The sequence below is a fragment of the Burkholderia anthina genome (assembly GCF_001547525.1).
Classification (GTDB): Bacteria; Pseudomonadota; Gammaproteobacteria; order Burkholderiales; family Burkholderiaceae; genus Burkholderia; species Burkholderia semiarida.
Map to the genome: position 1 here is coordinate 54,709 of NZ_CM003769.1, position 56,924 is coordinate 111,632.

At 67.1% G+C, this 56,924-nt stretch carries 53 protein-coding genes and 1 pseudogene (2 of these 54 only partly in view); 28 read left to right on the top strand and 26 right to left on the bottom strand.

Features of this window, described 5'->3' with window-relative positions; genetic code table 11:
* The 8 genes and pseudogenes from WS64_RS32980 to WS64_RS16630 form a co-directional block, all read left to right on the top strand.
* Window positions 1-306, top strand: the 3' portion of a protein-coding gene (locus WS64_RS32980; RefSeq protein WP_244166606.1) for a colicin immunity protein. Its footprint begins 87 nt before the window's first position; the window shows 306 of its 393 coding nt (coding positions 88-393); its start codon lies off the left edge, out of view; its stop codon occupies window positions 304-306.
* A gap of 291 nt (window positions 307-597) precedes the next feature.
* Window positions 598-2,643, top strand: a complete 2,046-nt coding sequence (gene tkt, locus WS64_RS16600; RefSeq protein WP_060967020.1) for a transketolase — start codon at window positions 598-600, stop codon at window positions 2,641-2,643.
* Window positions 2,644-2,775: 132 nt separating this feature from the next.
* On the top strand, window positions 2,776-3,090 hold the full coding sequence (locus WS64_RS16605) for a hypothetical protein (protein WP_060967021.1): 315 nt from the start codon (window positions 2,776-2,778) through the stop codon (window positions 3,088-3,090).
* A gap of 114 nt (window positions 3,091-3,204) precedes the next feature.
* Window positions 3,205-3,399, top strand: coding sequence for a hypothetical protein (locus tag WS64_RS16610; RefSeq protein WP_060967022.1), 195 nt, complete (start codon window positions 3,205-3,207; stop codon window positions 3,397-3,399).
* Window positions 3,400-3,644: 245 nt separating this feature from the next.
* Window positions 3,645-3,836 (top strand): hypothetical protein, encoded by a 192-nt coding sequence (locus WS64_RS16615; protein WP_059637432.1) that lies wholly within the window; start codon window positions 3,645-3,647, stop codon window positions 3,834-3,836.
* Between the two features lie 335 nt (window positions 3,837-4,171).
* A complete protein-coding gene (locus tag WS64_RS16620; RefSeq protein WP_059577984.1) occupies window positions 4,172-4,615 on the top strand; it encodes an Hsp20/alpha crystallin family protein in 444 nt (147 codons plus the stop codon).
* Between the two features lie 39 nt (window positions 4,616-4,654).
* A complete protein-coding gene (locus WS64_RS16625) occupies window positions 4,655-5,080 on the top strand; it encodes an Hsp20/alpha crystallin family protein (RefSeq protein ID WP_060967465.1) in 426 nt (141 codons plus the stop codon).
* 155 nt (window positions 5,081-5,235) lie between these two features.
* A pseudogene (locus tag WS64_RS16630) lies at window positions 5,236-5,472 on the top strand (hypothetical protein); the annotation flags it as partial.
* Window positions 5,473-5,539: 67 nt separating this feature from the next.
* Here the strand turns inward: WS64_RS16630 and WS64_RS16635 are convergent.
* The 5 genes from WS64_RS16635 to WS64_RS16655 form a co-directional block, all read right to left on the bottom strand.
* Window positions 5,540-6,538: a transketolase family protein gene (locus WS64_RS16635; protein WP_060967023.1), complete on the bottom strand. Its 999-nt coding sequence runs from the start codon at window positions 6,536-6,538 to the stop codon at window positions 5,540-5,542.
* Window positions 6,535-7,380, bottom strand: a complete 846-nt coding sequence (locus WS64_RS16640; RefSeq protein WP_060967024.1) for a transketolase — start codon at window positions 7,378-7,380, stop codon at window positions 6,535-6,537. Before WS64_RS16640 ends, WS64_RS16635 begins: the two co-directional genes overlap by 4 nt.
* Window positions 7,381-7,420: 40 nt before the next feature.
* Window positions 7,421-8,746: an MFS transporter gene (locus WS64_RS16645; RefSeq protein ID WP_060011052.1), complete on the bottom strand. Its 1,326-nt coding sequence runs from the start codon at window positions 8,744-8,746 to the stop codon at window positions 7,421-7,423.
* Between the two features lie 74 nt (window positions 8,747-8,820).
* Window positions 8,821-9,570 (bottom strand): SDR family NAD(P)-dependent oxidoreductase, encoded by a 750-nt coding sequence (locus WS64_RS16650; protein WP_059637448.1) that lies wholly within the window; start codon window positions 9,568-9,570, stop codon window positions 8,821-8,823.
* A gap of 156 nt (window positions 9,571-9,726) precedes the next feature.
* Window positions 9,727-10,626 carry a LysR substrate-binding domain-containing protein gene (locus WS64_RS16655; RefSeq protein WP_059637451.1) on the bottom strand — a complete coding sequence of 300 codons (900 nt, stop codon included), beginning with the start codon at window positions 10,624-10,626 and terminating at the stop codon, window positions 9,727-9,729.
* Window positions 10,627-10,875: 249 nt separating this feature from the next.
* On the opposite strand from WS64_RS16655, the gene WS64_RS16660 reads away from it, so the two are divergent.
* Window positions 10,876-11,799, top strand: a complete 924-nt coding sequence (locus WS64_RS16660) for a LysR family transcriptional regulator (protein WP_059578053.1) — start codon at window positions 10,876-10,878, stop codon at window positions 11,797-11,799.
* 34 nt (window positions 11,800-11,833) lie between these two features.
* Window positions 11,834-13,162: a C4-dicarboxylate transporter DctA gene (dctA, locus tag WS64_RS16665; protein ID WP_060967025.1), complete on the top strand. Its 1,329-nt coding sequence runs from the start codon at window positions 11,834-11,836 to the stop codon at window positions 13,160-13,162.
* A 24-nt stretch (window positions 13,163-13,186) separates the two neighbouring features.
* Here the strand turns inward: dctA and WS64_RS16670 are convergent, their stop codons facing one another.
* Entirely contained in the window at window positions 13,187-13,978 is a 792-nt protein-coding gene (locus WS64_RS16670) for a substrate-binding domain-containing protein (protein WP_059577966.1), read from the bottom strand.
* A 55-nt stretch (window positions 13,979-14,033) separates the two neighbouring features.
* Window positions 14,034-15,329 (bottom strand): MFS transporter, encoded by a 1,296-nt coding sequence (locus WS64_RS16675; RefSeq protein ID WP_059637460.1) that lies wholly within the window; start codon window positions 15,327-15,329, stop codon window positions 14,034-14,036.
* Between the two features lie 297 nt (window positions 15,330-15,626).
* On the opposite strand from WS64_RS16675, the gene WS64_RS16680 reads away from it, so the two are divergent.
* The gene (locus WS64_RS16680; RefSeq protein WP_060967026.1) at window positions 15,627-17,147 is read left to right on the top strand and encodes a sensor domain-containing diguanylate cyclase; all 1,521 of its coding nucleotides are present in this window, start codon (window positions 15,627-15,629) and stop codon (window positions 17,145-17,147) included.
* 77 nt (window positions 17,148-17,224) lie between these two features.
* Here WS64_RS16680 and WS64_RS16685 read toward each other — a convergent pair whose 3' ends face one another.
* Window positions 17,225-18,124: a LysR family transcriptional regulator gene (locus tag WS64_RS16685; protein WP_060967027.1), complete on the bottom strand. Its 900-nt coding sequence runs from the start codon at window positions 18,122-18,124 to the stop codon at window positions 17,225-17,227.
* Between the two features lie 110 nt (window positions 18,125-18,234).
* Here WS64_RS16685 and WS64_RS16690 point away from each other — a divergent pair, with 110 nt between their 5' ends.
* On the top strand, window positions 18,235-19,098 hold the full coding sequence (locus tag WS64_RS16690; protein WP_060967028.1) for an SDR family oxidoreductase: 864 nt from the start codon (window positions 18,235-18,237) through the stop codon (window positions 19,096-19,098).
* A 241-nt stretch (window positions 19,099-19,339) separates the two neighbouring features.
* On the opposite strand, the gene WS64_RS16695 is transcribed toward WS64_RS16690, so the two are convergent.
* From WS64_RS16695 to WS64_RS16750, 12 genes are all read right to left on the bottom strand, one after another.
* Complete coding sequence (locus WS64_RS16695; RefSeq protein ID WP_060967029.1) at window positions 19,340-20,242, bottom strand: GNAT family N-acetyltransferase; 903 nt, start codon at window positions 20,240-20,242, stop codon at window positions 19,340-19,342.
* 195 nt (window positions 20,243-20,437) lie between these two features.
* Window positions 20,438-21,625 (bottom strand): M20 aminoacylase family protein, encoded by a 1,188-nt coding sequence (locus WS64_RS16700; RefSeq protein ID WP_060967466.1) that lies wholly within the window; start codon window positions 21,623-21,625, stop codon window positions 20,438-20,440.
* Window positions 21,626-21,693: 68 nt separating this feature from the next.
* Window positions 21,694-23,151, bottom strand: coding sequence for an aldehyde dehydrogenase family protein (locus WS64_RS16705; protein WP_060967030.1), 1,458 nt, complete (start codon window positions 23,149-23,151; stop codon window positions 21,694-21,696).
* A complete protein-coding gene (locus tag WS64_RS16710) occupies window positions 23,148-24,425 on the bottom strand; it encodes an NAD(P)/FAD-dependent oxidoreductase (protein WP_060310350.1) in 1,278 nt (425 codons plus the stop codon). Before WS64_RS16710 ends, WS64_RS16705 begins: the two co-directional genes overlap by 4 nt.
* 111 nt (window positions 24,426-24,536) lie before the next feature.
* A complete protein-coding gene (locus WS64_RS16715; RefSeq protein WP_059577943.1) occupies window positions 24,537-25,862 on the bottom strand; it encodes an NAD(P)/FAD-dependent oxidoreductase in 1,326 nt (441 codons plus the stop codon).
* Window positions 25,863-25,864: 2 nt separating this feature from the next.
* Window positions 25,865-26,599 (bottom strand): cupin domain-containing protein, encoded by a 735-nt coding sequence (locus tag WS64_RS16720; protein ID WP_060967031.1) that lies wholly within the window; start codon window positions 26,597-26,599, stop codon window positions 25,865-25,867.
* Window positions 26,600-26,719: 120 nt separating this feature from the next.
* Complete coding sequence (locus WS64_RS16725; protein WP_060967032.1) at window positions 26,720-27,151, bottom strand: helix-turn-helix domain-containing protein; 432 nt, start codon at window positions 27,149-27,151, stop codon at window positions 26,720-26,722.
* Window positions 27,152-27,175: 24 nt separating this feature from the next.
* A complete protein-coding gene (locus WS64_RS16730) occupies window positions 27,176-28,453 on the bottom strand; it encodes an NAD(P)/FAD-dependent oxidoreductase (protein WP_060967467.1) in 1,278 nt (425 codons plus the stop codon).
* Between the two features lie 196 nt (window positions 28,454-28,649).
* Window positions 28,650-30,524, bottom strand: coding sequence for an ABC transporter ATP-binding protein (locus WS64_RS16735; RefSeq protein ID WP_060967033.1), 1,875 nt, complete (start codon window positions 30,522-30,524; stop codon window positions 28,650-28,652).
* A complete protein-coding gene (locus WS64_RS16740) occupies window positions 30,524-31,480 on the bottom strand; it encodes an ABC transporter permease (protein WP_060967034.1) in 957 nt (318 codons plus the stop codon). Before WS64_RS16740 ends, WS64_RS16735 begins: the two co-directional genes overlap by 1 nt.
* A 30-nt stretch (window positions 31,481-31,510) precedes the next feature.
* Window positions 31,511-32,464, bottom strand: a complete 954-nt coding sequence (locus WS64_RS16745) for an ABC transporter permease (protein ID WP_059577929.1) — start codon at window positions 32,462-32,464, stop codon at window positions 31,511-31,513.
* Window positions 32,465-32,543: 79 nt separating this feature from the next.
* Window positions 32,544-34,124, bottom strand: coding sequence for an ABC transporter substrate-binding protein (locus WS64_RS16750; RefSeq protein ID WP_060967035.1), 1,581 nt, complete (start codon window positions 34,122-34,124; stop codon window positions 32,544-32,546).
* Window positions 34,125-34,389: 265 nt separating this feature from the next.
* Here WS64_RS16750 and WS64_RS34340 point away from each other — a divergent pair, with 265 nt between their 5' ends.
* Complete coding sequence (locus tag WS64_RS34340) at window positions 34,390-34,656, top strand: hypothetical protein (RefSeq protein WP_155720442.1); 267 nt, start codon at window positions 34,390-34,392, stop codon at window positions 34,654-34,656.
* A 149-nt stretch (window positions 34,657-34,805) separates the two neighbouring features.
* Here the strand turns inward: WS64_RS34340 and WS64_RS16755 are convergent, their stop codons facing one another.
* Window positions 34,806-36,344, bottom strand: a complete 1,539-nt coding sequence (locus WS64_RS16755; protein ID WP_060967036.1) for a methyl-accepting chemotaxis protein — start codon at window positions 36,342-36,344, stop codon at window positions 34,806-34,808.
* A 188-nt stretch (window positions 36,345-36,532) separates the two neighbouring features.
* A complete protein-coding gene (locus WS64_RS16760) occupies window positions 36,533-37,201 on the bottom strand; it encodes a haloacid dehalogenase type II (RefSeq protein WP_059577915.1) in 669 nt (222 codons plus the stop codon).
* A gap of 466 nt (window positions 37,202-37,667) precedes the next feature.
* On the opposite strand from WS64_RS16760, the gene WS64_RS16770 reads away from it, so the two are divergent.
* The 13 genes from WS64_RS16770 (at window position 37,668) to WS64_RS16830 (ending at window position 51,422) form a co-directional block, all read left to right on the top strand.
* Window positions 37,668-38,528 (top strand): GNAT family N-acetyltransferase, encoded by an 861-nt coding sequence (locus WS64_RS16770; protein WP_060967038.1) that lies wholly within the window; start codon window positions 37,668-37,670, stop codon window positions 38,526-38,528.
* An 11-nt stretch (window positions 38,529-38,539) separates the two neighbouring features.
* Window positions 38,540-39,466 carry a 2-hydroxyacid dehydrogenase gene (locus WS64_RS16775; protein WP_059577909.1) on the top strand — a complete coding sequence of 309 codons (927 nt, stop codon included), beginning with the start codon at window positions 38,540-38,542 and terminating at the stop codon, window positions 39,464-39,466.
* Window positions 39,467-39,629: 163 nt separating this feature from the next.
* Complete coding sequence (locus tag WS64_RS16780; protein WP_060967039.1) at window positions 39,630-41,030, top strand: aspartate aminotransferase family protein; 1,401 nt, start codon at window positions 39,630-39,632, stop codon at window positions 41,028-41,030.
* 84 nt (window positions 41,031-41,114) lie between these two features.
* A complete protein-coding gene (locus WS64_RS16785; RefSeq protein WP_006749694.1) occupies window positions 41,115-41,606 on the top strand; it encodes an Lrp/AsnC family transcriptional regulator in 492 nt (163 codons plus the stop codon).
* A 107-nt stretch (window positions 41,607-41,713) separates the two neighbouring features.
* Window positions 41,714-43,186 carry an NAD-dependent succinate-semialdehyde dehydrogenase gene (locus WS64_RS16790; RefSeq protein WP_060967040.1) on the top strand — a complete coding sequence of 491 codons (1,473 nt, stop codon included), beginning with the start codon at window positions 41,714-41,716 and terminating at the stop codon, window positions 43,184-43,186.
* Between the two features lie 218 nt (window positions 43,187-43,404).
* Window positions 43,405-44,415 (top strand): helix-turn-helix domain-containing protein, encoded by a 1,011-nt coding sequence (locus tag WS64_RS16795; protein WP_059577901.1) that lies wholly within the window; start codon window positions 43,405-43,407, stop codon window positions 44,413-44,415.
* A 78-nt stretch (window positions 44,416-44,493) separates the two neighbouring features.
* Window positions 44,494-45,432 carry a SphA family protein gene (locus tag WS64_RS16800; protein WP_060967041.1) on the top strand — a complete coding sequence of 313 codons (939 nt, stop codon included), beginning with the start codon at window positions 44,494-44,496 and terminating at the stop codon, window positions 45,430-45,432.
* Window positions 45,433-45,454: 22 nt separating this feature from the next.
* Window positions 45,455-46,687 carry an MFS transporter gene (locus WS64_RS16805; protein ID WP_060967042.1) on the top strand — a complete coding sequence of 411 codons (1,233 nt, stop codon included), beginning with the start codon at window positions 45,455-45,457 and terminating at the stop codon, window positions 46,685-46,687.
* Window positions 46,688-46,723: 36 nt separating this feature from the next.
* On the top strand, window positions 46,724-48,181 hold the full coding sequence (locus tag WS64_RS16810) for an amidase (RefSeq protein ID WP_060967043.1): 1,458 nt from the start codon (window positions 46,724-46,726) through the stop codon (window positions 48,179-48,181).
* 313 nt (window positions 48,182-48,494) lie between these two features.
* Complete coding sequence (locus WS64_RS16815; protein ID WP_059637528.1) at window positions 48,495-49,091, top strand: TetR/AcrR family transcriptional regulator; 597 nt, start codon at window positions 48,495-48,497, stop codon at window positions 49,089-49,091.
* A gap of 50 nt (window positions 49,092-49,141) precedes the next feature.
* Complete coding sequence (locus WS64_RS16820) at window positions 49,142-50,623, top strand: MFS transporter (RefSeq protein ID WP_060967044.1); 1,482 nt, start codon at window positions 49,142-49,144, stop codon at window positions 50,621-50,623.
* A gap of 60 nt (window positions 50,624-50,683) precedes the next feature.
* A complete protein-coding gene (locus tag WS64_RS16825; protein ID WP_060967045.1) occupies window positions 50,684-50,992 on the top strand; it encodes an EthD family reductase in 309 nt (102 codons plus the stop codon).
* Between the two features lie 130 nt (window positions 50,993-51,122).
* Complete coding sequence (locus WS64_RS16830; protein WP_060967046.1) at window positions 51,123-51,422, top strand: hypothetical protein; 300 nt, start codon at window positions 51,123-51,125, stop codon at window positions 51,420-51,422.
* Between the two features lie 121 nt (window positions 51,423-51,543).
* Here the strand turns inward: WS64_RS16830 and WS64_RS16835 are convergent, their stop codons facing one another.
* Complete coding sequence (locus tag WS64_RS16835; RefSeq protein ID WP_060967047.1) at window positions 51,544-53,019, bottom strand: HD domain-containing phosphohydrolase; 1,476 nt, start codon at window positions 53,017-53,019, stop codon at window positions 51,544-51,546.
* A gap of 294 nt (window positions 53,020-53,313) precedes the next feature.
* Between WS64_RS16835 and WS64_RS16840 the strand changes: the two genes are divergently transcribed.
* Complete coding sequence (locus WS64_RS16840; protein ID WP_060967048.1) at window positions 53,314-53,889, top strand: DUF308 domain-containing protein; 576 nt, start codon at window positions 53,314-53,316, stop codon at window positions 53,887-53,889.
* Between the two features lie 202 nt (window positions 53,890-54,091).
* Here WS64_RS16840 and WS64_RS16845 read toward each other — a convergent pair whose 3' ends face one another.
* The 3 genes from WS64_RS16845 to WS64_RS16855 all read right to left on the bottom strand — a co-directional run bounded on the left by WS64_RS16845 (window position 54,092) and on the right by WS64_RS16855 (window position 56,492).
* Window positions 54,092-54,574 carry a hypothetical protein gene (locus WS64_RS16845; RefSeq protein ID WP_081103860.1) on the bottom strand — a complete coding sequence of 161 codons (483 nt, stop codon included), beginning with the start codon at window positions 54,572-54,574 and terminating at the stop codon, window positions 54,092-54,094.
* Between the two features lie 210 nt (window positions 54,575-54,784).
* Window positions 54,785-55,582, bottom strand: a complete 798-nt coding sequence (locus tag WS64_RS32995; RefSeq protein ID WP_167351630.1) for a tetratricopeptide repeat protein — start codon at window positions 55,580-55,582, stop codon at window positions 54,785-54,787.
* Window positions 55,583-55,841: 259 nt separating this feature from the next.
* Window positions 55,842-56,492: a GntR family transcriptional regulator gene (locus tag WS64_RS16855; RefSeq protein ID WP_244166607.1), complete on the bottom strand. Its 651-nt coding sequence runs from the start codon at window positions 56,490-56,492 to the stop codon at window positions 55,842-55,844.
* Window positions 56,493-56,545: 53 nt separating this feature from the next.
* Here WS64_RS16855 and WS64_RS16860 point away from each other — a divergent pair, with 53 nt between their 5' ends.
* Window positions 56,546-56,924: the beginning of a pyridoxal phosphate-dependent aminotransferase gene (locus WS64_RS16860; protein WP_060967052.1), read on the top strand. Its footprint extends 788 nt past the window's final position; only the first 379 of its 1,167 coding nucleotides appear in the window; the start codon lies at window positions 56,546-56,548; its stop codon lies beyond the right edge, outside the window.

The following is a 56,924-nucleotide window of genomic DNA, read 5'->3' on the forward strand; positions in this document are numbered from 1 at the left end:
TCCCTTGCTGGCAGTATTGTGATGAAACTCACGGCAGAAGCGGCAATCGCTGTTTGCGAGCAAGCAGCCAAACATGGTGTGGTTGTCGCTCGAATCGAAGGTGGAATCTGGCGTAACCCCGGATTCGAAGCGAGAGTCGATTGTATTTGGGATGGCGCTGATCCTCCCATTGACTTGGACACTGCCCAACAAAATAACAAAAGGGCAGCCGAGTTCATTCGGTCGGAGAGTCCTCCTCATGACGTTTTCTTGGTGACGGCCCCGCCGATGACAGGCTGGAAACCCAGACGGCACGCCGATCCTTGACAACCTATGTTGTTCCTACTCGACGCTACCCCTTAGATAAAACATTGAAATCTAGGGGCGACGGAGGTGCAGAAAGCTTTGTCAGGACTCGCTTTCTTTGAATGGACTCGCGTCCGGTCGCAAGAATGCTAGTTAGCTCCACAATTCATCAATGGTTCTCGCAATTTTACATAATAACGTTTATCAATTTAAAAGGGTCGAGTCCAAAACCAACCAGAGCCCCCATCCCCGTCGAGAAGGTATGCATATTGCACCGCAGCCTCGTCTTTCCCGACCAAAACAGGAGAACCGATGAGCGATCCCACCGCAAACTCCCGGACGGCTGCAAAAGCAGTACCGTCCCCACGAGATCCCCATCTTCGCGCGTTGGCGAACTGTATCCGCTTCCTCGCCATGGACGCAGTACAGAAAGCCAACAGCGGCCATCCTGGTGCGCCGATGGGGCTGGCCGACGTCGCGACGGTCCTGTTCAAGGAGTTCATGCAATTCGATGCATCGGCGCCCCACTGGATCGATCGCGACCGGTTGATCCTTTCAAACGGGCACGCGTCGATGCTGCTCTACAGCCTTCTCTATCTCACCGGCTACGCCGACATGACCATTGACGAGCTGAAGCGGTTCCGGCAAGTCGGCAGCAAGACGCCGGGTCATCCGGAGTACTCGCACGCCGACGGAATCGAACTGACTACCGGCCCCCTCGGACAAGGCATCGCGGAATCCGTCGGCATGGCGTTGGCCGAGCGTGTGATGAATGCGCACTTCGGCGACGATCTCGTCGATCACTACACATACGTATTTCTCGGTGACGGTTGCCTGATGGAAGGCATCAGCCACGAGGCCATTTCGTTGGCCGGCCACCTACGGTTGGGCAGACTGATCGCGTTTTGGGACAACAATTCGATTTCCATCGACGGCGCCACCCGGCTCGCGGTCTCGGACAACGAGATCGAGCGCTTTCACTCGGCGGGATGGCACTTCCTGGAAATCGACGGTCACGACACGGATGCGATCCGGAACGCTATCGCGACCGCCCGCGCAACGCCTGACCGGCCGACCCTGATCGCATGCAAGACGATCATCGGGTTCGGCTTTCCGACGAAGGCTGGAACCGAGAAAGCCCATAGCGATGCGCCGGGCGAGGATGAAATCGCGGGCGCACGCCAGGCCCTCGATTGGCATTCGCCGCCGTTTGAAATCCCGGATGACTTGCTGAAAGCATGGCGGGAGATCGGCGCGCGCGGCCGCAAGACGAGACTCGCGTGGGATGAGCGTGTCCGCCGGGCGCCGCAGGCGCTACGCACCGAATTCGACCGGCGCAATGCCGGAAAGCTCCCGGATAACTGGCAGGCGGCGATCGCGGCGGCACGGCAGGCATTTATTGCCAGTGGCAGTGCAATGGCCACCCGCAAGGCCAGCGGTGCGGTGCTCGATCATCTCGTCGACGCGATTCCGGAATTGCTGGGCGGCTCCGCGGATCTGACGCAGTCCAACAATACGAGGACGAAGAACCAGATCGCGATCGACCCCGGCCGGTTCAAAGGTTCATACCTCCACTACGGCGTGCGCGAACACGGCATGGCCGCGGCCATGAACGGCATCGCGCTTCATGGAGGCCTCATTCCGTACGGTGGCACCTTCCTGTGTTTTTCGGATTACTGCCGTCCGGCGATCCGGTTGAGCGCGATGATGCGGGTGCGATCCATCTTCGTGATGACGCACGATTCCATCGGTCTCGGAGAAGATGGCCCGACTCATCAACCCGTCGAACACCTTGCCGCCCTTCGGGCCATTCCCCAACTCGCCGTCTACCGGCCGGCCGATCCGGTCGAAACGGCAGAATGTTGGGAGCTGATTCTCGAACAGCCCCGCCGGGCTGCACTCCTCGCATTGTCGCGCCAGCCGGTGCCGCTTCTGCGCAACGAGCCTGGAAACGAAAACAAGTCGGCGCGGGGCGCCTATATCTTGCGGGAGGCCGAGGGCGGGCCGCGCCGACTCACGCTGCTCGCGACAGGTTCGGAGGTCGACCTCGCCGTCCAGGCACGCGACATCCTGCAACAGGAAGGAGTGCCGACGGCCGTTGTATCGATGCCGTGCCGCCTGCTCTTCGAGGAACAGTCACGCGATTATCAACGGGCCGTGCTCGGCACGTCTCCTGCGAGAGTCGCGGTCGAGGCGGCCGTCGAACTGGGATGGGAGCGGTACATCGGTCCGCAAGGCCGGTTCGTCGGAATGCACAGCTTTGGCGAGTCCGGGAAAATCAAGGACGTGTACGGGAAGTTCGACATTACGGTCGACGCGGTTGTTCGCGCGGCGCATCAGGCGTTATCCGAAGCGTGACATTGCCGCGATCCGCCTGAGATGCGATGACTTCGCAGGGCGCGTAGACATGCCTGGAGAAGTGGGCGGCCTCCATTTTCGGTGGATTCTCGCGTAGCGTTAGAATAGCGCCCCTTCTCATGGGAGACGACAATGTCCTGGTTCGTTTATGAAGTGCCCGAGTACCACGAAGACGCCGCGCGCATCGAACCCTTCAGCGACCTGCGTAGCCGCGTGCTGAAAGTCGGCGGCCCGGCCATGGCAGACGACCTGGAAAGCGTTCGCGAAAACGCCGCGGCGACGGCGGACACGCCGGAGCGCCCGCTGCGTACACCGGAAAATCCGCAGGTCTTTCCGATTCCTTACGCCGACTCGATGATCCTGGTCGGATTTATCTTCGATCTGAAACGCGAATTCCGGCAACTGGTCGTGTCGCCCGTGGAAATGCCCTGGCTGAAAGACGCGTAAAGCATGGCTCCGGCGTGATGTCGTACACGGCGATTCGTTCGCGGATCGTCGTGACGATACTGTCCGGATCGGCACGCGCGCAGGCCGGTGCGCGCCGTTCGTACGCTAGAAGCGATGCCGCAGCCCTGCCAGCACCGCGATCTGACTGCCGCCCCCACGTACGAGCTTTATCTGCACTGGCATCCGCGCTTTCATCACGAGCCGGCCAACCGCTGGATCCGCGACGCGATGAGCGAACTCGTCAAGGGGCCGATGCAGCACGCGCCGTTGCCGAATACGAAGCGGATGCGGACGACGGGGGCGCAATAGCCCGCGCGGTGGCGGCGGGCCGCGGTGATCGCCGTGCGGCTCGCGCCGCGTGGCCGGAAAGGAGCAGGCGCGACCCGACCTCCACGATGGACGTAATCGCCGGCAGCAGTCCCTGGACCAGCGGCGTCAATTTTCGGCGACAACGAATGGGGCCGTACCGCTCGGGTCGGGATCCGCATGCGCGTGGCCCGCGCCTTGCTCACTGCAAGGTGCGCAACATTCCCCGTTGCGACAAGGAGCGCAAAATGACACGTCAACAGCAACAGCCGGACAAACAGGACGGCGACGCGAAACCTGCCCAGAAACCCGACGACGGGCAGTCGACCTTCGAAACCGATATTTCAGAAACCGGCGACGACGGTACCACGGTGCGTCAGGCCGAGGTTCGCGAGGACGACCTCTCCGAAGTGAAGCCGCCGTCGGGCCCGGCGCGTTGAGCGCACGAAACCGGCGCGACGGCGTAGCCACGCCGCCGCGTCTATTCGCATGCGTTGCAAATTCCGCCTTTTCTTCCTCTCCGTGTCCCCTCTCTCCACCAGCCGCCAATGCGCGGCAGCGAGCCGGCTACGCGCCACGTGACCGACTACATGCGGATCGCGTGCGCTCCCCTCTTGAAATTCGCTCGACGCATCCTATTTTAGGTATCGCTCAAGGCAGTCGCGGTTTACGCGCTGCGTGTTTCGATTTGTTAGTCAGCGACCCTCATCGCGGATGGACGAACTGGAGCGCGTGGTCCGGTTCATCCCCCGCAGGGGTACAACAGGAGCGAGTCATGAGCGATATCTTCTTCCCCTCCGATCTGCTGGCGGAATTCGACCGCCTGCAACGGCAGATGGCCGGCATGTTCACGGGTTTTCCGGCCAGCCTGCGCGCCCCGCGGCCCGGTGCGTTTCCACCGGTCAATATCGGCAGCACCGACGATACGGTCGAGATCGTCGCGTTCGCGCCGGGTCTCGACCCCGCGAAGATCGACATCTCGGTCGATCGCCGGCTGCTGACGATCAGCGGCGAGCGCACGCCCCCGGACGGCGCCACGGCCGACGACGAGCGGCGCGTCTACGCGAACGAGCGGTTCATGGGCGCGTTCCGCCGCGTGGTCGAACTCCCGCCGCATGCGGACCCCGACAAGATCGAGGCCCGCTATACGAACGGCTGCCTGACGATCACCGTCGGCAAGTCGGAAGCATCGAAGCCGCGGGCGATTACCGTCCAGTAAACAACAGCGCAACGTCACGAACGCATGACGGAGGACATCATGAGTGACACCAACACGACTGAATTGACGACCCGTTCGGCCGATACCGGGACGGCCGTGACGAGCCGCGAACCGGCTCAGCGCGACACGCCGCGCACGCGGATTGCGCCAGCCGTCGACATCGTCGAGGATACGCACGGCATCACGTTGTACGCGGACTTGCCGGGCGTGCCGCGCGAAAAGCTCGACGTCCGCGTGCATGACGGCAGCCTTGCGATCGAAGCGGAGGCCGTCATTCCGACGCCACCGGGGCTGCGCCTGCAGCACGGCGAAGTGCAGCATCCGCACTTCTCGCGCGCCTTTACGCTCAGCCCGGACTTCGACGTGTCGCGCATCGACGCGCAACTGCGCGACGGCGTGCTGAAACTGAGCATCCCGCGGCGCGAAGAAGCGAAGCCGCGGCGCATCCAGGTGACGGCGGCATAAGCGGACGCGCCGGCCGCGTTTCATCGACCGGCGCGACCCGCGACGCTTGCCGGCATCCCGCGCTTGCGCTCGCGGCATGAAGTGCTGGCGCCCCGCTTTCGCGGCGGCGCCAGCGCGTCGTCACACCTGTCCAATTTTCCTGCAGGAGGCACCCGATGCATACCAACAGGACGCTCGAACATGGCGGATATGAGGTCCGGGCCGTGGTGACCGACACGGAGACGGGCCGCTACTCGGCGGCGGCGATCCTCACGGATCGCGACGGGGAAACCCGGACGCTCGGCGTCGACGGCGACTTCGCCGATACCCGCGAAGCATGCGACCAGGCGCTCGAACTCGCCGTCGCGTGGATCCAGCGACGGTCCGTCGTGTCGGACCGGTATGTCAGACGTAATCGAGCCGGGTCAAGCAGCGATTCGGATCGCGAACGGCGCACGCGACGCCAGGACGGTCGGCCGATCATCCGAGCCACGACCTGATAGTCGCTCGCATCGCGCCGACCGAGATCCCGTACCGCTCGTGCAACGTCGGCAACGCGCCCGCTGCGAGATACGCATCCGGCAGTGCGATCTGCCGAAATGGTACGGTAACACCGGCCCCGAGCAACGCGGTCGCCACCGCTTCGCCAAGCCCGCCGATCGCCGTATGGTTCTCCGCGACGATGACCATGCGCCCTTTGCGCGCGGCCTCGCGGACGATGGTCGCCGTGTCGAGCGGCTTGATCGTCGGTACGTGCAGCACGGCGACGTCGACGCGGTCGGCTTCGAGCGCCTTCGCGACCTCGAGCGCGCGCATCGTCATGATGCCGGACGAGATCAGCAGGACGTCGTTGCCGTCGCGCAGCAGCTTGGCCTTGCCGAGTTCGAAACGGTAATCGTATTCGTCGAGCACGGCCGGCACGTTGCCGCGCAGCAGACGGGCATACACCGGCCCGTTGTGCGCGGCGATGGCCGGCACCATCTGCTCGATGTCCAGCGCGTCGCACGGATCGATCACGGTCATGTTGGGCATCGCGCGCATCAGCGCGAGATCCTCGGCGGCCTGATGGCTCGGCCCGTAGCCGGTCGTGAGCCCCGGCAGCGCGCAGACGAGCTTCACATCGAGATTGTCCTCGGCAATCGCCTGATGAATGAAGTCGTACGCGCGGCGCGTTGCAAACACCGCATAGGTCGTGACGAACGGCTGCGCGCCTTCGTGCGCAAACCCGGCCGCGGCGCCCATCAGCAATTGCTCCGCCATGCCCATCTGGTAGTAACGCTCGGGAAATGCCTTCGCGAAGATGTGCAGGTCGGTGTATTTGCCGAGATCGGCCGTCATGCCGATCACGTTGCCGTTCGTGCGTGCGAGTTCGGTCAGCGCATGGCCGAACGGCGCGGCGCGGGTCGCCTGCCCTTCCGCCGCGATGGAGGCGATCATCGCCGAGGTCTTCAGGCGCGGCTTGTTGTCGACGGTGCTCATGCGTGTCTCCCTGCTTCGAGTGCGTCGAGCGCGAGTTGCCACTCGTGCGCATCGACCCGGATGAAATGGCTTTTCTCGCGTGCTTCGAGGAACGGCACGCCGCACCCCATCCTCGTGTCGCAGACGATGATGCGCGGCTGCGGCGCGTGATGCAGGCGCGCGTGGTCGAACGCGCGCTTGACCGCATCGATGTCGTTGCCGTCCACGCGTTGCACGTACCAGCCGAACGCCTCGAGCTTGTCGACCAGCGGCTCGAACGCCATGATCTGGGTCGACGGGCCGTCGGCCTGCTGGTTGTTCACGTCGACGATCGCGATCAGGTTGTCGAGCTTCCAGTGCGCGGCCGACATCAGCCCTTCCCAGATCGCGCCTTCGTCGAGCTCGCCGTCTGAGAACAACGTATAGACGAACGCATCCGAGCCCTTGCGCTTCAGGCCGAGACAACGGCCGACCGCGATCGTCAGCCCCTGCCCGAGCGAGCCGCCGGACATTTCCATGCCGGGCGTGTAGCTCGCCATGCCGGACATCGGCAGGCGACTGTCGTCGCTGCCATAGGTTTCGAGTTCAGCGGCCGGCAGGATGCCAGCTTCGAACAGCGCCGCGTACAGCGCGATCGCGTAGTGCCCGTTCGACAGCAGGAAGCGGTCGCGCCCTTCCCATTCGGGATCGTCGGCGCGATAGCGCATCGCGCCGAAATACGCGACGGCCAGCACGTCGGCGATGTCGAGCGCCTGGCCGACATAGCCCTGCCCCTGCACTTCGCCCATCAGCACGGCATTTCTTCGGATGCGGTACGCGCGCTCGGCGAGCGTGACCGGTTCATGAATGGTTTCGGTATCCATCGATATCTCCAGTATCAGGTGGGAAGGAATACGAATCGAATCAGCGGTTGACGGATCGGGGCACGAGGAACACCAGCAGCGCGCCGGCCGTGATCGCGATGGAGATGAACACGAGTCCCGCGGTCGACTTGCCGGTCAGGTCGTTCAGCCAGCCGACGATCGCCGGCGAGAAGAAACCCGCGAGGTTGGCAAAGCAGTTGACCGCGGCGATGCCGGCTGCCGCCGACATCCCGCCCAGCAATGCGGTGGGCAGCGACCAGAACTGCGACGACGACGCGAGGATGCCGGCGGACGCGATACTCAGGCACACGATCGACGCGCCGACGCTACCGAGCATCGGCAACGTCGCAAAGCCCGCCGCCGCGACCAGCATCGGCACCGCGAGATGGAAACGGCGCTCGCGGCGGCGATCCGCGCTGATGCCGATCAGCGGCAGCGCGACGATCGCGCAGGCATACGGAATCGCGGTCAGCAGGCCGACCCACAGCGGATCGGCCACGCCCGCCTTGCGGATGATCGTCGGCAGCCAGAACGTGAGGCCGTATTGCCCGAGCACGACGCAGAAGTAGATCGCCGCCATCAGCCAGAGGCGACGGTCCGCGACGAACGTACGGATCGATGCATGGGCAGTGGTGTGCTCGGCGTCGGCCGATACGTTGCGTGCGAGCAAGGCCTTTTCGGCGTCGGTCAGCCATGTCGCGCCGGCGATGCCGTCGTCGAGATACAGCAGGATCGCGAAGCCCAGCACGAACGACGGCAGCGCCTCGAGCAGGAACAACCACTTCCAGCCGGCCAGCGACATTGCGCCGTGCAGCGCATGCATGATCGCGCCCGACAGCGGCCCGCCGACGATCCCGGCGAGCGGAATCGCCATGAAGAACAGCGACAGCGCCTTCGCGCGCCGCGCGGACGGGAACCAGTACGTGAGGTACAGGATCACGCCCGGCGCAAAGCCCGCTTCGGCGACGCCGAGCAGAAACCGCAGCGCGTAGAACGCGGTGGGCGACTTGACGAACACGAAGCTCGCCGAGATCACCGCCCACGTCAGCATGATGCGCGCGAGCCAGCGGCGCGCGCCGACGCGATGCAGGATCAGGTTGCTCGGCACCTCGAACATGAAATAGCCGAGGAAGAAGATGCCCGCGCCCATGCCGTAGACGGCCTCGCTGAAACGCAGGTCGTTGAGCATTTGCAATTTCGCGAACCCGACGTTGACGCGGTCGAGATACGCGCCGAGGTAGCACAACATCAGGAACGGGATCAGCCTGCGCGCCACCTTCGCGTACGTGGCGGTCTCGAAGGTCTGCGCGTCGTCCCGTTGCAGCGTCTCGCCCTGAACCGGCGATGCGGGGTACTTTGCTCTCATGTCTGTCTCCTGCCATGGCCCCGGGTTGTCCCGGGTGCATAATGGTCGGCGCCACTTATCGGGCGACGCCGTTCTCAGTGAATCAGCATCCCGCCATTGACGTCGAGCGTGACGCCCGTCAGGTAGCTCGACAGGTCGCTCAGCAGGAACAGGCACGCATTGGCGACATCGGCGGCATCGCCGAGCCGGCCGAGCGGAATGCCCTTGATGATGTCCTCGCGCATGTCGGGCGTCAGCTTGTCGCCGGTGATGTCGGTCTGGATCAGGCCGGGCGCGATCGAATTGACGCGGATACGGTCGGCGCCGAATTCGCGCGCCATCGCCTTCGCGAGGCCGAGCACGCCGGCCTTGGCGGCGCTGTAGTGCGGCCCGCCGAAAATGCCGCCGCCGCGTTGCGCGGAGACCGACGACATGCAGACGATGCTGCCGCCGCGCTGCGCCTTCATCGCGGGCAGCACCGCTTGCGACATGTACAGCGTGCCGCGCAGGTTCACGTCGACGATCGCATCGAAATCGCGCGCCGAGATATCCAGCGTGCGCACGGGCTGCGTGATGCCGGCGTTGTTCACGAGGCCGTCGATGCGGCCGAAGCGCTCCAGCGCCGCGCGGGCGGCCGCCACGCATGCGTCGCGGTCGGTGACGTCGCATGCGAGGCCGAGATGGTCGCGGCCGAGTTCGGCGGCGGCCGCTTCCGCGTCTTCGCGGCGAAGGTCGAGGATCGCCACGCGCGCGCCCTGCGCGGCCAGCGCGCGGGCCGTCGCCTTGCCGATACCGCGTGGCGACGCGGCGCCGGTCACGATGATGGCCTGGTTGTCGAGCAACATCGCTTGTCTCCTGTGTTGATGTGTTGTCCGGAGTGTCGGCTCACCGGGCACCCGCATCAACGCGGAAACGTTCAGCCATAGTTGAGAAAATTTCAGATATCGGCCGGCTGCCGGTGCTGCACCGCAATATCGGGGGCACGCCGCCGGACGTGTCGTTCAATCCGCCCGCTCGTGAGCGGCGACCTCCCGCTCGATCCAGGCAAGGAAGCGCTTCACGCGCGGCAGTTCCGCGTTCTGCCGCGGGTATACGAGATGATGCGCGCCGACTTCGACCGCGTGGGCCGTGCCGAAGACCGGCACCAGCAGCCCTTCGCGGATCTTCACCGACGCGAGCATCAGGCTTTCGAGCGCGATGCCGAGGCCGAGCGCGGCGGTTTCGAGCGACATGTACGAACGATCGAACGAAAAATCGAAGGTCTTCTGGGCCGCAAGCGGGACGCCGGTCCGCCCGAACCACTGTTTCCACTGGACCAGCGGCGTTTCGGAATAGATCAGACGATGCGCGAGCAGGTCTTCCGGCGCGTTCACCGGATGCCGTTCGAGATAGCGCGGCGACGCGAGCGGCGCGATGAACTCGCCGCGCACGGTCCGGACCTCGAGATTGTCCCAGTTGCCGTAGCCGTGCCGGACGTCGATGTCGTAGAAGCCGTTCGAGAACGACACGTTTTCGTATGAGCACGCGAGGTTCAGCTGGATATCGCCGTTCGCCTCCTGGAACGACGACAGTCGTGGCAGCAGCCACATCAGCCCGAAGCTCGGGCTCGAATGCACGCGCAGGATATCGACTTCCGTGCGGCTCGACGCGCGCTCGGTCGCGCGGCTCAGGTCGGCCAGTGAGCCGGTGACGTCGGCCAGATAGCGCTCGCCGGTCGGCGTGAGGACGAGGCCGCGCCCGGCGCGCTGAAACAGCGGCTGACCGATCTGCGATTCGAGGTTGCTGAGCTGATGGCTCACGGCGGACGCGGTCAGGCCGAGCTCTTCCGCCGCGCGGTTGACGCTTTTGGTCCGGGCGACGCTTTCGAACGCGATGATGGCCTTGAGCGGTGGAATGCGCATGCTGGAATCCGTTGAAGAGAGCGGCTCGCCCGAATGGCCGGCGCCGCGCTGAAGCATTGCCCGGCCAAAAGCGATACGGTACATCAGGAAGGGGCTCGGAACGATCGATTCGCGGCGCGGCCCTCGGCATCGTGACCGACCCGGCGGCGCACCGCGCGGCGCGATCGCCGCCGCACGGGCGACGCCGCACGCATGATGCCGGCGGAATCATGCAAAATGCTGCGCATCCTGAGTGGCGGAGATTCACCCGTGAGCATCAACTTCGATTTGACGGACTTGCAGGCGTTTCGCGCGGTGGTGGAAACGGGCAGTTTCCGCAAGGCCGCCGATGCGGTCAACCTTTCCCAGCCTGCGTTGAGCCGCCGGATCGACAAGCTCGAAGACGCGCTCGGCGTGCGGCTCTTCGAGCGCACCACGCGCCGCGTCGCGCTCACCACCGTCGGCCGCGTGTTCGCGCAGAGCGCCGAACAACTGCTCGACGATCTCGACGCCGCGCTGCTCGGCATCCGCGACGTGTCGTCGAGCCGCCTGGGCCATGTGACGATCGCCTGCGTGCCGTCGGTCGCCTACTACTTCCTGCCGCCCATCATCGCCCGCTATCATCAGCGCTTTCCGCGCATCCGGGTGAAACTGCTCGACGCCGGCGCGAACGACGTGCTCGGCGCCGTCATCAGCGGCGAGGCGGATTTCGGCGTGAGCTTCCTCGGCAGCCAGGAGGCCGAGATCGAGTTCAAGGTGTTGCTCCAGGAACGGTTCGTCGCCGCCTGTCGTCGCGACCACCCGCTCGCGCGCCGGAAGCGCGTGACCTGGAGCGAACTCTACGAGCACGATTACGTGTCGGTGGACAAGACCTCCGGTAACCGCCTGCTGCTCGACCAGGCGCTGGCGGCCGTCGCGCCGCGTAAGCCGAGCGTGTGCGAGGCGCGCCACGTCACGACCCTGCTCGGCCTGATCGAGGCGGGGCTCGGCGTCGCCGCGGTGCCGTCGATGGCGATGCCGGGGCATGACCATCCTGTCCTCACGAGCGTGCCGCTCGTCGAGCCGGCCGTGAAACGGCGCGTGGGCATCGTCAAACGGCGCGGGCGCTCGCTGACGCCGGCCGCCGAGGCGTTTCACCGGATGATCGTCGACGCGAAGCGCGGGGGCGCCGCCGGCAACGGCACATCGGCATGACGACGACGGCACGCAAAGGAAGGAAGACGGCATCGTGAGGTGGGCCCGGCTGTTCAAATCGCTCTACGTGCAGGTCCTGCTCGCGATGATGCTCGGCATCGGCATCGGTCACGCGTGGCCGGCCGCAGGCGCGATGTTCAAGCCGCTCAGCGACGCGTTCGTCGCGCTCGTGAAGATGACCATCGCCCCGATCGTCTTTTGCACGATCGTGTCGGGCATCACGTCGTTGTCGGACGGGCGGGCCATCGGCCGCACGATCGTGCGGGCGCTCGCCCTCTTCTATCTGTTGACGGCCGCCGCGCTCGCGTTCGGGCTCGCCGCCGCGTACGTGCTGCAACCGGGCGCCGGCATGCACATCGACGTCCATCATCTGGATGCGAGCATCCTGGCGCCGTATGCGAGGCATGCGGAGCCACGCAGCCTCGTGGCGTTCGCGCTCGGCGTGATTCCGGACACGATGCTCGGCGCATTCGCGACCGGCGAAGTATTGCCGGTGCTGCTGCTGTCGCTGTTGTTCGGTTTCTCGCTGAATGCGCACCCGCGCGCCGGCCGGCCCGTTCTTGCGCTGATCGACGGCATCGCCCAGGTCGTCTTTCGCGTGCTGGCGATGATCATGCGGCTCGCGCCGCTCGGCGCATTCGGCGCGATGGCGTTCACGGTGGGCCGCTTCGGCATCGGCTCGGTCGGCTCGCTCGCGAAGCTGATGGTGTGCTTCTACGTGGCCTGCGTGCTGTTCGTCGCGCTGGTGCTCGCGCCGCTCGCGCGGCTGCACGGCTTCGCGCTGTGGCGGCTCCTGCGCTACCTGCGCGAGGAATTGCTGATCGTCCTCGCGACGTCGTCCACGGAGCCGGTCCTGCCGCGCCTGATCGTCAAGCTGGAAGCGCTCGGCTGCGACAAGGGCGTGGTGGGGCTCGTGCTGCCGGCCGGCTATTCGTTCAATCTGGACGGTACCGCGATCTATCTGACGCTCGCGGCATTGTTCATCGCGCAGGCGTGCGACATCCCGCTTTCCGCGCCGCAGATCGCGACGATGCTCGCGATCATGCTGCTCACGTCCAAGGGAGCGGCCGGCGTGTCCGGCAGCGGGCTCGTGGCGCTGGTCGCGACGCTTGCCGTGATGCCCGACCTGCCCGTCGCCGGCGTGGCGCTGCTGGTCGGCATCGATCGCTTCATGTCGGAGGCGCGCGCGCTGACCAGCGTGATCAGCAATGCATGCGCGGTAATTTTCGTGTCGTCGTGGGAAGGCGCGTGCGATCGTACGCGGCTGGTGCGGCGGCTCGCCGTGGCCGGGCCGGCATCGGCGGACGCGGCCGATGAAGACGGTGCCGCCGCGAACGGCGGCGGTGACGGGAAGGCGGTCTGACGCCAAGCCTTCCGTCGATCGGGCTCAATGTGCGGAAACGGAATCCAGGCCGGTCGCTTTCACGTCGGCCTGCACGTCGGGCGACGCAAGATAGTCGAGCAGCGCCTTCGCTTCCCGCGGGTGCTGCGCGCCGACCGGGATGCCGGCGGCGAAGCGCGTGACGGACTGCAGCGATTCGGGAATCTTGCCGACGAAGGTCGCGCCCTTGACGGGCAGCAGCTCGCTGACCTGCTGGAAGCCGATTTCGTAGTCGCCGTTCGCGACGACCGACGCCACCGGAATCCGCGGAATCATCTTCGCCTTCGACTTCACCTGCTCCTCGATGCCGAGCTTCCTGAACAGCTCGCGCTCGACGTACACGCCGCTCGCGCTGTCCGAATAGGCGATCGATTTCGCGTGCAGCAGCACCTGCTTGAGGCCTTCGGCGGTGCTGATGTCGGGCTTCGCCGCGCCGTCGCGCACGACCATGCCGATGCGCGAATCGGCCAGCTCGACGCGGGATTCGGGGATGACCTTGCCTTGCTTGATCAGATCGTCCAGCGCGTAGCCGACCATGATGACGGCGTCGGCGGGCTCGCCGCGCGCGAGCCGGTTCGGAATCGCTTCGGGCGACTTGCCCATCGACGGGCCGAGCGCGGTCGCGAGCGTGTTGCCCGACGTGGACGCGAACCGGGGGCCGAGCACCTTGTAGGCGGCGGTGAAGCCGCCCGAGCTCATCACGTGCAGTTCGGCGGCCTGTACGTTGTGGACGTTGGCCGCCACCGCCGCGGTGGCGACGAGCGCGGTCGCGCAGAATTTCAGAAGCGGATTTCTCATGGTCGTGGTCGTGCGGATTCGTGGGTACGAGTGAACGTTCCGGATGAGCGGGACATCAATGCGCGGGCGTCAACGTCGCCGCGTGGCGACGATAGAGCGCGAACGTCGCGAGCAGCGCGCACACCGCGGCGAAGCTCATCCAGTAGCCCGGTGCGGCCTTGTCGCCCGTCATGTGAATGAGCCCGGTCGAAATGGCCGGCGTGAAGCCGCCGAACACGGCCGTCGCGAGGCTGTACGCGAGCGAGAAGCCCGCGACGCGCACCTGCACCGGCATCACTTCGGTGAGCGCGACGACCATCGCACCGTTATAGATGCCGTACATGAACGACAGCCAGAGCAGGACGAGCAGCATGTTCGCGAACGACGGCGCGTGAGCGAGGAACGACAGCGCCGGGTAGGCGGTCACGACGGCAAGCATCGTCATGCCGACCAACAGCGGCCGGCGGCCGATCCGGTCGGACAGCGCCCCGCCGATCGGCAGCCACACGAAGTTCGACACGCCGACGCAGAGCGTCACGAGCAGGCTGTCGGCGGTGCTCAGATGCAGCACCGTCTTGCCGAAGGTCGGTGCATAGACGGTGATCAGGTAGAAGCTCGTGGTGGTCATCGCGACCAGCATCATGCCGGCGATCACGACGCCCCAGTTCTGGACCAGCGTGCCGAACACTTCCTTCATGCCCGGGCGATGCTTGCGCGCCTTGAATTCCCGGGTTTCCTCCAGGTTGCGGCGCAGCATGAAGATGAACGGCACGATCATGCAGCCGACGAAGAACGGCACGCGCCATCCCCAGGTGGCGATCTGCGCCACGCTCAGCGACTGATTGAGTGCGAAGCCGAGGCCCGCGGCAACGACGATCGCCACCTGTTGGCTCGCCGATTGCCAGCTCGTGAAGAAGCCCTTGCGGCCCGGCGTCGCCAGCTCGGCGAGATAGACCGACACGCCGCCGAGTTCGGCGCCCGCGGAGAAGCCCTGCAGCAGCCGGCCGATCAGCACGAGCACCGGAGCCAGCAGGCCGATCGTCGCGTAGCCCGGCACGAACGCGATCAGGATGGTGCCGCTCGCCATGATGGACAGCGTGACGATCAGGCCCTTGCGGCGGCCGACCTCGTCGATGTACGCGCCCAGCACGATGGCGCCCAGCGGCCGCATCAGGAAGCCGGCGCCGAACACGGCGAAGGTCATCATCAACGACGCGAATTCGCTTTGCGCGGGAAAGAAGACGTTGGCGATCTGCGTGGCGTAGAAGCCGAACAGGAAGAAGTCGAACTGCTCGAGAAAATTGCCGGCCGTGACGCGAAAGATCGCGGCGGCCTTCGAACGTTCGGCCGGAAGGCTGGACGAGGGATGCATCGGGGTGTCTCCTGAAAATCCTGGAATACGCGGGAGGGGCGGGTCGATTGTCGTTTTCCGGCATGTTGGCGCGGTATTGATGAAACGATAAGTGCGATTTTCGGAATGATTGATGCGATATGGTTATCAATCGACCGGAATCTCCACCGCTCCGGGAGTGGCCGCACGCGCCGCCGCGTCTCGCGATGCCGCGGCCGTCCGCCGGCGGCCATGTCGGCCTCGATTTTCCGTTACCCGTGCCGTTAACCCGGATTTGCCCGGCGCAATTGCAGCCGGAATCGGAACACGCACGCGAGCATGCCCGCCTTCACTTCGATCGAGAAAATCGCCGACTGGGCCGGACGCCACCCGCTCGTCGTCGGCGCGCTGGGCACGCTGATGTCGCTCGCGGCGCTCGGGATCAGCGCGGTGACGCTGTGGGCCGCGCGCAGCGAAGTCGTCGTGCACGCGCACGAGACGTCGCGCAACGTCGCGGCCGTGCTCGCGAGCCAGATCGCGCGGACGGTCGAAACGTCGAACAACGCGCTGATCGCGCTGGCTGCCAATCTCGGGCAACCGGCCGTGCAGCGCATGGACGCGGGGTTGCGGCACGACCTGCTGTTCGAGCGCACCGCGGCGCAATACGTGACCGGCATGGGCGTGACCGACAGGCGCGGCCGGCTGATCGACGGGTGCTGCGGCACGACCCGGCAGTGGGACTTCGGCGATCGCGACTACTTCAAGGTCCATCGCGATGCGGACAACGTCGGCCTCTACGTGTCCCAGCCTTATCGCGCACGCTCGCGCGACGGCAAGGAATCCATCGCGCTGTCGCGGCGCATCGAGCGGCCGGATCATGCGTTCGACGGGATCGCGGTCGTCGCGATCGATCTCGCTTACTTCGAGCAGCTCCTGTCCCGGCTCGACGTCGGCCCGAACGGCGTCAGCGCGATCGTGCGCGCGGACGGCACGATCCTCGCGAGAAACCCGTCGTTGAACGACGGCCAGATGAACCTCCTGCGTCGCTCGAAATCGTTCAAGCGGATGGTGAACAGCGAATCGGGCTTCTATCCCGCCCGTTCGAGCATCGACGGCGTCGTGCGCTTGTATACGTACCAGCGGATACCGGGCACGCCGCTGATCGCGGTCGTCGCGCCGGCCGAACACGACGTGCTGGCCGGCATCCGTCGCCTGTCGTGGACGGTCGGCGTGTCGGCCATCGTGATCAGCACGCTGTTCTGCGCGGTGGTCTGGCTGCTGGCGTTCGCGTTGCGCGACAACCTTCGCAAGCAGACGCTGCTGACCGAGCTCACGCGGACCGATCCGCTCACGGGGCTGCACAATCGCCGCGCGCTCGATACCGCGCTGGCCGACGAATGGGAGCGGCTGCAACGGGGCGGCGACGGCAGTCTCTCGCTGCTGTTCATCGACGCCGATCACTTCAAGCAGTACAACGACCGGCACGGCCACGCGGTGGGCGACACCGCGCTGCGCTTTCTCGCCGAATGCATCCGCGCGCATACGCGGCGGCGCGGCGACCTCGCCGCGCGCTACGGCGGCGAGGAATTCGTCGCGGTGTTGCCCGATACGGACGAAACCGGCGCGGCGCAGGTCGCGGAGGCGATTCGCCGCGAGGTGGAACGCAACCGGCTCGACGGGTTTGCGGATGCGGTGCCGCCCTTTACCGTCAGCATCGGCTGCGCGACCGGCCATCGCGCACGCCCCACAACCGTGCACGCGCTGTCGCATCAGGCGGACATGGCGCTCTATCGCGCGAAGCGCGAAGGCAGGAATCGTGTGTGCCGTGCGCAGGCGGAGCCGGTCGCGCAGCCGGCGTGAAAGCGCCGGTTCGATTCCGAAAGGGCGACGGCATCCGGCTCACGACATCGCGACGCGCGTGCGCTGCCGCGACCGTTTCACTGCCCCGGTTCGATATACGCAGCCAGTTCTTCCGGCTTGCCTGAAGGAAACGCCTCCTTCAGGTGATCGAGAAACGCGGAAACGCGCGCGCTCAACAATCGTCTGGACGGATACAACGCCCACAGCGCGATGTCGGGCCCCGGCACGTCGCCCCAACTGACGAGTGTGCCGGCCGCCAGGTCGCGGCTCACGAGCGACACCGGCAGGCACGCGGCGCCCAGGCCGAGGCGGACCGTATCGCGCACCATGCTCAGCGACGACAGCCGCGCCACGGGTTCGACCGGTATGCGCGCCGTACCGTCCGGGCCCGCGACCTCCCATGCCGCAGGGCCGTCGCTTGTGCCGCGAACCACGGCCGGTGCGGGCGCGTCGCCGCTCGGCCGCGCCAGCTCGGGCCGCGCGACGACGACCAGCCGGTCGCGCAGGAACACGCGCCCGATCAGGCTTTCGTCAGCGGCCGGGTTCACGCGGATCACGAGGTCGTAGCCCTCCTCGATCATGTCGACGGGCCGGTCTTCGGTCGTCACCTCCAGCCGGACGTCAGGGTATTTCAGCGCGAACGTCGCCACGAGCCGCCCCATCGCGAACTGGGAAAAGACCATCGGCGCGCTGATGCGCAGCCGGCCACGCGGCCGTTCGCTTCCCGCTGCAATGGCCGACGCGCTGTCGGCGAGTTCCGCGAGCAGCGCGCCTGTCCGCTCGTAGAGCGCGCGCCCTTCCTGCGTGAGCTTCACGCCGCGCGAGCCGCGCTCGAACAGACGCAGCGACAGACTGTTCTCCAGTTCCGCGACGCGGCGCGACAGCGTCGCCTTCGGGCGATCGGCCACCCGCGCGGCCTCCCCGAAACTGCCATGGCGGGCGACGAGATTGAAATCGGCGAGTGCGAGCAGGTCCATGTGTTCCACCAGTGAGACGAGACGTCTATTTATCACATCTTCCGGATCGAATGTGGATCACTTAACTTACGTGGGCAGTCAACCCTATCGTTATCTCAGGAGCGAACATCATGACCATTCTCGTTACCGGCGCCACCGGCCGCGTGGGCCGCCAGGTCGTCCATCAACTCGTCGATCGCGGCGCCGACGTGCGCGTGCTGGTGCGCGATCCCGCCAAGGCCGATTTTCCGGCGGCCGTGACCGTCGCGCAGGGCGACATGCTCGACGTCGACGCGCTTCGTACGGCGTTCTCCGGCGTCCGCACGCTGTTCCTGCTCAACGGCGTGGCGGGCGACGAATTCACGCAGGCGCTGATCGCGCTGAACCTCGCCCGCGAAGCCGGTATCGAGCGCGTCGTCTATCTGTCGGTGCTCCACGCCGACCGCTTCGTGAACGTGCCGCACTTCGCGGTGAAGTCCGGCGCCGAGCGGATGATCGAGCGAATGGGCTTCAGCGCGACGATCCTGCGGCCTGCGTATTTCATGGACAACGAGTCGATGGTCAAGGACGTGATCGTCGGCCACGGCGTCTACCCGATGCCGATCGGCGGCAAGGGCGTCGCGATGGTCGACGTGCGCGACATCGCGGAAGTCGCGGCGATCGAGCTGATCCGCCGCAACGACGCGCCGGGCAAGCTGCCGCTCGAGACCATCAACCTCGTCGGGCCCGACACGCTGACGGGCGAACAACTGGCATCGATCTGGTCGGACACGCTGGGCCGCGCCGTTGCCTATGGCGGCGACGATCCGACACCGTTCGAACGCAATCTGGCGCAGTTCATGCCGAAATGGATGGCGTACGAAATGCGGCTGATGGCCGAACGCTACGTGAGCGACGGCATGGTGCCGGATGCCGGCGACGTCGAGCGGTTGACCGCGATCCTCGGCCGCCCGCTGCGGACGTATCGCGCCTTCGCGGCCGCGCTGCTGCGTTGAACGCGATGCCGCGCCTTCATGCTCCGTGCGGGAGTGCAGGCGGTCGCCAGGCGGTTGAACCGGCATCGCGCGTGACCGGTTCGCCGCGATCGCCGTGCCGCCGCCGGCGACGGCGATCGCGCAGCGGCAGCGCGGAACACGTACCGGATGGCCCGGCATTCGGATGTCGGGCAGCGAAGCGGCGGCGTCGATACAATCGGTTTTTCCCGCCTGCCGCCAGATCGCCTATCCAGCCGATGGCCTACAACATGGCCTGACTGACGAGCCCGTACAGTCCGACTATCGGGTGGGGCGCGCCCTCGTGTGCCGCGGCCGGCGCGTTGCGAACCATCTTCGAACAGGTATCCACGTGTTTCAGTCCCTGTTCGCTCAACCACTCCGGCAAACTGCTCCCGTCAGGCACATCGATACGAACGAATTCACCGTCTCGTTTCGTCAGCCAATAGCCGATCAGCGCCTTCGCACGCGCATCGTCGCTCGAACGCGGCGCGGCCACCGGACCGATCACGTAACCGCGGCCGAAGCGCCGCAGCACCGAGAACCCGACGATCTCGCCGTCGCGTTCGAGCACGACGCTTTCGCCCCGCGTCTGCAACACGGACAACAGCGCCTCGCGCTCGAGGCCGGACGCACGCGCGTCGAGTTCGACCAGGCGCGGCCAGTCGGCCGGCGATCCGGCACGCAGCCGCTCGCCGTCCGGCACGACAACGGCGGCAGGCCGATCGACGTCCCCCTGATATTGGCTCAGCGAGCCGCACACGGTGAACCCCAGTTTCTCGTAGAGCGGCCGACCGGCCGGCGTCGCGTGCAGAAACGTGATGCGCGGCCCCAGTTCGTCGAGCAGCGTTTCCATCAGTTTGCGGCCGATGCCTCGCCCCTGATGCGCGTCGGAAACGATCACATGCCCGATTGCCGCGCGATCCGCACCGTACTTCCAGCACATCGCCGTGCCGATGACCTCGCCGTTTTCCTCGGCCGCGAACGCGACCGACGTTTCCGCGGAAAACTGCCAGTCTTCCTCCCGGAACGGCCAGCGAAGCGCCATGGAAAGAGCATGGGCGGCGGGGACGTCCGCCGCTGTGAATCTGCGGTAGCGAAGCGCCGACGTCGCGCCGTGCTCCTTCACTTCATGTTCGTGGTTCATTCAGCAATCCTTTCAAATAGTGTCGTTGTGCGACACGGCACATCATATAAATGCACGGCGATGACATCGAAGCGGCTAAAAATTGCACGGCGCTCCCCGGCTGGCATGAGTGCACGACGATCAGGAAGCACGCCGTTCCCGGACCTGACGCCCGATCGACCCAAAGTCAGCCGGTGTCAACGCCGCCCCGACGCATTACGGCGATCGCGAGAAATAATGCTGCGCCAACGCGACCCAGTACCGGACGCCGGCCGGAATGATGTCGTCGTTGAAGTCGTATTTCGGATGATGCAGCGCCGGTGCGCTCGTGCCGTCCTGCGCATTGCCGATCAGCACGTAAGCGCCCGGCCGCTCCTCCAGCATGAAGCCGAAGTCTTCGGACGTCATGTTCGGCGGTACGTTGGCAGACAGGCGTTCGTCGCCGAACGTGTCGCGAATCACCGCTTCGCACAGCGCCGTCTCGGCCGGCGTGTTGACCGTCGCCGGGTAGTACTGAAAAAACTCCACGTCGACCTGCGCGCCGTAGGCGCCCGCGAGCCCTTCGCACGCGAGCCGGACGTCGTGCTGCAGCTTCTGCTGCAATGCCGACGACAGCGTGCGGATCGTGCCGCGTAGCTCGGCGGTGTCGGGAATCACGTTGTCCGTCGTGCCCGCATGGAACATGCAGACGGAAATGACCGCCGGGTCGACGGGATCCTTGTGCCGCGCGGCGATGGTCTGACACTGCAGCACCATCGAGCATGCGAGCGGCACCGGATCGATGCCCAGATGCGGCTGCGCCGCGTGCGCGCCCTTGCCCGTCACCGTGATCCTGAAGCGCGAGCCCGCGGCCATGATCGGGCCCGTGCGCAACCCGAAATGCCCGGCCGGCAACCCGGGCCAGTTGTGCATGCCGAATACCGCTTCCGTCGGGTATTGCTCGAACAGGCCGTCGTCGATCATCCTGCGCGCGCCCGCGCCGCCCTCTTCGCCCGGCTGAAACACGAAATGGACGGTGCCCGGCAACTGCGGCAGCGTCTTCAGCACGCGCGCGGCGCCGAGCAACATCACGGTGTGGCCGTCATGGCCGCACGCATGCATGATTCCGTGCGTGCACGACGCATGCGCGAAGTCGTTCGCTTCGTGGATCGGCAATGCGTCCAGATCGGCGCGCAGCACGATGCCGCGACGCGGGTCCGCACCGGGCAGGCTCGCGACCACGCCCGTGCCGCCCAGCCCGCGCGACACCGCGTAGCCGAGCGCCTCGAGCTCGCGGGCGACGACGTCGGCCGTCCGGTGTTCTTCGAATCGCAACTCGGGATGTGCATGCAGGTCGCGACGCAGCTTCGCCCAGTGCGCGTGATGCGTTTGCAGCGATGTGTCGGAGATGACGGGGTTGTCCAATTTCGGCACCTTCGGAATGTAGCGGGCTTCCCACTGTACTGCCGGCGCGAATCGCGGCAGCGGTTGCGTCAATCGTAAAAGCCGACGATCGACTTGACTTCCATATACTCCTCCATCCCTTCGATCCCGTACTCGCGGCCGTTGCCCGACTGCTTGTATCCGCCGAACGGTGCTTGAGGATCCCATGCCGGATAGTTCAGGTGCACCTGCCCCGCGCGGATGCGTCCGGCCACCGTGCGCACCCGCTCCATGTCGGTGCCCTGCACGTGCGCGCCGAGCCCGTACACGGTGTCGTTCGCGATGGCGATCGCTTCGTCGACGGTGTCGTAAGGCAGGATCGCGAGGACCGGCCCGAAGATCTCCTGCTGCGCGATTGCCATGTCGGTGCGCACGTCGGAGAAAATCGTCGGCCGCGCATAGAAGCCCTTGTCGAAACCCGCGGGCCGGCCGGGGCCGCCGGCGATCAGCTTCGCGCGTTCGTCGATGCCCACGTCGATCATCTGCGCGACCCGTCGGAATTGCGCGCGATTGGCGAGCGGCCCGTGCGTCGTCGCCTCGTCGAACGGATCGCCGACGACGAGCGTTTGCGCGGTCGCGACGGCCAGCGCCTCGACCTCGCCGAGCGCGTCGCGCGGCACGATCATGCGGGTCGGCGCACTGCACGACTGGCCCATGTTCCGGAACGCGGCGGCGACGCCCGGCGGCACCGCACGCTGCAAATCGGCATCCGGCAACACGAGGTTCGGCGACTTGCCGCCCAGCTCCTGCGCGACGCGCTTGACGGTCGGCGCGGCCGCCTGCGCGACGAGCACGCCGGCGCGCGTCGAACCGGTGATCGACACCATGTCGACTTCCGGATGCGACGAAAGCGCGGCGCCCACCGTTTCGCCGCTGCCGCTCACGAGGTTGAATACGCCGGCGGGCACGCCCGCGTCGGCAATCACTTCCGCGAACAGCAGCGCGCTGAGCGGCGACAGCTCGCTCGGTTTCAGCACCACCGTGCAGCCTGCGGCGAGCGCCGGCCCGACCTTCGCGGTGATCTGGTAGATCGGCCAGTTCCACGGCGTGATCAGCGCACACACGCCGATCGGCTCGCGCGCGACCGCGGTCGTCCCGCGCCGCTCGACGAACGGGTAGCGCGCGAGGTTGTCGCGTGCGACGCGGATATGTTCGGCCGCGAGCGGCACGTGTGCGCCGCGTGCATAGCCGATCGGCGCGCCCATCTCCAGCGCGAGCGCCGTGGCGAACAATTCGGCGCGCTCCAGCATCAGCGCATGCACACGATCGAGCAGCGCCGCGCGTTCCTGCGGCGACGTCGCGGACCAGCGTTCGAACGCGCGGCGCGCGGCCTGCACCGCGCGGTCGGCGTCGCGCGCGCTGCCGAGCGGAATCTCGCACAGCGTGTCTTCAGTCGACGGGCTGACGACCGCGAACCGGTCGCTGCCGTCGGGCTGCACCCAATCGCCGTCGATGAAAAAGCGATCGAGCCTGCCGGCTTGCATCAGGTGAACAACTGGGGAATTCATTGCAGAGTGTCCTTGAGTCGATACCACGCGCCGACGAACGGAAGGAACCACGGTTTGCCGAAGTGGCCCGGAATCGCGGGCCAGTCGAAACCTTTCCACGGGTTCAGTTCCGCGCGTCCGTCCATGATCTCCGCCATCAGCGTGCCCATCAGCGTGGCCATGTGCGTGCCGTGGCCGCTATAGCCCATCGAGTAGTAAACGCCGTCGCGCTCGCCCGCGCGCGGCAGCCGGTTGGCCGTCATGTCGACCATTCCGCCCCAGCAGTAGTCGATGCGCACGTCGGCCAATTCGGGAAACACCGCGGCCATCTGCTGCCGCAGGATCGCCCCGCTCTTTGCGTCGGAATGCGGGTTCGACGCGGCAAACCGCGCGCGCCCGCCGAACAGGATCCGGTTGTCGGGCGTGACGCGAAAGAAATTGACGAAGTTCTTCGTGTCGGTCACCATCCGGCGCGTCGGCAGCAACCGGTCGAGCAGGTCGTTCGGCAACGGCTCGGTGACGATGATGAACGCACCGACCGGCACGATCCTGCGGCGAATCCAGCCGAACGGCCCGACCTGCGAAATGCCGCTCGCGAGCAGCACCTGGCGCGCGCGGATCTCGCCGAGCGGCGTGTGCACCGCGTAGGCGCCGCCTGCTTGCCGCTTCAGGCCGAGCACCGGCGCGTGCTCGAGAATATGCGCGCCGCGGGTTTGCGCGGCGCTCGCCAGCCCGCGCACGTAACGGCCGACATGCATCCCGGCACTCTTGCCGAAAAGCAGCCCGCCGTGATAACGGTTCGAACCGATCTCGTCGCGGAGTTCGGCCTTCGTGACCATGCGCGTGTCGGGGTCCACGCTCGCCGCGAGCAGCGCCTGGCTGCGCACGAGCTTGTCGTAGTGCTCGGGCTTCGCCGCGAGCTTCAGCTTGCCGCGGCGCGCGAAATCGCAATCGATCGACTCCTCCCTGACCAGCCGTTCGACCGTGTCGACGCCCGCGTCGAACGCGAGATAGAGCCGGTTGGCCAGCTCCGTGCCGATGCGCTGCGACAGCGACGCGTAATCCTGCGCGAAGCCGTTGTTGCACATGCCGCCGTTGCGTCCCGATGCCGCCTGCCCGACGGTGCCCGCCTCGCAGACGATCACGCGCGCGCCTTTTTTGGCCAGCGCCAGCGCGGCGGCCGAACCGGTGATGCCGCCGCCCACCACCACCACGTCGCAACTTCCGCCGGGCAACGCCGGCGAGCGGCTCACGAATGGCTCCGACGTATCGAGCCAGTAGGAACTGAAACGCATCTGGAACTCCCAAGCTGTCGCATCGCATCACGCGCGCGCTGACGAGCCGGCGAACGTTCGCCGCCCCGACCCGGTCGCGCGTGCGATCCGGACCGGCGCGACGGCCTTGTACTAGAAATCCGCGACCTTGCCCCACGCGGACTCGCTGAACCGCCCGGGCCGGTACGGCGTCGGGTCCACGAACGGCTGCGCGCCGGATGCGAGATCGGCGATCAGATGCCCGGCGCCCGGCCCGATCCCGAAGCCGTGCCCCGAAAAGCCCGCCGCGAGGATCAGCCCCGGCACGCCCGGCACTTCGCCGATGCCCGGCACGCCGTCCGGCGTGCTGTCGACGAAGCCGGCCCATGCATGCGTGATCGTCGCTTCGCGCAGTTCCGGCAGCAGTTCGGCCGCGCGGCGGTAGGTTTCGGCGACCGTCGGCATGTCGGGCTTCGGATCGAGAATGCGCACCGCTTCCATCGGCGTCGGCGCATCGAGGCGCCAGCGCTTCAACGTTTCATGGCCGCCGCGCACGCCTTCGAGGCCGCCCGGCAGCAGGTTGCGCCAGCGCTTCGCGAACATCGGCACGAATTGCGGCGCGAAACGCAGGAACTGCGGCGTCGGGTCCACGCGCGCGCGGCCGCTGATCGCCAGCGCGTAGCGTCCGTCGCTGCGGCGCGTCACCGACACGCCGGACGTGTACATCGCATCCGGCAGCGGCGTTTCGACGGGCGACACGCTCAGGATCGACTGACGGATCGACGCCTGCGGAAACCGGATGCCGAGCTGGCGGCAGAACGACGACGCCCATGCGCCGCCGGCCATCACGGCCGTCCTCGTCCTGATGACGCCGGCCTCGGTGACGACGCCGGCCACGCGGCCGCCCTCGAGCTCGATGCCGCGCGCCGCGCAGTACTGATGGACGCTGCCGCCCAGCTTCATCAGCGCGGCGGCCACGGCCGGCGCGGCCTTGCCAGGATCGGCCGTGCCGTCGGTCGGCGAGAACACGCCGCCCTTCCACTGCCGCCCGGTCGCCCGTCCGCGCTCGGCGGCCTGCTTGCTGTCGAGCATGTACGTGGTTACACCCGCGGTCTTCGCGAATTCGCCCCAACTGGCCCAGCGGGACAGCTCGGCCTCGTCGTTGCTGAGATACAGCAGCCCGCAGCGATGAAAGCCCGTGTCCTCTCCCGATTCGGCGGCGAACCGTTCCCACAGATCGATGCTCTTGCTCGCCATCGGCAACTCGCGCGCATCGCGGTTCTGCTGCCGGCACCAGCCCCAGTTGCGGCTCGATTGTTCGGCGCCGATGCGCCCTTTCTCGACGAGCGCGACCGACAGCCCGCGCCGGGCCAGATAGTAGGCGGTGAAGACGCCGATGATGCCGCCGCCGATCACGACGACGTCGGCCGCGGCCGGCGGCGTGGACAAGGTTTCGATATGGCGCAGCGGAGGGGACATGCTCAGTCTCGTTCGGTGGAGGGTTTGACGTTCTGCATCACGTAGAACTTCGCCACGCGTTCGCTGCTTTCCCACCCGATCGACGCGCCGCGCGGCACGAACAGCGCATCGCCGGCGCCGAGCGACAGTACGCTGCCGTCGGGCGCCGCGAACCGTACGCCGCCGTCCAGCAGGAACATGAACTCGTTGGCGCGATGCGGCCGGACGATCCGGTGATACGGTGTCGAATCCCACGTGCCCGCGCAGTATTCGGCGCCGTCGTCGGTGAACACGTTGTCGCTGCGGCATTGCGGCGCGGGGCTCAGCAGCACCTCGGCCGGCAGCGTGGCGGACGGCTTGAAGTCCGCGTCGGCGCGCAACTCGAACAGGCCGCGTTTCGTCGGTGTCTCGCACGCTGCCGCGCAGAACGTCAGCAGCACCGGCGATTGCGCGGCGATGCGCAGCGCCGTGCCGGCGCCGATGACGGCGCCTTGCCCCGGGCCGAGCACCAGCGGCGCGGCCCCGGCCGCTTCGAGCGTCAGCTCGCCCTGGACGACGACGAGGGTTTCGATGTGCGGAAAGCTCGACACGTCCAGCTCGCCGACGAAGCCGATGCGTCCCGCGGCCATCGCGTCGGGGCCTTCCCATGCGATCTCGCGATGCGACGCGAACGGATCGCTCGCGCCGAACGCCTGCCGGCGAAACGCGGTGGAAGAAGGTGCGCCGTCGGCACGGTGCAACACGAAAGCTGCGGTCATTTCTGCTCCTGTGCAATGCGTGGCGGTCTGGTTCAATGCCGTCACGCGATATCGGAAATCGTCGTTCGCCGGCTCGTCTGCCGGAAAATCCTCAGCGGGGCATGTCGTCCATGCCGGTGCTTACGCCGCGTGACACGACGCATCGCGGTGTTCGGCGCGCAGGCGCGCCGATGGCGTTCGCACCGGCGCGCCGCCCGTTCGGGCGACCACGTAATCGCGCGGCGTGATCCCGAGCACGCGCCGGAAATGCCGGCACAGATGGCTCTGGTCGAAGAAGCCGACGTCGGTCGCGACGACCGACGGCGCGAGACCGGCGCGCAACAGGTCCTGCGCCCGGCGCACCCGCACGAGGCACAGATACCGGTGCGGCGACAGCCCGGTTTCGCTGCGAAAGCGCGCGGTGAAACGCGACACGCTCAACCCGGCCACGGCCGCGAGCGTGTCCAGGTTCAGCGGCTGCGCGAACGACGCGTCGATCGTGCGCAGCACGTCGTCGATCGCCGGCGAGACCGGCCGGGCGACACGAGGCGAGCCAATGAATTGCACTGTCATATCGGATTCTCCGGGGCGCTCGCTTCAATGCAGGAAATCCTGCATCCGGTAATACGCGCCGACGAGCGGCAGGAACCACGCGTGCCCGAAATGGCCGGGTATCGCCGGCCAGTCGAGTTCGCGCCACGGGTTCGACGCGGCCGCCCCATACAGCACGTCGGCCATCACGCGGCCCATGTGCACCGACATCTGCACGCCGTGGCCGCTGTAGCCCATCGAGTAATAAAGCCCGTCATGCTGGCCCGCGCGCGGCAGCCGGTCGGCGGTGATGTCGACGAGCCCGCCCCAGCAGTAGTCGAGCCGCACGCCGGCCAGCTCGGGGAAATAGCCGGCCATGCCGGCGCGCAGGATGTCGCCGCTCTTCGCATCGGAGCGCGGGCTCGACATCGCGAAACGCGCGCGGCCGCCGAACAGCAGCCGGTTGTCGGGCGTCACGCGGAAGTAGTTGCCGATCTGGCGCGACGTCACGTACGCGCGACGGTGCGGAAACAGCCGGTTCAACTGCGCGTCGGGTAGCGGCTCGGTCACGACGATGAAGCTGCCGACCGGCGCGATGCGCCGCCGGAACCACGCGAACGGCCCATGTTGCGACGCGCCGGTCGCGACCAGCACGCGGTCGGCGACGATCGTGCCGCGCGTGCACGTGATCGTGTGGCGCTCGCCGTCGAGCCGCTCGATCTGCGTGACGGCCGCATGCTCGTACACGCGTGCGCCCGCCCGCACGGCCGCCTGCGCGAGGCCGACGCCGAACTTGCCCATGTGCATCTGCGCGCCGTTGCGCTGCAGGAGCCCGCCGTGGAAACCGTCGGACGCGATTTCATCGCGGATCCGCGACGGCTCGATCAGTTCGATGTCCGGATCGACGTCGCGCCGCAACGCATCGAACGTCTTCGCGAGCCCAGCAAAGTGCTGCGGTTTCGCGGCGAGCTTCAGCTTGCCCGCGCGCCGGAAATCGCAGTCGATCGCATGGTCGGTCACGATCGTCTCGACGCTCTTCACCGCGCTTTCGTACGCGAGATAAAACTGCTTCGCCTGCGCGGCGCCGATGCGCGCGGCCAGCGACGCGTAATCCTGCGCGACGCCCGTATTGCACTGGCCGCCATTGCGGCCGGACGCTTCGCCGGCGACCTGCGCGGCTTCGAGCACGACCACCGAGACGCCGCGCTGCGCGAGCGCGAGCGCTGCCGACAGGCCGGTGAAACCGCCGCCGATCACGACGACGTCGGCCCGCCCCTCGACGGGGTCAACGCTTGCGTCGCGAAACGCGGGGCGGGTATCCAGCCAGTACGATTCCAGTTTCATCGGATCCTTCACGAGCATGCCGGCAACGACGATCGGCGACCGTTCAATGAGAATCATTTAATCACCGTCAAAAACCGCAGTTGCCGCGTATTCGCGCACGGCACGCGTACAAATTGCCGTTTTGCACGACCGCCGCGGCAGACTATGCGGCGGGCCGTTCACCGCACCGCGCGATGAACGATTCGCGCGCCACGGACTACAACTGCACCGGCGTGACACCGGCTGACACCGGCTCTGCCTGGAAGCGCGCGAGATCTTCCTCGCTGCGATGGCACAGCACCTGCGCGCCGTTGCCGAGCGTGCGCAGCGACGGGGCCGTCCGGTTGCACACGCCGTCCACGCGCATCGCGCAGCGCGACAGGAACGGACACAGCTCGGCCTCGTTCTCGCGCTCGCCGATCGACACCAGCGGCCGGTGGCAACGCTCGGCCGCATCGTCGAGCCAGCCCGCGCGCAACTCCGGTGCGGACGACACCAGCAAGTGCGAATACGGGTGATAAGGCGGCGCGCACAGCGCGTCGCGGCTGCCCGTCTCCACGCGGTGGCCCGCATACAGCACGACGATGTCGTCGCTGATCGCGCGCACCTTCGCGATGTCGTGCGTGATGAACACGTACGACACGCCGAGCTTCGCCTGCAGGTCGCGCAACAAATCGATGATCGCGGCGCCGACGACGGTGTCGAGTGCCGACGTAACCTCGTCGCACAGGATCAGGTCGGGCTCGGCCGCGAGCGCGCGCGCGAGGTTCACGCGCTGCTTCTGTCCGCCCGACAGCTCGCCGGTACGGCGCGCGGCCACCGCCGACGGCAGCCGCACGAGCTCGAGCAGCTCCGCGACGCGCTGGCGTGCGCGCGCGCCCTTGATCCCGTGATAGAACGCGAGCGGCCGCGCGAGCGTGCGCTCGACGGTATGCACCGGATTGAGCGCGGTATCGGCGTTCTGGAACACGATCTGCACGCGGCGATGCTGCTCCTTCGTCCGTTTGCCGATATCGCGGGCGAGCGGCTCGCCGTCGAGCAGGATCTCGCCGCCGGTCGCCGGCACGAGGCCCGCGATCACCTTGGCGAGCGTCGTCTTGCCGGAGCCCGATTCGCCGATCACGCCGACCGTCTGCCCGCGCCCGATGCGCAGGTCGACTTCATGCAGGATCACTTTCGCGGGCCAGCCGTTCGCGGCGCGGCCGCCGTAGCCGGCGATCGCGCCGCGCACGTCGAGCAGCGGCGCCGGCTCGGCCGGCGCTTGCGCCTGCGCCTGCGCATCGCGTCCGGCATCGTTCGGCGTGACCGCCGCGATCAGGCTCTGCGTGTACGGGTGCGCCGGCGCATGCAGGATCTGTTCGGTCGCGCCCGCCTCGCGGATCACGCCATCGCTCAGCACGACGATCCGGTCGGCCATCTGTGCGACCACGGCCAGGTCGTGCGACACGTACACCGCACTCATCCCGTAGCGCCGGATCACGTTCTTGAACGCCTGCAGCACGTCGATCTGCGTGGTCACGTCGAGCGCGGTGGTCGGCTCGTCGAGGATCACCAGCTCCGGATCCGTGATCAGCGCCATCGCGGCCATCAGCCGCTGCAACTGCCCGCCCGATACCTGGTGCGGATAGCGCTTGCCGATCGTCTCCGGCTCCGGCAGCGCGAGCGCGCGAAACAGCTCGATCGCCTTCGCCTGCGCGTCGCGCTTCGTCATCGTCCCGTGGATCAGCGCGCTCTCGATCACCTGATCGAGAATCGTGCGCGACGGGTTGAACGCGGCGGCCGCGCTCTGCGCGATATACGCGACCTTGCGGCCGCGCAGCGCGGTCAGCGCCGGTCCGGAAAGCGTGCACACGTCGGTGCCGTCGAGCTTGACCGAGCCGCCGGCGATCCGGCATCCGGCGCGCGCATGGCCCATCAGCGACAGCGCGATCGTCGTCTTGCCGGAGCCCGATTCGCCGATCAGCGCGAGCACCTCGCCGCGCCCGATATCGAAATCGACGCCGTGGACGATCGTCGTTTCCTCGCCGCCCGGCCGGCCGCCGACCACGCGCAGCCCGCGCACCTCGACGAGCGGGTTCGATTCGTGTCGCATCAGTGTCCTCCGGCGGCGCCGGCCGCGCCCTTGCGGCGGCCGCGATGCGGCAGGCCGTCGATCAACAGGTTGACGCCCACCGTCAGGATCGCGATCGCGACCGCGGGCATGATCGCGACGGCCGAGCCGTCGCCGAGGCTCGCGATGTTCTCGCGCACGAGCGAGCCGAGGTCCGCATACGGCGGCTGCACGCCGAGCCCGAGAAAGCTCAGGCCGCTCAGCAGCAGCACGACGAACGTGAAGCGCAGCCCGGTGTCCGCCAGCATCGGGTGGATCATGTTCGGCAGCATTTCCACGCACGCGATATACAGCGCGCTTTCGCCGCGCGCCCTGGCCACCTGCACGAATTCGAGCGTGCTGATGTTGACGGCGAGAGCGCGCGCGATCCGGTACGAGCCCGGCATGTAGCTGACCGCGGCGGTAAGGATCAGCAGCGGCAGCGATGAGCCGAACGCGGCGACGAACATCAGCGCGAACATCTTCGACGGAATCGACGTGAGCGCGTCGAGCAGCCGGCTCATCGTCTCGTCGAGCGCGCGGCCCGACACGGTCGCGAGCAGCCCGAGCGTCGTGCCGGTCACCGCGGCGAGCAGCACCGCGGCCAGCGCGAGCAGCACGGTCAGCCGCGTGCCGTACAGGATCCGGCTCAGCATGTCGCGGCCGAGGAAGTCGGAGCCGAACGGCAGCTTCGCGCTGAACGGCGCGAACACGTCGGGCGTGACGATCGCGCCGACGTCATGCGGCGCAATCAGCGGCGCGAACAGCGCGACGAACAGCATCAGGCCGGCCATCGACAGGCCGACGCGGCCGCCCGTCGTCAAGGCGATGCGCGCGGCGCGGCGCTTGCGCGGCTGGTCGGGGGCAGGCGCCGCAGGCGGCAGGCCACCCCGCCCCAGGGGCGGATCGCCGGATGGCGGCAGCGCGCTGCTGCGTTGAACGGGTTCGATCGGTTGCATGGGCGGCATCTCGGAAGGAAGACGAAACACTCAGGTGCGCAGTCGCGGGTTCGACACGATCGAGCACAGGTCGGCGAACAGCACGAGCGTCAGGTAAGCGACGCAGAAGATCAGCGTGCACGCCTGGACCAACGGGAAATCGCGGTTGCTGACGGCGTCGACCATCAGGCTCGCGAGGCCCGGATAGTTGAAGATCGTCTCGACGACGATCACGCCGCCGAGCAGATACGACAGGCTCAGCGCGATCGCATTGGCGATCGGGCCGATCGCGTTCGGCAGCGCATGGCGCAGCACGACGCGCGCGGGGCTCGCGCCTTTCAACACGGCCATCTCGACATACGACGCGCTCAGTTGCTCGATCACCGCGGCGCGCGTCATCCGGGCCATCTGCGCGATCACGACCGCGCACAGCGTGAGCACCGGCATCGCATACGCACGCAGGAAATCGTGCAGGCTTTCGATCGGGCCGCTGTACGACAGCGCGGACAGCCAGTGCAGCTTCACCGCGAACACGAGCACGGCGACCGTCGCGATCAGGAATTCCGGCGTCGCGACGAGCGACAGCGTGCCGAGGCTGATCACGCGGTCGACCACCGACTCGCGCTTGACGGCCGCGAGGATGCCGAGCAGCAGCGCGATCGGCACCGACACGGCGGTCGTGATCGCCGCAAGCGTGAGCGACTTCGGCAGGCGCCCGCCGATCAGCTCCGACACCGGCATGTCGCCGGACAGCGACCGGCCGAAATCGCCGTGCGCGAGCCCCGCGAGCCAGTGCGCGTAACGTACGTGCGCCGGCATGTCGAGACCGAACTGCTGGCGCAGCGCGGCGACCGTCTCCGGCGTCGCCGACTGGCCGAGCGCGGCCTGCGCGGCGTCGCCCGGCAGCAGGTTCGTGATCGTGAAGATGATCGCGGACACGATCAGCAGCGTCAGCGCGGTGACCGCGATGCGCCGGCCGATCAGCCCGATGAGGATTCGGTTCATGGTGCAGCACTCCCGAAAAAACCGCGCGTGGCCGGCGCGGTGGCCCGCACCGGCCGCGCGACGGCGGCCAGCCACAACGTCATGCGTTCCACCACACGTTCTCGGCGAACATGAAGCCCATCATCCCGCCGGTCGGGATCGAACCGAGGCCCGCGAGCCGCTTGTCGTATCCGTCGAGGAAGCTGATGAACGCCGGGATGCCGAGCCGGCCCTGCTGCGACACGATCACCTGCATGTCGCCGTACATCTGCTTGCGCTTCGCGTCGTCGGTTTCCGAGCGCGCGGCGAGCAGCAGCTGGTCGAACTTTGCGTTCTTCCAGCCCGACTCGTTCCACGGCGCATCCGACTTGAAGAATTGCGTGAACAGCACGTCGGCGCTCGAGCGCGGGTTGATGTTGCCGAAGGTGAGCGGGTGCTTCATCCAGTGGTTCGACCAGTAGCCGTCGGGCGACGCGCGGTTGACCTGCAGGTTCAGCCCGATCTTCTGGCCGACCTGCTGCAGCAGCACGGCCATTTCGATCGACCCGTTCGCGTCGGACGTCGCATAGATCGGCGGCAGCGTCGCGCCGAGCGCGCCCGCCTTCTGGAGCAGGAATTTCGCCTTGTCCGGATCGTGCGGCCGCTGCGGCAGCGACGCGTTGAAGTAGCGGTGCCCCGGCGGAATCGGCTGGTCGTTGCCGATCACCGAGTAGCCGCGAAACACCGCCGAGCGGATCTGCTCGCGATCGAACAGGTATTTCATCCCTTCGACGAAATCGGGGTTCGCGACGATCGGGTTGTCGCTGCGCATGATCAGGTCGGTGTAGAGGCCCGACTTGGTTTCCTTCAGCGCGTAGCCCGGCGTCGACGCGACCCGCTGCGTCGAGCGCGGATCGATCGCGTTGATCAGGTGCACGTCGCCCGACAGCAGCGCGTTCAGGCGCGCGGCACTGTCGCTGATGCCGATCATCTCGATCTCGTCGAGATACGGCTTGCCCGGCTTGAAGTAGCTGTCGTTGCGCACGCCGACGGTTGACACGCCCGGCTTGAACGACTTCAGCTTGTACGGGCCGCAGCCGATACCGGTCGAGAAATCGGTCGTGCCGTCCTTGACGATCACGAGCTGCGGTGTCGCGAGGATCACCGGCAGATCGGCGTTCGCGCTCGCAAGCGTCAACGTGACTTCGTCCGGGCCGGTCGCCTTCGCATCCGCGAACTGTTCGGCAAGCGTCTTGACCTTCGACGCGGTGGCCGGGTTCTTGTGGCGCATCAGCGAAAACACCACGTCGGCCGGGCCGACCGGCTTGCCGTCGTGGAACGTGACGCCCTTGCGCAGCTTGATGATCCAGGTCTTCGCGTCGGTCGTCTGCAGCGATTCGGCGAGATTCATTTGCGGCGTCAGGCTCTGGTCGAGCTGCGTGAGGCCGCTGTAGAACATGAAGAAGCGGGTGTAGTCCGCGCCCGTCGAGCCCTTGGCCGGGTCGAGCGTATCGGCCGTCGAGCCGGATTCGTTCGCGACCCGGATCTTGCCGCCGCGCTTCGGCGCGGGCGCGGCGAACGCCGGCTGCGCATCCACCAGCAGCCCGCCGCCGACGGCCATCATGCCGCTCGCCGCCATGACCTTCATCATGTCGCGGCGCGTGAAGCCGCCCTTGCCGTCATTGTCGATATCGTCGCTCATCCGAACTGCTCCTGACTGTGGGAAGTGGGTCCAAGGGTCCAGCGTGGTTGTTCAATCCCGCTACGTCCGCTTGCTGGTGGCGGGCGCGACGTCGTACACATGCAATTCATTTAAGCATCGCCAAAATGCGGTTTGTCGCGATTCGGGCCGCCCGCACGATACGAATCGACCGTTTTGGGCCACCCGCGCAGCATGAATTGCTGCGTGCGCGCACGTGTCGCCGTTGGCCCGGCGGCGTGTCGCGGCGGTTGCCGAACCCGTGTCGATGCAGGAAATCGTAAGGCCGCAGCCGCCGCAGATTGCGCCGACAAAATTGCCCATTCGGCATCCGGCGCGCGTTTGGCTCACCCAAACCGCACGTTTGTATCGAATGGGCGTGCGCGCGCCGAGCGCGGTCGAAATGCGCGGCACGTTGCGGCAGATCGCCGCATGCACGGGCGTCGGCGGTGGCGGTCGCGACGGTGCGTCGCGCAGGAAAGTTCAGAAGAATGCCGCGCGATCGGAACGGCGCTGGGAGAAGACGGGAAGATGACGGGACTGCCCGGGAACCGGGCCCGTGCGGCCGTCAGGCGCCGCGCCCGCGTGCCGCGGCGCGTGCGTCACCGGCATGTCGGCGCGCACGCCGGCGCGGCGCACGGGAGGCGGGAGATGCGCCGGCTGCCCGCGGACGGCGCGAAGCCGTCAGGCCGCCAGCCGGAATACCGATACGGCGGCCCGCAGGCGCGCGGCCTGCTCGTCCAGCGACGAGGCGGCGGCCGCCGCCTGCTCGACGAGCGCGGCGTTCTGCTGCGTGACTTCGTCCATTTGCGCGACCGCCAGCCCGATCTGTTCGATGCCGGTGCTTTGCTCGGCCGACGCCGCCGAAATCTCGCCCATGATGTCGGCCACCCGGTCGATCGAGCGGACGATCTCCGTCATGCGCTCACCGGCCGTCTCGACGAGCCGGCTGCCGCTGCCGGCCCGCTCGACCGACGCGTCGATCAATCCCTTGATGTCCTTCGCGGCCGCGGCGCTGCGTTGCGCGAGCGAGCGGACTTCCGATGCGACGACGGCGAACCCGCGCCCCTCCTCGCCGGCCCGCGCGGCTTCCACCGCGGCGTTGAGCGCGAGAATGTTGGTCTGGAATGCGATGCTTTCGATGACGACGGTAATGTCGGCGATCCGTACCGATCCGTCCGAAATCTGCCGCATCGTTTCGACGACCGCCTGCACGGCGGCGCCGCCGAGCTCGGTCGCATCCTTCGCCTGAGCCACGAGCGCATTCGCCTGGCGTGCGTTGTCGGCATTCTGTTTGACCGTGGACGTGATCTGCTCCATGCTCGCGGCCGTTTCCTGCAGCGACGCGGCCTGCTGCTCCGTGCGCTGCGACAGATCCAGGTTGCCTTGCGCGATCTCGCCGGTGCCGGTGGCGATCGAGTGGGTCGTGGTCTGGATTTCGGCGATGGTCTCGGTCAGCCGCGCCTTCATGTCGCCGAGCGCGACGAGCAGGCTGCCGGGCGCGGCGCGCGCCGTATCGAACTGCACGTCCAGATCGCCGGCGGCGATACGGGCGGCGATCTGCGTCGCGTGCGCGGGCTCCCCGCCGAGCGTACGCCTGACGCTGCGCAGCACGCCCCATGCGATGGCCGCGAGCGCCGCGGCGATGACGAGCGCGACGGCGCCCAGCACCATCGCGAGCCGGGTAAACGCCGCATTGATGTCGTCGTAGAAAAATCCCGTGCCGATCCACCAGTTCCAGTCGGGAATCGCGACCACGCCCTGGAGTTTCGGCTCCAGGTCCGCATCGGGGCTGCGCTTGACCAGCACGTCGACGAGCGCGAAATGCGCCTGCGCCATGCCCGCGCGGTACGCCTCGCTGTCGGTCAGGCCGCTGGTCGTGCGGTTGCCTTTCGCGCGCGTGCCGATGAATTTCGCGTTCGGGTGCACGAGGTTGACGCCGTCGGACGTCGTGACCCAGAAGTAGCTCTTCGAATTCGCGTTGAGCGCCGACAATGCGGCCTTGGCCTGCTGCTGCGCCTGCTCCTGCGTGAGCGTGCCGTTCGTCTGCATCGCGCGATACGAATCGACCAGATGCTCGGCCTTGGTCAGCAGAATGACGACCTCTTCGCGGCGGCTGTCGATCAGCGCGTCGCGCAGCGTATGCAGCGACAACGCGGCGAGCAGAACGACGCCGAGCAGCGCCGCGACGACGAGCATCAGCAGTTTCGTGGACAACTTCATGCGGGGGCCTCGCAATATTAACCGTTCGGTACATATATCGGCCCGGGCGGGCCGGCCTTGAACGATTCAATATCGGTAATTACCCTCGCTTCGTGCGCTGAACGAACGCGCGACGAGACGCGACGGGCCCCTGCGGCATCGCGGCCGCGTCCCGTCGCGCGTTCGATGGATCTGCCGGCGCCGGCGGCTTACAGCCCGAGCTGCGTCGCGAGATGGCCGATGTCCGACACTTCGTAATAGTTGTAGAACGGCGTGCCCGGCTCGTGGCCGCGGTTCACGAACGCCTTGTGCTTGATCCCGAGATCCTCGGCCGTCATCAGGTCGTAGCGCAGGCTCGACGACACGTGCAGCACGTCCTCCGGCTTGCAGCCGAGCTTGTCGAACATGTATTCGAAGCCCTGCATCCGCGGCTTGTACGATTGCGCCTGCTGCGCGGTGAACACGGCATGGAACGGTGCGCCGAGCTTGTCGACGTTGCTCATGATCTGCTCGTCCATCGCGTTCGACAGGATCACGAGCTTGTACTTCGACGCCAGCCGCGACAGCCCGGCCGGCACGTCCGGGTGCGGGCCCCACGTCGGCACCGCCAGATAGAAGCGCTCGGCCTCGGCTTCGTCGAACTTCACGCCGATCCGCGCGCAGGTGCGGCGGACCGCGTTGACGACGACGTCGCGGTACGGCTTCCACGCGCCGAGCACCTCGTCGAGCCGATAGGCGGCGAACGCGCGCACGAATGCCTCCATCGCGGCCGGCGTCAGCCGGTCCGCATAGATTTCGCGCGCCGTCTCGGCCATCCGGAAATGGGTCAGCGTGCCGTAGCAGTCGAAGGTGATGTACTTCGGTTCAAACTGGATCATGGTGACGTCCTGTCGGTGTGAAGCCCCGGCAGGGCCGGGGGCGGGCTGGGTTGTACGAAATTGAATCAGGGCAAAAAGTCGTTCGCGCGTCGTTCGGCGCCGCTCAAAACGCAGAATCGCCGCGTGTTGCGCGGCACATGCAGCACGATCTGCGGTGCGATCCGGCGGGCGCCGCGGAGCCGGCCGATGGGCGCCGCGCCACCGCGGCCGGCTCGCCTGCCGGTGAGGCCCTTCCGCAGGCGGCACTGCCGCCGTGTATTCATCGTAGCGGCATTCCCACAGCACGAATGGTCGGATCGACCGGCCGCGCCGGCACGATCCGCGCGTTCGTGCGCGCCGATCGCGCGGGTTTGCGTCGATCGCGCGCCAGCGCCCGCCGGCGCGGGAAAACAGGCGAATCGTCCTATCCGCGCCGCCACCGCGCTGGCAGAGTGAACGAGTCATTTCCACCCATCCGGAGTCCGGCGTGTCCGACCTCAATCCTTCCCGCACGCTTACCTATCGCCCGTTCGCCGAAACGGACCTGCCCGCCGCGCATCGTCTGTCGGAGGCCGTCAAGTTGCCGCACCGGCTCGATGACTGGCGCTTCGTGTTCCAGCTCGGCGGCGGCTTCGTCGCCGAAGACGAAACCGGCGTCGTCGGCACCGCGCTCGGCTGGCGCTTCGGCGAATCGCACGCGTCGCTCGGCATGGTCATCGTGTCCCCCGAGCGCCAGGGCCGCGGCATCGGGCGCGAGTTGATGACCCGCGTGGTCGACAGCCTCGGCACGCGAACCATCTTTCTGCATGCGACGCCGGCGGGCGAGCCGCTGTACGCGAAATTCGGATTCGACGTGATCGATACGATCGATCAGCACCAGGGCGCCGCGTTCCAGCCTCCGCTGATCTCGCTGCCGCCCGGCGAGCGCCTGCGCCCGCTCGGCACCAACGACGGGCCGCGCCTCGCCGCGCTCGCGTCGCGCGCCGCCGGCTACGAACGCGGCGCGGTGATCGATGCGCTGCTCGACGCCGCGAACGGGATCGCGCTCGACCGCGACGGCGAGCTGCTCGGCTTCGCGCTGTTCCGCCGGTTCGGCCGCGGCCACGTGATCGGCCCGGTGGTCGCACCCGATGCACTGCGCGCGCAAGCGCTGATCAGCCACTGGCTCGCGCTGAACGAGGGCATGTTCGTGCGGCTCGACGTGCCGGGCGACAGCGGGCTGTCCGACTGGCTGCAAGGGCTCGGGCTGCCGCGCGTCGACACCGTCGTCGCGATGGCGCGCGGCGCAACGCCCGCGCGTGACCCGGCGCTGCGCACGTACGCGATCGTGAACCAGGCGCTCGGTTGACAGGACGCACGATGAGCTTTCTCTACAAGGCCGACCCGGTGCGCGGCGCGCAGTGGGCGGCGCGCTTCGCGCAACAGGCGCCCGATCTGCCGTTCCGGATCTGGCCGGACCTCGGCGACGCCGAAGCCGTCCGCTATCTCGCCGCATGGCAGCCGCCGGACGATCCGGTCGCGTTGCTGCCGAACCTCGAAGTCGTGTTCTCGGTCGGCGCCGGCATCGACCAGTTCGACCTGTCGCGCGTGCCTTCGCACATCCCCGTCGTGCGGATGATCGAGCCGGGCATCGTCGAAGGGATGGTCGAATACGTGACGCAGGCCGTGCTGACGATCCATCGCGACCTGTTCGACTATGCGGCGCAGCAGCGCGACCAGGTGTGGCGCGAGCATCCCGTGCGCGCGGCTGCGTCGCGGCGCGTCGGCGTGCTCGGGCTCGGCACGCTCGGCCAGGCCGTGCTCGACACGCTGCGGCGCTTCGGTTTCCCGTGCGCCGGCTGGAGCCGCACCCCGCGCACGCTCGACGGCGTCGACTGCTACGCGGGCGACGCGGCGCTCGATGCGTTCCTTGCCCGCACCGACATCCTGATCTGCCTGCTGCCGCTGACCGACAGCACGCGCGGCCTGCTCGGCGCGCGCGTGTTCGATGCGCTGCCGGCCGGCGCGTCGCTCGTGCAGGTCGGGCGCGGCCCGCAACTGGATTCGGCGGCGCTGCTCGCGGCGCTCGCGAGCGGCCGCCTCGACAGCGCGATCCTCGACGTGACGGATCCCGAACCGCTGCCGGCCGGCCATCCGTTCTGGACGCACCCGCGCATTCGCATCACGCCGCACATCGCCAGCGCGACGCGGCCCGACACCGCGGTCGACGCGGTGCTCGCGAACCTCGCCCGCCATCGCGCGGGCCAGCCGATGATCGGCGTCGTCGATCGCACGCGCGGCTATTGACCCGACGCGCGCCCGGCCCGCCGGGCGCGCAGCAGAAAATGCCGAAGCGCCCCGTGCAAACGCCGCGCGCGTACGTTTCGGGCCTCAAATTGAAGACGCATGCGGATTTCTCGCCCGTTAGCATGAACTCACCGCTGACACCTGACGAGAGTCCTGCCCTTCCATGAACCAAGCCGCGCTGATCGAAGCCGATCGTCAACACCTGATCCACCCCGTCGTCAATTACCGTGCGCACGAGGCGCGCGGCGTCACCGTGCTGGAATCCTCGGACGGCGTGTTCCTGCGCGACGCCGCGGGCCACACGCTGCTCGACGCGTTCTCGGGCCTGTGGTGCGTGAACGTCGGCTACGGCCGCGACAGCATCGTGAAAGCCGCCGCCGACCAGTTGGCGAAGCTGCCCTACGCGACCGGCTATTTCCATTTCGGCTCGCAGCCGGCGATCGAGCTCGCCGAGCGGCTCGCCGCGCTGGCGCCGCCGTCGCTGAACCGCGTGTACTTCACGCTCGGCGGCTCGGACGCGGTCGATTCCGCGATCCGTTTCATCACGCACTATTTCAACGCGACCGGCCGCCCGTCGAAGAAGCAGATGATCGCGCTGGAACGCGGCTATCACGGCTCGTCGTCGATCGGCGCCGGCCTCACCGCGCTGCCGGCGTTCCACCGTCATTTCGACCTGCCGCGCGCGGACCAGCACCATATTCCGTCGCCCTACCCGTACCGCCATCCGCTCGGCGACGATCCGCAGGCGCTGATCGCCGCGTCGGTCGCCGCGCTCGAGGCGAAGGTCGCCGAACTCGGCGCGGACAACGTCGCCGCCTTCTTCTGCGAGCCCGTACAGGGCTCCGGCGGCGTGATCGTGCCGCCGGCCGGCTGGCTGAAGGCGATGCGCGACGCGTGCCGGCGCCTCGGCATCCTGTTCGTCGCCGACGAGGTGATCACCGGCTTCGGCCGCACGGGCCCGCTGTTCGCATGCGAGGCCGAACAGGTCGATCCGGACCTGATGACCGTCGCGAAGGGACTGACCGCCGGCTATGCGCCGATGGGCGCGGTGCTGATGTCCGACGAAATCTACGAAGGGATCGCGGGCGATCGCGCCGATTCGCCGGTGGTCGGGCACGGCCACACGTATTCCGCGCATCCGGTGAGCGCGGCCATCGGCCTCGAGGTGCTGAAGCTCTATCACGAGGGCGGGCTGCTCGCGAACGGCCAGGCGATGGCGCCGCGCTTCGCGGCCGGGCTCGATGCGCTGCGCGCGCATCCGCTCGTCGGCGACGCACGCTCGATCGGCCTGCTCGGCGCGCTCGAACTGGTGACCGACAAGGCGCGCAAGACGCGCTTCGACCCGGCGCTGAACGTGCCGGACAAGATCGCGGCGGCCGCGTACGCGAACGGCGTGGTGTTCCGCGCGTTCGGCGACGGCGTGCTCGGCTTCGCGCCGGCGCTGAGCTTCACCGCAGGCGAATTCGACCTGCTGTTCGAACGTGTGCGCAAGACGCTCGACGACGTGCTGGCCGACGCCGGCGTGCAGCGCGCGCTCGACGCCGCGCATGCGCAGCCGGCCTGACGGGCCAAGGGAAAGCCGGGCTTGTGGTGGCCATCGTTCGACTCTAAAGTAACCGGACATTCCATTTTTCCGACTCACGTGAACATGACGGACAGCAAGCTGGATCGCATCGACCTGCGCATCCTCTCCCAGTTGCAGAAGCGCGGCCGCATGACCAACGTCGAACTGGCCGACGCGGTCGGGCTGTCGCCCAGTCCATGCCTGATCCGCGTGAAGCGGCTCGAGAAGGCCGGCTACATCGGCGGCTACGGCGCGCACATCCAGCTCGAGAAACTCGGCGACGTGCAGGTCGTGTTTACCGAGGTCACGCTGGCCGACCACCGCCGCGAGGATTTCGACCGGTTCGTCGCGGCGATCCGCAACGTCGACGAGATCGTCGAATGCCACCTCGCGAGCGGCGGCTACGACTACCTGCTGAAGTTCATCACGCGCAGCGTGAGCCATTACCAGACGATCGTCGAAGGCCTGCTCGAGCAGAACATCGGCATCGAGAAGTATTTCAGTTACGTGATCATCAAATCGCCGTTCGTCAAACGGCACTACCCGCTCGAATCGCTGTTCGGCGAACGTCACTGACGCACGGCCGCGTCACCCCGGAACGCGACAGCCCGCTGTTCGCGCAGGGGGCGTCGCGCCCCGCCGTGCCGCCTTCGTCACCGAACCGCCTCATCCAAGGACCTGCCATGCCGCTTACGCTGACCCGCACCGAACTCCTGCGCTCCGCCAACCTGATCGACGGCACGTGGCGCGACGCGCACGACGGCCGCCGCTTCGACGTCACCGATCCGGCGACGCTCGAGACCGTTGCCCACGCACCCGACAGCGGCGCCGCCGACGCACACGCGGCGACCGATGCTGCGGCACGCGCGCTACCCGCATGGCGCGCGACGCCCGCGCGCGAACGCGCCGCGATCCTGCGCGCCTGGCATGCGGCGATCGTCGCGCACACCGACGATCTCGCGAAGCTGATGTCGCGCGAACAAGGCAAGCCACTTGCCGAAGCGCGCGGCGAAGTCGCGTACGGGGCGTCGTACGTGCTGTGGTTCGCCGAGGAAGCGACCCGCACGTATGGCGACCTGATCCCGCAGCAGCAGCGCGGCAAGCGGTTGAGCGCGGTGAAGGAGCCGATCGGCGTCGTCGCCGCGATCACGCCGTGGAATTTCCCGCTCGCGATGATCGCGCGCAAGATCGCACCCGCGCTCGCGGCCGGCTGCACGGTGGTCGCGAAGCCGGCGGAGGACACGCCGCTGACCGCGCTCGCGCTCGCGTTTCTCGCGCAGGAAGCCGGCGTGCCGGCCGGCGTGCTGAACCTGATCACCGCGTCGCGCGAACGCGGCATCGACGCCGCGGCGGACTGGCTCGCCGACGGCCGCGTGCGCAAGATCACGTTCACCGGCTCGACGCCCGTCGGCAAGCTGCTCGCGCGCGAATCGGCGGCGACGTTGAAGAAGCTGTCGCTGGAGCTTGGCGGCAATGCGCCGTTCATCGTGTTCGACGACGCCGAGCTCGATGCCGCGGTCGACGGGCTGATGGCTGCCAAATTCCGCAACGGCGGGCAGACCTGCGTGTCGCCGAATCGCGTGTACGTGCAGGCCGGCGTCTACGATGCGTTCGCGCAGAAGCTCGCCGCGCGCGTGGCCGCGCTGAAGGTCGCGCCGGCGACCGATCCGGACGCGCAGATCGGCCCGATGATCAACGCGCGTGCGGTCGACAAGATCGCGCGCCACGTCGGCGATGCCGTCGAACGCGGCGCGCGTGTGCTGACGGGCGGCAAGCGCCTGACCGAGCTCGGCGCGAACTTCTATGCACCGACGGTGCTCGCCGACGCCACCGCCGACATGCAGCTCACCTGCGAGGAAACCTTCGGCCCGATCGCCGCGCTGTTCCGCTTCGATACCGAGGACGAAGCGGTCGATGCCGCGAACGACACGCCGTTCGGGCTCGCCGCGTATTTCTACACGCAGGACGTGCGGCGCATCGCGCGCGTGTCGGCACGGCTCGAAACGGGCATCGTCGGCATCAACGAAGGCGCGCTCGCGAGCGAGGCCGCGCCGTTCGGCGGCGTGAAGGAATCGGGCTATGGCCGCGAAGGCTCGCGCTATGGCCTCGACGATTATCTGTCGATCAAGTATCTGTGCCAGGGCGGGCTCGACTGAACCGGGGTCGCCGCGCGTTCCGCTCCCGTTGGCGTGTCCTTGCGGGTGTGGGTGCAACGAGGCGGCCGGTGCGAGCGCCATGCCGAATCATGCGTGCGCGACGCGTCACCCCGTCGTCCCCGGCGGAGTCGTACCCGCCGCCCCGGGTAAAAACGCATTGCCAACCGGAATTTGTGTGCGCATTGTCGGCGGACGCCTCGTCCACCGCCGCACTCGCCATGCATTCCGCTCCGCTGTCGTCCGCCGCAAGCCTTGCCGACACCGCGCCTGACGCGCTGCCGTTGATCCGGCGCTTCGCCAGCGAGGATGTCGATACCCACGCGGAATGCACGCACGGCTGGTCGATCCGGCTCGATCAGTTGTCGCCCGGGCCGTTCCGCGGCACGCTGCACGAAATCCGCTTCGACGGCATGCAATTGCTGCGCGAACGCGTGAACCGCGCGCTGCTCAAGCGCGGCAACCAATGCGCCGGCAGGACGTCGTTCAGCATCCCGCTGGAAACCGCTGGCGCCGGCTTCTGCGGCGGCGCGCCGCTGCGCGACAAGGCCCTGCTCGTCTCCGGCGGCACCGCGCTGCCGGAACTGCGCACGCCCGACCATCAGGACGTGGTGCTGTTGACGGTGCCCAACGACACGCTGCACCGACTGGCGTGGCTCGGCGATCGGGACGAAGACGGCGACCGCGTATCGTCGGGCGACACCCGCATCCTGCGGGTGCCCGCCGCGCGCCATCACGTGTTGACCTCGTTGCTGATGGCCGGCTTCGACGCGGCCGATACGCCGGAGCGCCCGCTCACGCGGCCGCACACAGGCAAGTCGCTGCGCGACGCCATTCTGGTCGAACTCGTGCACGCGATGGAGGCGGCCGGCCGCCCCGTCCGGCTCGAGCCGTCCGCGCGGCACCGCGTCGTCGATCGCGTACGCGAACTCGTCGCGGCGCGGCCCGATGTTCCGTTGACCGTGCTGGACGTATGCCGCGAAGTCGGCGCGAGCCGGCGCAAATTGCAGTATTGCTTCGAGGAAATCCTCGGCACGCACCCCGCGTGGTACCTGCGCGTGCTGCGGCTGAACGCGGTGCGCCGCGAACTGCGCGAACATTCCCCGGCGAGCGCGTCGGTCAGCGATGTCGCGTGCCGCTGGGGCTTCTGGCACCTGAGCCGGTTCGCGTCGCACTACCGGGAACTGTTCGGCGAACTGCCGTCCGACACGCTCAAACGCCCACCGCGATAATTACCAAAAGCGGATAACGCCCCGGATTTTGACGTTCCTAGACTCCGTACACATTTCAACTGTACGGGGAACGGCACGATGGAAATCCTCAGACGTCCGCACGGCGTGCGGCGCTGCCGCACACGCACCACCGCCGTCGCGATCGGCACGTTGGCGGCCACGCTCGCCTGCCAGCACGCCCACGCGCTCGAAAACGACGGCCCGATCACGCCGTTCGGCGTATTCGATTTCGGCGCGGGCATCACGCCGCCGCCCACGCCGAACGGCACGCTCGCCACCCGCTTCGCGTACTACTCGACCCGCACGATCCGCAACGGCGGCAATGCCGACTTCTCGCTGACGGTCGCGTCCTGGAGCCTGGCGTACATCCGGATGACGAACGCGAAACTGTTCGGCGCGAACGTCGGCTTCGGTGCGGTCGTGCCGTTCCTGAACCTGAACGGGCACGTGAACGTACCGACGCCGGCCGGCACGCTCGCGATGTCGGCCGATCCGACCAACATCGGCGATGCGGACTTCCAGCCGCTGATCCTCGCATGGACCTCGCCGAACCTGTTCGTCAACGTCGCCCTGCAAGTGCAGGCGCCGACGGGCGCGTATCGCGCCGCCCGCCTCTTCAATCCCGGCGTCAACCACTGGACCTTCTCGCCCATCATCGGCGCGACGTACATCACCGATAGCGGATTCGAAATCTCGACCAGCATCGAGATCGATCAGAACACGACGAACCGCGCAACCAACTATCGCAGCGGCACCGGATTACGCCAGGAATTCGCGCTCGGCCAGCACATCGGCCCGTTCACGGCGGGCTTGGGCGGCTACATCGAGCGGCAGTTGAGCAACGACCACGGCCCGAACGTCGACGGCAACCGTGCGCGCGTGAATGCGCTGGGCCCGGCGATCAGCTACGTCGAGCCGGGCAAGCCCGCGGTCTGGCTGCATGCGTACAAGGAATTCGGCGCGCAGAACCGCGCGCAGGGTTACCAGGTCGCGCTGCGTGCCGCGCTGTCGTTCTGATGTTCCGATTCGGGAGCCGTCGATGAATCCGCTTTCCTCAACGCAATCCGCGCCCGCCTATACGCATACCGCCCGACAGGCCGGTACCCGCCAGGGCGCCGTGCTGCTGCTCGGCAGCAGTCTCACCGTGATGGGCGCAGTCATGATCGCACCGATCCTGCCGAAACTCGCGGCGGAATTCGTGCCGGCCGACCCGCGGCTGGCCGCGCTCGTCCCGCTCGTCGCGACCGGCCCCGCGCTCGCGATCGCGCTGTGCGCGCCGCTCGCCGGCTGGCTGGCCGATCGCGTCGGACGCAAGATGTTGCTGTTGCTCGCGACGCTCGTGTATGGGCTCGTCGGCGCGGCGCCGGCGTGGCTCGACAGCCTCGCCGCGATCCTTGTGTGCCGGCTCGCGCTCGGCGCGGCGGAAGCGTGCGTGATGACCTGCTGCACGACGCTGATCGGCGATTACTGGCATGGCGAACAACGGGTGCGCTACGTGAACCGGCAGGTCGTCACGATCGGGATCGTGGGAACGGTGTTTTTCGTGCTCGGCGGCGCAGCCGGCGAGCACGCGTGGCGCTATCCGTTCTATCTGTACCTGTTGCCGATCCTGCTCGTGCCGGCGATTGCGACCGTGCTGTGGGAACCGCTACGCGACGGCCTGCCCGCCGAGCCGGCCGACAGCGACACGCCGCCGGCCGGCAACCGGCTCGCGCCGACGCTCGCGGTCGGCTACGGGCTGATCTGCATCGGCATGGTCGGTTCGTTCGTGGTGCCGGTGCAGATGCCGCAGTTGATGGTCGACATCGGTCAGCGCTCGTCGACGATGATCGGTGCGGTCGCGGGCGTCGGCCTGCTGTCGACGCTGGCCGGTTCGATCGCGTGGCCCTGGTTGCGCGATGCGCTCGGCCGCCGCTTCGTCAACGTCGTGCTCCTGGCGCTGCTCGCGGCGGGCCTGTTCTTGCTGGCCCGCGCGCATACGGTGCCAGCCATCGTCGTGGCGGTCGTGATTCACGGCTTCGGCGGCGGCATGCTGGTGCCCAATGCGATTCTGCCGCTGATGCGCACGCTGTCGCTCGCGATGCGCGGCCGCGGCCTGGGCGGTTTCACGGCCGCGCTCTATCTGGGCCAGTTCGTCAGCCCGCTCGTCGTGCTGGGCTGTGCGCAGGCATTCGGCGGGTTGCGCGCGGCGGTGTGCGCGATTGCGTCGGGCACGGCCGTCGCCGCATTGTCGTGGTTGTTGCCGGCGCTTCGCCGTCGCGACGACGCATGACCCATTCACGTTTTCCCGTTCCCGAACCCTAGACCCATGAAAGATTTTCAGGCGCTCATCGCCACGCACGACGGCATCGCCCTCGCGGCGCTCGTCCGTGCAAAAGAAGTACGGCCGACCGAATTGCTGGACGCCGTGCTTGCCAGTCTCGATACGCTCGACCCCGCGCTGAATGCCGTGGCGGAACGACTCGACGACCCGGCGAGACAGGCCGCGTCGTCCGTCACCGGGCACGAAAGCGTGCTCGCCGGCGTCCCGACGCTGATCAAGGACCTGTTCATGCCCGTGCGCGGCGCGCGGATGTCGAACGGATCGTTTTTGTTCGGCGACTACCGGCCGGACTTCGACGGCGAACTCGTGGCCCGTCTGCGGCGGGCCGGCATACCGATCGCGGGAACCTCGTTGTCGCCGGAACTGGGCACGTCGTATTGCACGTCGTCGGCGCGTTTCGGCGTCACGCGCAATCCGTGGCATCCGCACGTGAGCGCCGGCGGTTCGAGCGGCGCCGCGGCGGCGCTCGTCGCCGCCCGCGTGCTGCCGTTCGCGCACGGCAACGACGGCGGCGGCTCGCTGCGGGTGCCCGCGTCCTGCTGCGGCGTATTCGGGCTGAAGCCGACGCGCGGCCGAACGCCGAATGGCCCGATGATCGGCGAGGGATGGGCCGGCATGGGCATCAATCACGCGATCACGCGCTCGGTCCGCGACAGCGCCGCGCTACTGGACCTGACCGCCGGCGCCGATATCGGCGCGCCCTATGCGTCGCCGCATCAGGCCGACACGTTTCTCGCGGCCACGCAGCGCGATCCGCGGCCGCTGAGAATCGCCGTGATCGAGCAGGCGCCGCCGTGGCCGCTTCATCCGGCATGCCGGACCGCACTGGACCATACCGTCGCGTTGCTGCGCTCGCTCGGACATGACGTCGAACCGCTCGACAGTCCCGTCGATTCGGCCGCATTCTATGGCCACGTGTTCACGATCATCGGCGCGCAAACGCGCGCGCTGCTCGACACGATCGGCGCTCAGCGAAACGCGCCGGTACGCGACGACGAAATCGAGGCGCGTACCCGCATCATCCTGCGCGAAAAGGGCAACGTGAGCGGCGCCGAATACGCAAGCGCGGTCGACTGGATCCATGCGTTGGGCAGGACGTTCGGCCGGTTGATGGAACGCTACGACGTGTTGCTGACGCCGACGCTCGCGATGCCGCCGCTCGCGCCAGCCGCCCTCGCGACGGTGGACGACGCGCAATCGTTGAGCGACGTCATCGATCGGTCGCATCGGTTTTCGCCGTTCACCGCGTGGTTCAACGCGACCGGCCAGCCCGCGATGTCGGTGCCGCTTTATTGGGACGAACAAGGTTTGCCGATCGGCAGCCAGTTCGCGGGGGCATTCGGCGCGGAGTCGCTGCTGTTCTCGCTCGCCGCTCAGCTCGAACGCGCCGCGCCGTGGGCCGATCGAGCCCCGCCGGTGTGCGTCGGGCTGTCGGGCGCGTGACCGGTTCGGTGGCGAGCGGCAGGTGCACGGCAGCCGGGTTTGAGCCTCGCGTGCGACGATCATCGGTGGTCGAAGCAGTCGGTGTGCCAGCCGCGGCCGAGCGTAGCGTCGCGCGAACGCGCTACCGCCCCACCGGCGGCGGCGGCCGTGCCGGAATCCGTGCCAGGGCGGGCTCGACTGATCGGATGAATCCGCGCCGCCCGCGAGGACGGCCATCGCCGCACCCGGCCGACATACACGCGTTGACATCGGAACCGATCGGTCCATATAATGAATCCAACTTCAGGCACCGCATCGTTTGCGAAACCGATCAATGGCAAAACCCGCTGGCGTGGGCCGTCCCCGCGAATTCGAACTTGGCGATGCCGCGCGCGACGCGATGGACGTTTTCTGGGATCGCGGCTATGAAGGCGCGTCCCTGCCCGACCTGATCGCCGGCACCGGCCTGTCTCGCGGCAGCCTGTACAAGGCGTTCGGCGACAAGAAGGCGCTGCTGCTGGCGGCGCTCGATCTGTATATGGCCGACGGGCTCAAGGCGACCGCGGACATCCTGTCGCAACCGGGGCCCGTGAAGAATGCGATTCGCGACTCGCTGCTGCGCTATGCGCGGCTCTCCGTCGGCGACGCAGGCCGGCGGGGATGTCTCGCCGTCGCGATGACCACCGAACTGGCCGCACGCGACGCCGATGTCGCGGAACGCACGGGGCGCCTGTTCCGGCGCCTGCAGCAACTCTATGCGGGCGCGATCGTCCGCGGCCAGGCGAGCGGCGAGATCCCCGAGCAGGACGAACAGGTGCTGGCACGTTTGCTTGTCTGCCAGATCGAGGGCATGCGCGTGCTGGGGAAAACCGGCGTGGCCGAAAGCGACATGCTCGCGCTGGTCGACCGCACGATGCGCATCCTCGACTGATATTTTTTTACCCAATTTGGAACCGAATAGTTCCGTATGGAGAGCCGTCCATGTCACGGAATGACCCCGTATCACCCGACCCGCGTCGCTGGGCCATGTTTTCGGTTCTGCTCGTCGGCGCGTTCCTGCCGCCGCTGGATTTCTTCATCGTCAACGTCGCGCTGCCGTCGATTCGCGCGGAACTGGGCGCCTCGTCGTCGGCCGAGCAACTCGTCATTTCGTCGTATGCGGGCCTGTACGCGGTGACGCTGATCACCGGCGGGCGATTGGGCGACCTGTTCGGCCGCGGCCGCGTGTTTTTTCTCGGGTTGATCGGCTTTGCGATCGCCTCGACGCTGTGCGGTCTCGCGAGTTCGCCGTCGACGCTCATCGTCGGTCGCGCGTTGCAGGGCGTGACGGCCGCGATCATGGCGCCGCAGGCGCTCGCTTCGATCCAGGCGATCTTCCCCGAATCGGAAAAGCCGCTCGCGCTCAGCTTGTACGGCGCGGTGTTCGGCCTCGCCGCCGTGGTCGGGCAGGCGCTCGGCGGGATTCTGATCTCGCTGAATCTGTTGAATCTGGGTTGGCGCACGATCTTCCTCGTCAACCTGCCGCTCGCGATTCTGGTCGTCCTGTTCGGGATTCCGCTGTTGAAGGAAACGCGTGCGCAGCACGCGCGCAAGCTCGACCTCGGCGGCACCGCGCTGTCGATGCTGACGCTGGGCGCGCTGATCGTGCTGCTGATCGAGGGGCGCGAAGCAGGCTGGCCCGTATGGGCATGGGCGTCGCTGCTCGCGGTGCCGGCCCTCGCGTGGTGCTTCTGGCGCTACGAGCGCCGGCTGGGCGGCCGCGGCGGCGCACCGCTGCTCGACCCGGCCGCGCTGCGCGCACCGGGGTTGGGCCGCGCGTTGCTGATCGCGCTGGTGCTGTATTCGATCGGCGCGTTCTTCCTGCTGTTCTCGGTGTATCTGCAGAATGCGTTGCACGTCGACGCGCTGAGCGCGGGCCTCGTGTTCTTGCCGTTCGGCGTGGGGTTCCTGCTCGGCCCGTTGTCGACGCCTTTCTGTGCACGTGTCATCGGCGCTTACGTCAATCCGTTCGGCATCAGCCTGGAGATCGTCGGGCTCGTCGGCCTCGCAGGGTTGATCGATGGCACGCCGGTCGGGATGCCGCTCGCTGCCGCACCGCTCGCCGCCGCTCTCTTCGTCATCGGTTTCGGACAAGGGCTCGCACTGCCGACGCTGATGCGCATGGTGACCGGGCGCGTCGCACCGGCGCTGTCCGGCATGATCGCCGGCATCGCCAGTTCGACGCTGCAGGTCAGCACGTCGCTCAGCGTGGCGATCATCGGCGGCATTTTTTATGCGACGCTCGGCACGCACGAGGATCCGGCGTCCATCGCGCACGCGTTCATCGTCGCACTCCTGTCGATCTCGTTTTTCCTTGCTGTCGGCGCCGCGCTGGGCATCTCGCTCGCACGCGCGCCCGCCGCGCACACGTCGATGCGGGCTGCTCCCCGGCCGGCATTCAGCGCCGAACGCGAACGGCCGTAGTCGCCCGTCGTCGCCCGTATCGGCACTCATCGCTGTGGCAGTCCGACCTGGAGGTTCCGCATGTATTTCGTCGTTTCCTATCGCCGAGCCGCGGGCACGCGGTTCGATTCACGTTACTACGTCGAGCAACACATTCCACTCGTGGAAAAATCCTGGAAACCGTACGGGCTCGAATACGTCGACGCTTTCTTTCCGGCACGTGAGGATAGCGAACTGATCGTCGTGGCGATGTGCCGCTTCACGGATCGAGCCGCGCTGGACGCCGCGTTCGCATCCGCGCGGACGGCAGACGTCATGGCCGACATCGATGCGTTCACCGATATCGAGCCCGATCGGCACATCGCGGACGTGTTCTCGCGGGTGCCGTAACGGCGATCGCGCGCTACCGTGCATCGGTTCCGGCCGGCGCTATCGGTCACTTGTCCGATAGCGCCGCGAACGACCGGGTGTCAGGATAGGCAACCGTCACGCGAATACATGAACCGGGAGGATGACTGCAATGTCGGTACGTCAAATCTTCATCGTTGAATTGGCGAGCGGCCTGCCCCGTGCGTTCGGCGTGCTCGCCGTCGTGACTGGCCTGTTTCGGATCGGCATCGCGGTGCGTCGCGGAAAGCACGCGGGCGCGCCGTCGCGAACGATCTCATGCGGGGCGCGGACCGCGCTGGCCGGCGCGCTGCTTTCGTGCGAAGCCGTCGGTGCCGTCTACTTCGCGATCGCGGCGTTGGGGTACGGTTGGGCCGACACCGACGCAACGGCCACGACTCGGCGGAAACGGGTGAACGACTGGCCGACTTGAACGGCGCAACCGCCGTTTTCGACACGCGGGATAAACCATCGGACGAGCGGGCTTCAAAGGCCGCACCGGCCGGGCCGTCTGTCCGCGCAAACACACGCAAGCGTCCGCATCGCGGATCGCGTCAGAGCAGCCCCAGCGTCGATGCCTTGAGGGTCGCCGCGGCGCGCGTCGAACATTCGAGCTTCCGGAATGCCTTCTCGACGTGGGTGCGCACCGTGCTCGGGCTCATCGCGAGCGCCTGCGCGACCTGCTTGTTGCTCGCGCCGCGGGAGATCGCCCGCAGGACGTCGATTTCCCGCGCGGACAGGCGCGGGCCGGCGGACGACAGGCGCGTGGCGGTACGCCGGAGCGCGGGCCGCTCGCCCGTCACGAGCGCGGCCACCACTTCACCGCATAGCCGGCCGCACGCCGCTTCTTCCTGCAACTGGCCGGCGGCGGCCGCATCGCTCAGCGCCGCGCGCCACGGACGCGCCGAGCGCAACGCGACCCACGCGAGCGACGCCGCCAGCACACGCGCTTCCAGCGTCAGCGCCGCATCGCGCGCGCCGCGAAAATAGCCCGAACCGTCCTGCCGCTCGTAGGCATACGACGCAAGCACCGCGGCTTCGCCGAGTGCGCCGGTCTGCCTGCCGGCGCGCTCCGTCCAGTACGGCACGAGTCGCACCTTTTCCCACGCGCTCGCGGGCAGCCGCGTCGGCAGATTCCACACGTCGTTCGGCACCGCGGCCCTGCCGATGCCATGAATCAGCCCGGCGCGGTACACGCGTTCGCGCCCGGCCTCGTCCGGCGAGAGCCGGCCGTAACAGGCGGCCGCCGTCGCGGCGACCGACCGCGAAAAACCCGTCATCCACGGCAGTTTCAGATCGATGACGTCCGCAATCAATTCGGCGGACGTCGCGCCCTGCATGTCCGGCGTGGCCAATGCTGCTTCCAGGTCGGCGGGCGCCATGTGTTCGAGCGCCGCCAGCCAGCGCGATGCGTCGCGCGCAGCCGTCTCGACGAGCACGGACGGATAGCGTGACCCCGCGCGTTGGCCGATCAATTCGAGGGCCCGTTCGATGCCGTACGTGCGGCTGAACACGTCGAGGTCGCCCGCCAGCGCGACGATCGACACGGCGGGCGGCACCTGTTCGCGCACGAGCCGTGCGGGCAGCCCGTTGCCGTCCCAGGTTTCGAAAATGTGGCGCAGCGCGGTTTCCGTTGCGCTGGACAGACCGAGTATTCGCGCGACCTCGCCCGAGACTTCGCAATGAATCTGCGCGAGCGGGATCAGCGCGACACCCGCGCCGCCGATCGCTTCGGCCATGCCGGGCCGGCTCTCGAGCATCGCGGCGCGGATCGCGACGTCGTCGCCGAATACCTGCGCGAAGCCCGCCGCGTTCGCCGTGCAGCCCGACCAGCGCAACAGCGCCACCTCGCGAGCCGTGTCGCACACCGATGCGTCGAATCGTGCTGCGTGCGCGAGCTGGGCAGCCAGCCAGCCGGTGCGCGGCGAATGGTCGGTCGGTTGGCCCATGCTGAGATCGCCGATGAAGGCCAGCGCGCGTACGGCGTCGACTATGCGCAGCGGGGCGTGACGGGCTTCGGCGTCGGACATTGGGCAGGTGGAGACATTCGCGAGGGCGGGAAAACGATCATACGCGACGGTGTGGCGGCGTGCATGCGCTCGCACGTCGGCGGCTCGCCGCGGCGAGCCCGGCGCGAGGTCCGCCCGTATCGGTGCAAACAACCGGCAGCGGACTTCGCTATCGGACATCTGACCGATGGCGGCGGGCCCTGGCGATTGCGATACTCGGCGCACTGGAGATCCGGTCGGCGCCGCATCCCAATCCGCATGGCGGAAACCCTGCATGCCGGCCGGAACGACGATTCAATGTACGAAGGAGTGCAAATGGCTGACCGCTACCCCGAATTTCATCCCCCTGCCGACGAACAATGGCTGAAACGGTACTACTTTTCCAGGGCGGTGTTCTCGCTGATCTGGGTCGCGCTGGCGTTTTCCGTCGGCCGGCAGAGCGCGGCCGGCGCGGCGGTCCTGCTGATCGTTTATCCGGCCTGGGATGCGCTCGCCAATTTCGTCGACCTTTCTCACAGCGGCGGGATGGCAGAAAACCGCACGCAGGCGGTCAACGTCGCGATCAGCGCCGTCACGACACTGGCGGTATTTCCCGCGTTGAATGCGGGCATGCCCGCGGTACTCGCGGTGTTCGGCGTCTGGGCGATTCTCTCCGGCGCGCTGCAACTCGGCACCGCCGTGCGGCGCTGGAAGCATGCCGGCGCACAGTGGGTGATGATCCTCAGCGGTGCGCAATCGGCGCTGGCCGGGTTGTTCTTCATTGTCCAAAGCCATGCGGCGATGCCGCCCGCGATCGTCAAGATCGCAGGCTATGCGGCAGTCGGTGCGCTTTATTTTCTGATATCCGCGATTTGGTTGCAGGTGCGGGGGATGCGGCGCAGTGTGTCGTGAGCCGGCGGTCGGAAGGAAGATGTCGTTCCACAGGTCGGCATCGCTGTGCCTGCGGTCAAGGCCACGCGTTGTGGAAAGCATGAGGTCGGCCAGATGGCCGCAGTGGTGAAAACAAGCGGCAGAGAACGGCAGTTGTGGCGCGACGCGAGCGGGTCTGAGCGACGTGACCCGCTGCTGGCGTCCATTCGGCAACGCCTGGCAGCTATTCGCTAAGTGCCAGAAACCCCGGACATTCAGCCATGCTCTGCACACTACGCCTAAGAAGGCGCACCGTATCTTCAGCGCTAAAGGCGGCAACCTCGCCGACCCTTTCCCCTTCGGGGGCAAACAATACGGCCCAAAAACGGAGTTGACGTAGCAACGTGATCAAGCCGAGTTCGAGCGGGACAAATGCCGCGTCGTCGTGGTGTGCTTTGCTCCAAAATGCGTAACTGCTCAAGGCCGCACCGGTCATCCACGCGTACTCCAGCCTTGCAGACCTTTCATTTGCAGGCAACTGGCTCCGAATAAAGTCGGTGACCGGATAAATCTGGAATTCGACACCGTCGAGACCCGGAAATGCATAGCGATCGGGTGTGTCAACCTCCACGACCTCATCGCCCCAGGTTCTTGTCTCACGAGGCAACCGTCGCAGCGTCGATTCCCGCTCGCTTTTATGAAGAACAATACCTAGATTTGCATTCATGACGTAAGGCTTGGCTGACTGAGGTTGCTCAGGACAGGTCTTTCCGCTACACCCCGCAACGTCTGTGGTTTCGCCGACCGCGCTTGGCCGAATATTGCCCGACGGGGTCGGCTGTAGCCAACCCGCTTGGGTCATTCAGCGTCGCGCATAACGGACCTTCAAACGAACAATTCTGCCCAACTTCAAAAAGCGACGTTGGGAGGCGTTCAACTACGGCCTCGTTGGCCCAACGTCCTCGGGCACCAACGTTCCGACTCTCCAGTTCCGTGCGATTTCCTCGGCAGCCGACAGTGAGTCGCCGGACAGTTCCGGACGATAGCCCAGAAGCCCGACTACCGATCCAGGATGCGTAGTTTCAGCAATCTTTAACCAGGCATATGCCGCAATCAGATTTTGCGGAACGCCGAAGCCATTTTTTAGCATCAAACCCAGCTTTGTTTGAGCACTCTCATCGCCTTGTATGGCGGCTTTGCGAAGCCATGTCGCCGCCTGAGCGTCGTCTTCGTGCACACCGATTCCGAGGAAGTACAGATTGCCCAGTTCTGACTGGGCCATGGCCTGACCTTGATCGGCCGCTTTGCGGAGCCAGTACGTAGCTGTTACCTCGTCACGTTGGACGCCGTATCCATGGAGGTACATCTCTGCCAGATTGAACTGCGAGTGTCCATAGCCCTGTTCGGCCGCCTTGTGGTACCAAGCTGCGGCTTCGACAAAGTCGCGCTTCACGCCAATTCCGCACCAGTAGATGACACCGAGGTTATGTTGCGCTGTCGGATCACCTTTCATAGCGGCGTCTTTGGCGTTCTCGAAACTGGCGATCGTCGCTGTGCTTGCCGCACAAACTGGGTCGACTCGCTGCTTCACCGCAACCGAACCAGAGTCTCGACCGCCATCAGAAGAATTAACGGAAACTGTCTGAGCTGATGCAGATGGGCATTGAGCTGTGAGGAGGCAAGAGGTCCACACGGCAATGAGGTTAATACAGGTTTTAGTCACGCGAAATTGCATACCGTATCTGCCAAGCGGAGGGACCGGGCCTATGTAAGTTGTATCAGGACATCCACCCAAATCAAGGCGTTCCAGTTCGCGAACGCACTCGACTATGAGCGTGATTGTCGACCATCTGAGCCTCGGCGTCGAACGTCCGAAAGTGCCCGAATGCCGCCCGACGCGTTTAACTATAGCCACCCCGAGGAAACGCCAGCCATTCCCCAAACTGGCCTTTCGGACCGGTCGACGCCCCCCTCCCCCGGCTCGACCCACATCCCTACCGGCTCCGCAACGCCTGAGCCAGCGCATCCCCCGCAGCCAGAATATGCGCGGACAGGGCCGCACACGCCGCATCCACATCCCCCTCGCGTATCGCCCGAACGATGTCCCGATGTTCGTCGTTCGAGCGATCCTGCCACTCAAGTCGCTGCCACGTCGCATACAGATGCCGCGAGCTGGCCCGATGCATGTCGCCAATCGCGGCGATGAGCCGCGGCATCCCGCACCGCGCGGTCAATGCGCGATGAAACCTCAGATTCAGCGTGCCGAGCACGGCTATGCCATGCGCCGCCGACTCCTGATCGAGGATCGCATCGAGTTCCTCCAGCGCCCCTGCGTCGAGAGCGGGAATCGACTCACGCAGCGCCAGCGCCTCGAAGGCAGCGCGCATCTTTGCCATTTCGATTACATCCGCCGCCTCGAGCGGCGCCGCCCGCACGCCTCGTCGTGGTTCCACCACGGCCAACCCCTGCGCTTCCAGCCGTCTGAACGCCTCGCGTACCGGCACATGACTCGCGCCGAATTCAGCGGCGATGTGGTCCTGACGCAGCCATTCTCCCGGCGCGATGGCACCCGAAATGATGCGGTCCGCCAATGCGGCAGCGATCCGATCGGCCAGCGAGCGATCCTCCTTGACTTCGAAATTCATCCCGACCACCATGCATATATTATCTATTAAATTGTAACAAAATCGGAGGCCCGATGCGCCACCACCGCCCTGCCCGTCTGCAGCACATCGCCGGAATCGGCGTCGATCGCATGGGTTCGATCGCCGATCATGCCGGCGTCGACCTTCTGCGACTCGAAAATCTCGATACCGACATCCCACCCACTTCAGAGGCACTCGCCTTCACCCGCGCGGCAATCCAGCGAGACTCAGCCAACTCCTATTTGCCATTCGTCGGTCAGGATCGGCTGCGCGCGAGCGCTGCTGCCCACGTGTCGGCGCTTTCGGGGCAGCACTTCACGGCCGACCAGGTGGTGGTGTCGGCGGGCGGACTCTCCGGCATTCTCAACACGCTGCTCGCCACCGTCGAGACAGGCGACGAAGTCATCGTCACCGATCCGACGTACGCGGGTC

What these genes read in the sequence shown, in the direction of transcription:
- tkt (WP_060967020.1), top strand. Translation starts at nt 598, where the DNA reads ATGAGCGATCCCACCGCAAACTCCCGGACGGCTGCAAAAGCAGTACCG.
- WS64_RS16605 (WP_060967021.1), top strand. Translation starts at nt 2,776, where the DNA reads ATGTCCTGGTTCGTTTATGAAGTGCCCGAGTACCACGAAGACGCCGCG.
- WS64_RS16610 (WP_060967022.1), top strand. Translation starts at nt 3,205, where the DNA reads ATGCCGCAGCCCTGCCAGCACCGCGATCTGACTGCCGCCCCCACGTAC.
- WS64_RS16615 (WP_059637432.1), top strand. Translation starts at nt 3,645, where the DNA reads ATGACACGTCAACAGCAACAGCCGGACAAACAGGACGGCGACGCGAAA.
- WS64_RS16620 (WP_059577984.1), top strand. Translation starts at nt 4,172, where the DNA reads ATGAGCGATATCTTCTTCCCCTCCGATCTGCTGGCGGAATTCGACCGC.
- WS64_RS16625 (WP_060967465.1), top strand. Translation starts at nt 4,655, where the DNA reads ATGAGTGACACCAACACGACTGAATTGACGACCCGTTCGGCCGATACC.
- WS64_RS16635 (WP_060967023.1), bottom strand. Translation starts at nt 6,538, where the DNA reads ATGAGCACCGTCGACAACAAGCCGCGCCTGAAGACCTCGGCGATGATC.
- WS64_RS16640 (WP_060967024.1), bottom strand. Translation starts at nt 7,380, where the DNA reads ATGGATACCGAAACCATTCATGAACCGGTCACGCTCGCCGAGCGCGCG.
- WS64_RS16645 (WP_060011052.1), bottom strand. Translation starts at nt 8,746, where the DNA reads ATGAGAGCAAAGTACCCCGCATCGCCGGTTCAGGGCGAGACGCTGCAA.
- WS64_RS16650 (WP_059637448.1), bottom strand. Translation starts at nt 9,570, where the DNA reads ATGTTGCTCGACAACCAGGCCATCATCGTGACCGGCGCCGCGTCGCCA.
- WS64_RS16655 (WP_059637451.1), bottom strand. Translation starts at nt 10,626, where the DNA reads ATGCGCATTCCACCGCTCAAGGCCATCATCGCGTTCGAAAGCGTCGCC.
- WS64_RS16670 (WP_059577966.1), bottom strand. Translation starts at nt 13,978, where the DNA reads ATGAGAAATCCGCTTCTGAAATTCTGCGCGACCGCGCTCGTCGCCACC.
- WS64_RS16675 (WP_059637460.1), bottom strand. Translation starts at nt 15,329, where the DNA reads ATGCATCCCTCGTCCAGCCTTCCGGCCGAACGTTCGAAGGCCGCCGCG.
- WS64_RS16680 (WP_060967026.1), top strand. Translation starts at nt 15,627, where the DNA reads ATGCCCGCCTTCACTTCGATCGAGAAAATCGCCGACTGGGCCGGACGC.
- WS64_RS16685 (WP_060967027.1), bottom strand. Translation starts at nt 18,124, where the DNA reads ATGGACCTGCTCGCACTCGCCGATTTCAATCTCGTCGCCCGCCATGGC.
- WS64_RS16690 (WP_060967028.1), top strand. Translation starts at nt 18,235, where the DNA reads ATGACCATTCTCGTTACCGGCGCCACCGGCCGCGTGGGCCGCCAGGTC.
- WS64_RS16695 (WP_060967029.1), bottom strand. Translation starts at nt 20,242, where the DNA reads ATGAACCACGAACATGAAGTGAAGGAGCACGGCGCGACGTCGGCGCTT.
- WS64_RS16705 (WP_060967030.1), bottom strand. Translation starts at nt 23,151, where the DNA reads ATGAATTCCCCAGTTGTTCACCTGATGCAAGCCGGCAGGCTCGATCGC.
- WS64_RS16710 (WP_060310350.1), bottom strand. Translation starts at nt 24,425, where the DNA reads ATGCGTTTCAGTTCCTACTGGCTCGATACGTCGGAGCCATTCGTGAGC.
- WS64_RS16715 (WP_059577943.1), bottom strand. Translation starts at nt 25,862, where the DNA reads ATGTCCCCTCCGCTGCGCCATATCGAAACCTTGTCCACGCCGCCGGCC.
- WS64_RS16720 (WP_060967031.1), bottom strand. Translation starts at nt 26,599, where the DNA reads ATGACCGCAGCTTTCGTGTTGCACCGTGCCGACGGCGCACCTTCTTCC.
- WS64_RS16725 (WP_060967032.1), bottom strand. Translation starts at nt 27,151, where the DNA reads ATGACAGTGCAATTCATTGGCTCGCCTCGTGTCGCCCGGCCGGTCTCG.
- WS64_RS16730 (WP_060967467.1), bottom strand. Translation starts at nt 28,453, where the DNA reads ATGAAACTGGAATCGTACTGGCTGGATACCCGCCCCGCGTTTCGCGAC.
- WS64_RS16735 (WP_060967033.1), bottom strand. Translation starts at nt 30,524, where the DNA reads ATGCGACACGAATCGAACCCGCTCGTCGAGGTGCGCGGGCTGCGCGTG.
- WS64_RS16740 (WP_060967034.1), bottom strand. Translation starts at nt 31,480, where the DNA reads ATGCAACCGATCGAACCCGTTCAACGCAGCAGCGCGCTGCCGCCATCC.
- WS64_RS16745 (WP_059577929.1), bottom strand. Translation starts at nt 32,464, where the DNA reads ATGAACCGAATCCTCATCGGGCTGATCGGCCGGCGCATCGCGGTCACC.
- WS64_RS16750 (WP_060967035.1), bottom strand. Translation starts at nt 34,124, where the DNA reads ATGAGCGACGATATCGACAATGACGGCAAGGGCGGCTTCACGCGCCGC.
- WS64_RS34340 (WP_155720442.1), top strand. Translation starts at nt 34,390, where the DNA reads ATGCAGGAAATCGTAAGGCCGCAGCCGCCGCAGATTGCGCCGACAAAA.
- WS64_RS16755 (WP_060967036.1), bottom strand. Translation starts at nt 36,344, where the DNA reads ATGAAGTTGTCCACGAAACTGCTGATGCTCGTCGTCGCGGCGCTGCTC.
- WS64_RS16760 (WP_059577915.1), bottom strand. Translation starts at nt 37,201, where the DNA reads ATGATCCAGTTTGAACCGAAGTACATCACCTTCGACTGCTACGGCACG.
- WS64_RS16775 (WP_059577909.1), top strand. Translation starts at nt 38,540, where the DNA reads ATGAGCTTTCTCTACAAGGCCGACCCGGTGCGCGGCGCGCAGTGGGCG.
- WS64_RS16780 (WP_060967039.1), top strand. Translation starts at nt 39,630, where the DNA reads ATGAACCAAGCCGCGCTGATCGAAGCCGATCGTCAACACCTGATCCAC.
- WS64_RS16785 (WP_006749694.1), top strand. Translation starts at nt 41,115, where the DNA reads ATGACGGACAGCAAGCTGGATCGCATCGACCTGCGCATCCTCTCCCAG.
- WS64_RS16790 (WP_060967040.1), top strand. Translation starts at nt 41,714, where the DNA reads ATGCCGCTTACGCTGACCCGCACCGAACTCCTGCGCTCCGCCAACCTG.
- WS64_RS16795 (WP_059577901.1), top strand. Translation starts at nt 43,405, where the DNA reads ATGCATTCCGCTCCGCTGTCGTCCGCCGCAAGCCTTGCCGACACCGCG.
- WS64_RS16800 (WP_060967041.1), top strand. Translation starts at nt 44,494, where the DNA reads ATGGAAATCCTCAGACGTCCGCACGGCGTGCGGCGCTGCCGCACACGC.
- WS64_RS16805 (WP_060967042.1), top strand. Translation starts at nt 45,455, where the DNA reads ATGAATCCGCTTTCCTCAACGCAATCCGCGCCCGCCTATACGCATACC.
- WS64_RS16810 (WP_060967043.1), top strand. Translation starts at nt 46,724, where the DNA reads ATGAAAGATTTTCAGGCGCTCATCGCCACGCACGACGGCATCGCCCTC.
- WS64_RS16815 (WP_059637528.1), top strand. Translation starts at nt 48,495, where the DNA reads ATGGCAAAACCCGCTGGCGTGGGCCGTCCCCGCGAATTCGAACTTGGC.
- WS64_RS16820 (WP_060967044.1), top strand. Translation starts at nt 49,142, where the DNA reads ATGTCACGGAATGACCCCGTATCACCCGACCCGCGTCGCTGGGCCATG.
- WS64_RS16825 (WP_060967045.1), top strand. Translation starts at nt 50,684, where the DNA reads ATGTATTTCGTCGTTTCCTATCGCCGAGCCGCGGGCACGCGGTTCGAT.
- WS64_RS16830 (WP_060967046.1), top strand. Translation starts at nt 51,123, where the DNA reads ATGTCGGTACGTCAAATCTTCATCGTTGAATTGGCGAGCGGCCTGCCC.
- WS64_RS16835 (WP_060967047.1), bottom strand. Translation starts at nt 53,019, where the DNA reads ATGTCCGACGCCGAAGCCCGTCACGCCCCGCTGCGCATAGTCGACGCC.
- WS64_RS16840 (WP_060967048.1), top strand. Translation starts at nt 53,314, where the DNA reads ATGGCTGACCGCTACCCCGAATTTCATCCCCCTGCCGACGAACAATGG.
- WS64_RS16845 (WP_081103860.1), bottom strand. Translation starts at nt 54,574, where the DNA reads ATGAATGCAAATCTAGGTATTGTTCTTCATAAAAGCGAGCGGGAATCG.
- WS64_RS32995 (WP_167351630.1), bottom strand. Translation starts at nt 55,582, where the DNA reads ATGCAATTTCGCGTGACTAAAACCTGTATTAACCTCATTGCCGTGTGG.
- WS64_RS16855 (WP_244166607.1), bottom strand. Translation starts at nt 56,492, where the DNA reads ATGAATTTCGAAGTCAAGGAGGATCGCTCGCTGGCCGATCGGATCGCT.